Below are 57,033 nucleotides of genomic sequence, written 5' to 3'. Positions count from 1 at the left end.
AATCGACTCACGCGGCTGCCCGATATGCTGCGGCGAAGCGCCAGCCAATCTTCGGGTCGTCTACGATCCATCCGCAGCGACATCGGCCGCTTCCGCAGCGCTCCCCTCGCTTTGGCGGTATGCCGACATGCTTCCTTGTGGGCTCAGCGATGCAATCTCCCTGGGCGAGGGTCTGACGCCGCTGTTGAGAGCCGAGAGGCTGGGAAAGCAGCTCGGCGTCCCCAAGCTGCTTATCAAGGACGAGGGCGCAAACCCTACGTGGTCCCACAAGGACCGCTTCTCGACCGTGGCGGTGTCGATGGCACGCTTGAGTGGCGTTCGCGTCGTGGCGACTGCTTCGTCGGGCAACGCCGGGGCCTCACTTGCCGCCTATGCTGCACGGGCGGGCTTGAAATGCGTTGTTGTCACATTCTCAGGCACCGCCGGCGCAATGTTGGCGCAGATCCGCAAATACGGCGCAAGCGTCGTATCCCTGGCCGACAAGTCCCATCGCTGGCCATTGCTTGCCGCTGGTACCGAGCGCCTCGGATGGTTTGCAACGTCGCCGTTTCACAGCCCCGTGGTGGGCAGTCATCCTGTCGGGATCGAGGGCTACAAGACCCTGGCTTACGAGATCGTCGAACAGATGCACGGAGCCGTGCCGGACTGGTGCGCCTTGCCTGTTTGCTATGGCGACGCGCTTGCCGGGCTCTGGTGGGGATTCAAGGATCTTCTCAGCCAAGGCAGGATCGATCGGTTGCCGAGACTCGTGGCGGCGGAAGTGCACGGATCTTTGGCCAAAGCGCTTGCCGGCAAGGCCGATCTGGTCGCCGAGGTTCCCGCGGGCTTCGACACGCTGGCCATCTCGATCGGCACCACACGAAGCACGTTTCAGGCGCTCAATGCGCTGCGTGAATCTGGCGGCATGGCAATGCCGGTCGGAAACTTCGGCCTGATAGCCATGCAGCAGCAGCTTGCGGCCACCGAGGGAGTGTTTGCCGAGCTTGCCTCGGTGACGCCATTTGCGGCTATTGAATCCTTGAGACGGGAGGGCACGATCGCGCGGTCGGACAGCGTCGTTGCCATCGTGACAGCGAGCGGCCTCAAGGATTTGGATCGTTCGACCGGCCCGGACCAAGCACAACAATCGTTTCGGTCAGTTGCCGAAGCGTGGGAATACATTGGCGAGGACAGTGACTATTTCACGCCCTCTCATCAACAATGCGCGACCAAGATGCCCTGAAGAGAAGATAGAGACGATCATGAACAGACGCGACTTGTGATCGACTGATGATCTGGTCCCCAACTGGACGGTATTGGACTTCCAAAAGCTATCCACGAGAGGCAAATTCAACTCGCTTAGCGAGCGGAACCTCGATTCAAACATGATGAAAGGGGAATTTTCATGCTTCGCAAAACGCTCATCGGCTGGCTCGCAGCCCTCAGTGTCGCAATGGCAACTCAGACGATGGCTGAGGAAACGCTCAGAGTCGGGGTCACGCCAACGGGAGTGCCGTTCACCTTTGTCGACACCGCAACGCGAAAGCCGACTGGCGCGATGGTCGATCTGGCAAGTGCGATTGCCGCGAACCTTGGTACGACCGCTGACTTCCAGGTAAACGCTTTTCCAGCCCTGATCCCGGCATTGACGACCGACAAGATCAATCTGATTTCCGCCAGCATGTTCATAACGGACAAGCGAAAGCAGGTAATCGATTTCAGCACGCCGGTTTACGCCTATGGCGAGGCGATGTTTGTTGCTGCCGGCGACAGCAAGAACTACACGATCGAAGAGCTGAGAGGTGCGACCGTCGGGGCGCAGATCGGCTCGACCTACGCTGACGCTCTGGAAGCGCTTGGCGTCTTCGGTCAAGTCAAGCTCTACGATTCAATCGCTGACATGATGCGTGATGTGGTTCTGGGCCGCATCAAGGCCGGCTTTGGTGACGCCCCGATCGTCGCATATCAGCTTTCAAAGAACCCCGAACTGGGTGTTCGCCTCGTCGACGGCTATCGGCCGATGAAAAAAGGCGAAGTCGCGTTAGCGGTTGCCAAGGAAAATCCACTGCTTCTCGAAAAGGTGAATGCCTCCATCGCCAAGCTGAAGGAAAGCGGCGAATTAAGCCGAATATTTGCCAAATATGGCCTTTGAAGCCATCCCGCACTGACCTCGACAAGCGCCGGTTGGCAGGACCAAAGGATCGCATCGGAATGACCGGCTTTGACGGCCGGGTGCCAGAGGAAGCCGGGCCATGACCAAATTCATCGCGCATGCAACGGAATATCTACCACTTCTTCTTCAAGGCGTTTGGCTGACCGTCCTGATAACCCTTCTTGCGCTGTGCCTTGCGACGGCGCTCGGTCTTGTCTGGGCGCTGTTCAGGACATCGGGGATACGCTGTCTCGCCGTGCCGACGCGGCTGCTTGTCGACTTCGTGCGCGGCATACCACTGCTGGTGGTTCTCTTTTATATCTACTTTGTCGCGCCCGAGATCGGCATCAACCTGACTGCGCTCCAGGCCGGTACGATCGGGCTGGGCCTGGCTCACTCCTGCTATCTCGGGGAAACTTTCCGGGCTGGCATCGAGGCGGTCGATAAGGGTCAGGTCGAAGCGGCAAAATCGATCGGGATGAAGCGTCCGTTGATGATGCGCCGCGTCGTGCTGCCGCAGGCAGTCAAGATCATCCTGCCGCCTTACGCCAACAACATGATCATGCTGCTAAAGGACTCCTCGCTTGTGTCGGTGATCTCGGTTCAGGAGCTCACCATGCAGGGCAAGATGCTTGCGTCGTCCACATTCGACAACATGACAGTTTTTACCTTGGTGGCACTGCTTTACCTGTGCCTGACGGTTCCGCTGAACCTGTTTATGCGTAGAGCCGAAAGCTATCTTGGGGCGGCGGGATGATCACCTTTGACAACGTGCACAAGTCCTTCGGTGCGCACGAAGTCCTCAAGGGGATCAACGCCGAGATCGCCAAAGGACAGGTCGTATGTCTGATTGGGCCCTCGGGTTCCGGCAAATCGACGCTTCTACGATGTGTGAACGGGCTTGAGACCTATCAGCGCGGTCGTATCAGCATCGACGGCACGGTGGTCGATGCCGCCTCGCCCCAGGTTCACGCCATCTGCACCCGCGTTTCCATGGTTTTTCAACGTTTCAACCTGTTTCCGCACCGCACAGCCCTGGAAAATGTCATGGAAGGGCCGCTCTATGTGCTGAAGGAAAATAGGAACCAGGTCCGGGAACGGGCCACGGCATTGCTCAATCGCGTCGGCTTGGCCGACAAGACGAATGCCTATCCCGCGTCATTGTCGGGCGGTCAACAGCAGCGCGTGGCCATCGCCCGTGCACTGGCAATGCGCCCACAGGCCATTCTTTTCGACGAGCCCACCTCCGCACTTGACCCGGAAACGGTCGGTGAGGTCCTGCAGGTCATGCGCGCGCTCGCAGACGAGAACATGACCATGCTCGTGGTTACGCACGAAATTCAGTTCGCCCGCGAGGTTTCCGATAGCGTGCTCTTTCTGGACGGCGGCCGGATCGTTGAGCAAGGTCCGGCCAAGGAGCTGCTTCGACATCCGAAACACGAACGCACTAGGGATTTTCTTCACCGGGTCATGCACCCTGTGTGACTGCTGGCCGATGTTGGTTGTTGCCTAGCCTGATTTCGGACCTGTCACTGCGTAGGGGACAGGCCGTCCGCCCCCGCGAGGACGGCGTTTAAAGTTCTGCGGTTCCAAGGGAATCTCGTCCATGCCGTCTCTTCGGCCGGACGAATTCGCGTGAGAACAGTTGGTTCAAGAGGAATGGAGATTGGCCAACCCTTCAAACCGGCGAGCCAGTCGGGGTTGTAGACTGTATCGGAATGACGATGCCCTTCATCTGGCATTATGACGACGGTGGAGGCTTCCGGATTTTGCCTGGCGAACCAGGCGCCGACCAAGGCTGCGGCGCCGCTGGTCGGCCCCATGAAGAGCCCGTGATCACGAAACAGCCCATGCGCCATTGCGTAAGCCGGCAATGCGCCCACCCAATGAATATCGTCGATCATCTCATGACGAACATTGTCCGGCAAAACGCTGTTGCCGAGCCCGCGCAGCATGCGACGTCCTACAGGCTGGCCAAAGAGCATGCTTCTGTGGGTATCGACAGCAATCATCCTGAGATCAGGAAAGAGCTCACGAAGGAAGCCTCCGGTTCCACAAAGCGATCCTCCCGTGCCCACGCAACCAACGACGCAATCGATGCGGCCGAATGATCGAACAACGAGGTCCGCCAGGCGCGCATAGGCAAGGCGGTTTTCCGGATTATCGTATTGCCGAGGCCAATACGTGTCCGGATGATCTTGCAAGCTCTGCTGGAGGTACTCGAGCCGACCACGCTGATTGCCGTCTCCCTGAGGATCATCGATGGCCATCACTTTGGCTCCAAGCTGTTCCAGGCGCCGCCTAAGTTTCAAGTCGATGAGGCTGGAAGCCGTGACAAGCGTAAGCGCATAGCCACGAGCCGTGGCCAGCATGGCGATGGCGAGGCCGAATGTGCCCGACGTCGTTTCGATGATGTGACCTTCCTGCCTGAGGCGCCCTGACGCTTCCGCCTGATCGACCATGAACCGGGCGGGGATCAGCTTCATGAGGGAAAAGCAGGCAGCGTTGAGGTTAGGTGCGAGTTGGGCAAAACGCGGCGTCTCGTAGGCGCGTAAATAGTCTTGCGCCGTGGTCACTGGATTAGCCTCGTCTCGGCATTAAGGGTAAACGTATGAACGCCTTGGAGGCCTGCGCTGCTCACCTGCCTTGCGAGCTCAGCAGCACGCATGGCCGCCCTGGGCGCAGTCGCATCCAGAAGGATGCCGATCAATGTTCCGCTGTGGGCCACCTGCACACCGCACGCGCCATGCGCCCGCGCTATATCCAAAACGGTGTTGAAGGATGCCTTCGGCAGGTGCCTCTGACTGATACTGGCGCTGATGGTTGCGACACGTCCAAGCAGGCGGGGATCTTGTTGCCGGATGGCGCGGTTCGCCAGTCCCCGCAGAACACGGAACAGCCCGATTTCCTCACCATCGTAGCGTGCCCGTGGCATGCTCAGTGTATCGATCGGTCGGGCACTGCCGTCCCTGAAACCCACCAAGAGAAGGGGCGGGAACTCGCCACCGAAGTGTTCGATCGTACGGCCTTCCCGGTGGGCGAAGAGGATAGGTTGGTCGCCATAAGCAATGGCGTCGCTTGCGCTTTCCGCGGCAACGGCCAGTCGCGCAACCGTTGACTGGCGCAGCGTGACACCCGCCGAAGCCGCGACCGCGCGGATCGACGCAATGACGTCTGCCGTGGAGGAACCGTAACCGTGCCCTACCGGGATAGAACTTTCGATCGTCAATTCTCCCCCTCTTCCAGCTAACCCGACATGCTCGAGCGTGAGGGCCGCCGCGCGAGCCGCCTTGGTCCGGTTTGCGGGTCGCGACCGAATGCCGGCTTGCTGATCCGGCCAGAAGGTCGCTAGCGACTCTTGCGACGTCAGCGGAAGCGTGACGAGTCCGCGACAAAGCCGTCCGTTTTCCCTTTCAAAGACGCCTTGGAGGAATTCCCCGTGATGGGCGTGTGCCCGACCGACTCCTACCACCAGGGGCCATGCGACAGTCTCGGTGTTGATCTTCCTCGAATGTGTCTGCTGGCCGGATCTCAGTGTGCTTGTCTGTGTCACGGCATCATCTCCTCACCAGGGCATTGGACGATGATGCGTGCGACCGAGCCGTGCTGTCACTCGCCAAATCTTAGTAGTGCCAGACAAGATTGCCCGACCAATTCGGGCCTCCTATAGCCCGTTGGCACCCCGACAACCTTACCTTACCGATCTTCGTCGCGTTCCTGCTAGATCGGTATTCGTACTGACAGCCATCCGCCGTCATGGTCGGACAATCAACCCGGTTTCAGAGTCCGTCGTGCGTGGGCGAATGCTCTGTTTATTGTGATGGGCCAAGTCAGCATCGGAGGGATCTGTTCCGGGCCAATCTCACTCAGGCGTCGGCGCTTTTAAATGCCCCCTTGCCTGCGCGTCTTGCGCGGCTGGGCTCGCATGTCCTTGCAAAACTGGAACTATACTCCATAATTGCAAGGATGATTGAACGTCGCATCAGCACTGAACTCACCGAGATGCTGGACAGCATGCCCGCTGTGGCACTGCTCGGGCCGCGTCAGGTCGGCAAGACAACCCTGGCGCTGGAACTAGCCGAACGGCGTCCATCGATCTACCTCGACCTCGAGTCGGACGCCGACCGCGCACGGCTTGCCGAGCCGGAGCTTTATTGGCCGAGCATCAGGACAAACTGGTTATCCTCGACGAGGTCCACCGGTTACCGAACCTGTTCCAGAACCTGCGCGGGCTGATCGACCGCGGTCGGCGTAGCGGTCGCAAAGCCGGCCGCTTCCTGCTCTTAGGTTCGGCGTCGATCGATCTCCTGAAGCAGTCAGGCGAGACCCTTGCCGGCCGCATTGCCTATCTCGAAATGCATCCCATCGACGGGCTCGAGGTCGGCGCCGCCGACCTTGGGCCGCTATGGGTACGCGGCGGCTTGCCCGACAGCTTTCTGGCCGCCAGTGACCGCGCCAGCCAGCGGTGGCGGCTGGATTTCATCCGCACCTATTTGGAACGCGACATTCCCCTCCTCGGTCCGCGCGTCCCAGCCGAGACGCTGCGCCGCTTCTGGACCATGCTGGCGCACCACCAAGCTGGCCTGCTCAACGCTGCCGAGTTCGCCCGCGCGCTCGGCGTCGACGGCAAGACAGTCGCGTCGTATCTCGACCTACTCGTCGATCTCCTGATTGGTTCGCCGGCTGGAACCCTGGCATGCCAATGTCGGCAAGCGCTTTGGTTAAATCCCCGCGCGTCTATGTCCGCGACAGCGGCATCACCCATGCGCTGCTTGGTCTCGCCACGCAGGAAGACGTGCTTGGGCATCCAGTGGCCGGCGCCCCTTGGGAAGGGTTTGTGATCGAAACCCTCACCGCCGCCGCCCCCGCCGGCACGCTGAGCAATTTCTATCGAACAGCCGCGGGCGCGGAGATCGACCTGCTGCTCACGTTGCCGGACCAACGCCTCTGGGCCATCGAAGTGAAGCGTAGCCTGGCGCCGAAGGTGGAAAAGGGTTTTTATCACGCCTGCGAGGACCTTGCTCCGGTGCGGCGCATCGTGGTCTTCCCCGGCTCGGAGCACTTTCCACTCCAGCATGGCGTCGAAGCCACCCCTACAAGGACCTAGGCCGAGCCCTGCTTCGCGAAGCATGATACGATAGCTGTGGCATTCATCGCGTCAGCAGCAGAGCATCGCTTCGCGAAATTCCCTAAGGGCAGTCAGACATTGGTCCGATCAGTGTTGAACGAGATAGGTTTCAATCCTGCCGACACCTGCCAGTTCTACATTACAGCGCGGTTCGAGCTCCCAGGAGGTGCGCAGGGCCTGCTTGGTTGCCTCCGAGATCTGCATGCGGTCGGCCACGCCCTGGGACTCGAGCCGGCTTGCGATATTCACGGTCTCGCCCCAGAGGTCGTAGACGAACCGATGCCGGCCGATCAGGCCCGCGATCACCGGTCCGGTGTGCACGCCAATGCGGATCCGAAAACTATTGTTGCCCAAAGCTAAGGGCTTCAACGCGTCCAGCATGGATTTCCCCAGTGCCACGATCCTGTCGGCATGGTCAGCTGCCGGTTCGGGAACGCCGCCCGCAGCCATATAGGCGTCTCCGATGGTCTTGATTTTCTCCACGGAATGCTTCTCCGCCAAGACGTCGAACGTGCCGAATAGACTGTCAAGACGCTTGATCAGGTCCGACGGCGGCAACCTTGCCGCTATGCTGGAGAAACCGACAATATCGGCAAAAAGAATGGTCACTTCATCGAACCGGTCGGCAATGAACTCTTCGCCCCGATGCAGTCGTGCCACGATCTGACCGGGCAAGATCGCATGAAGTAGCGAGTCAGCCCGCCGCTTCTCCGCCTCGATCCGCTGAAGATACTGGTGCTCGCGGTCGAGCCAACGCTTCTTCTCCAAACTCGAGTTGATCCGGGCGCGCAGCAGGACTGGATTAAAAGGTTTAGGCAAGTAGTCGTCGGCCCCCGCCTCGATGCAGCGGACCACTGCGTCCACTTCGTCCAACCCCGATATCATGATGACAGGGATATGCCGCCATCGGCGCTCTGCTTTCAATCGTGAGAGCACCTCGATGCCGTTCATGTCCGGCATCAGGAGGTCCAGCAAAACCAGGTCAAACTCGTGTTCCGCAAGGTGAGCCAGCGCTGACAGACCGGACTCGGCGGTGACTACCTGATGACCGTCACGTTGCAGGCGGCGGGAGAGGAGACCGCGGTTACTGCTGATGTCGTCAACGACAAGTATGCGGCCACTGCCGGAGCTTACGGGGTGCTCCGTCTTGATCACTGCTCGTTCGAGTCCTGCCGCATCGATCTCAGCCTGATCCGTGGTCCGCGGTTCCTCGCTGTCGGGTGCGCGCGAGAGGCCGGCGATTGCATCGACATGCGCCAACAACTCGGCCGCCGCGGCGAGCATCACCCTGACATCCTCTTCCAGCGCGTATTCGTGCAATTCTTCGGCTTCTTCACGAATCATTTCGGAATAGCCGATGATCGCGTTGAGCGGCGTTCGCAAGTCGTGGCGCAGTTTCGCCTCGATCTCGACCCCTGCCCGATTCTGATTGTCGGCTTTGCCATGGATCAAGCTGTCGATCAGGCTATTCAATTCGCAAGCAGCGGCGCTGACCTTCTCTAGATCCGATGTCATGTGGACCAGACCGAGGTCCTGCACCTGTTCGGTCAGCAACTCCTGAAATCCTGAGATTGCCCGCGCAGGTCCGGCGAGCTGCTGTGCCAGATGGACGGCGATCGCATGGCGTTGGAACTTGTTCTTGGCAATCATGTTTTTAAACCGTCGACCTGGGCCTCATCGATTCCCCGCAAGCAATTGTTCAATTTTCTGGACAAGTCGCGACAGGTCCACCGGCTTGCTATCGTAGTCATCGCAGCCGGCCTCGAGCGCCATTTCGCGATCGCTGGCCATCGCGTGCGCAGAAAGCGCAATGATCGGGATCCCGGAGGTGACCGGATCAGCCTTGATCCGCCGGGTCGCCTCCCACCCGTCCATGACCGGCAAGCTCATATCCATGAGGATGAGATCCGGCCTTTCCGAAACGGTGAGTTCCACGCCCGACTGTCCGTTTTCCGCAATTAGGACTTCGAACCCACGCCGCGACAACCGCCGCGAGAGCATGTCGCGGTTCAATTCGTTGTCTTCTACGAGAAGGATCCTCGTCATCCTAGGCTTCCTTCAGCCATGGGGGCGGTTCCACGATCGGCAATGCTGGCACCTGTCGATCCAAGTGGGACTATCTGGCGCTCGAGGGCCTCGACCAACTGAGACCGACTGTTTGCGCCCTTGGTAACAACCGCGACCGCCCTGTCGCGAAGCCATTTGAGCTCGTCCGCCGACAAATCCTTGGAAGTCACGACGACGACCGGAATCTTCTGCAGCTCGGGCACCTGCTGCATTTCGATCAAGGTCTCGAATCCGTCCATTTCGGGCATCAGCAGATCAAGCAGGACCAGACGCGGCAACAACCGCTTCATCAGCTTGAGGCCGCGCAGGCCATCGCTTGCCTCGTGAACCCGCCAATCCTTCTTGACCAGAATACGCCGAAGGAAATCGCGGGAGGCTTGATCGTCATCAATAACAAGCACATCGCGGTTACCATTGCCGCTAGCCTCTATTGTTCGAACAAGCTTCCGCGTGTCGATCGGCTTCGTCAGGTATTCGACCGCACCGAGTGAGAGGCCGAGTTCGCGATCTGCAAGTATCGTCGCAAGGATTACTGGAATCTCGCAGAGCTCCTTGTCGCTCTTCAGCGAGCGCAGCACTGACCAGCCGTCCTGATGCGGCATGATAATGTCGAGAACGATTGCGACGGGGCGATGCGCTCGCGCAGCGGCTATTCCTTCCTCGCCACTTGCTGCTTCGATCGACGCCAGTCCAGCCTCTGCCAATGCCCTGGCGATGAGGGTTCGGGCAGCCGGTTCGTCATCGATGATCAGAACCGCCTTGTCCGACGGCCTCGACGACAGCGGTTCGGCGGATCGCTGCTCGCTAGATTCCTCGTTGCACTCGGCTGGAATCTCCATTGTGAAGGTCGAGCCTTTTCCGAATTCGCTCCTGACCGTTACAACGCCTCCGATCATTCGGCAGAAACTCCGGGTTATGCTAAGGCCCAATCCCGTTCCGCCATAGTTGCGCGTGGTGGACGCGTCTGCTTGCATAAAAGCGTCAAAGAGCCGCTCTTGCTGCTCCGGCGTCATCCCGATCCCGGTGTCCGACACCGTGAATATCAGCCAGTCTCCGTCCGATCTCCTGTTGCGTCGAACCGCCAGCATTACACGGCCCACTTCTGTGAACTTGGCAGCGTTACTGAGTAAATTGAAGAGGTTATGACGCAACTTCGTCTGGTCCGAATGCATTTTCCCGAGGTCGCCTGCGAGGTCCAGCACGAAACTGTTTCGGTTTTTCGCCATCAGTGGCGCGACTGTAGCCTGGACATCGCGCAACAAGTCGGCGACGTCGAAAGTCTCCAGAAAATTTTCCATCTTGTTTGCCTCGATCTTCGACAGATCGAGAATGTCGTTGATGAGCGCGAGGAGATGGCGACCGGCCCCGGCGATCTTTTCCACATCTGGGACGAACTCGTTCATTTGCTCGTCACTCGCCTCTTCGATCAGCATCTCGCTGTAGCCAATGATCGCGTTCAGTGGAGTGCGTAGCTCGTGGCTCATGGACGCGAGGAAGCTGCTCTTGGCCTCATTTGCCGCTTCAGCATGGCTCTTGGCCCGCTCGAGTTCGACCTCTCTCTGCTTCAGTTCCGTGATGTCGGTGTAAACGGCGACGGTCCCGCCGTCGGGGGTCTTTCGTTTGCTGACCCGGACCCAGCGTTCTCCGAAGCGACCCTCGTGGACGAAGCCTGCCGGATCCTTCTGGATACGCAGCCTCTTCGCAATCCATTCCTCCGGCGACGCGCCCTCAAGGTCGACGTGCCCGCTCGCCAAGCGTCCTTTCAGAATATCCTGAAGGCTTTGCCCAGGAAGAGTAGCTCGCTCATTGCCGGGAAAGATTTCGCAGTATTTGCTGTTGGCAAGAAGGACCTTGTCCTCCGAATCGAACAGGATAAATCCGTCAGAAATCGCCTCGAGTGCCGCTGCGATCGTCCGTCTTTGCCGTTCCGCCTCATCTTCCAGTCTTTGCTTTTCAATTGCGCTCGCCCGGAAAAGCCGAAGGGTCCGCGCCATCGCGCCGAGCTCGTCCCCTCCCTCTGCCTGTATTTCGACGTCGTAGCGTCCTTCCGTCAGATTTCCGATCACCCGGTTCAACCGCCGCAACGGGCCGATGATCGAGCGAAGAACAAGGATGGTGAGAAGCGATCCGATCATCACCACGATGGCCACCAGAACGGCAGCGGTAGTTGCCGTTTTCTGGGTTTCTGCTACGACCTCGTTGCGAGCGGCTTCTGCCTCGGCGCTCGCTCGTTCGACGAGTTTGTTAAGCGCGGCATCCACATTTGCGCTATGGGTGCGCGCCTCGGCGAGGAGAGTGTTGCCGATGATGCGGTTGTCTTGAGTATAGTTGTCTGCCGCCTGCAAGGCAGTTTTGACATAGGCATCGATCTCAACACGGATTTCCCTGACCGCCTCCGGTGATGATTTCGAAAGGCGGTCCAGATGTGCCAGCAGTCGCTCGCGCGCCTGCTCGGCATTGCGCTGGGAATTCATCAATAAGCTAACCGACAAATCAGTCAGCCAGTATCGCAATTCCCCGAATGTTACGTGGGCCGTAGCCGCAGTGGACGCGACGTCGAAAAATGCCTTGGTCTCCGCGGTTCGATCTGCACTGCGATAAAGTGCCTGTGTGAGAAAGATGGACGATACGATGAGGCTGATAAGGCCGGCCGCTGTCAGCGCAGCTATGCGGGCCGAAATCGGCAGATTGGCGAAGCTACGCGCAAGTGGCCTCGCCGGCGCCGATACGGCTTCCACTTGGTGCGATGATTGTTCCAAAGCGCTCATTTGAACAAGACGATGCTGATCGCGCCTCCCAGATCGCCCGCTTTGCCGCCCTCCTTTGGATATCCTGTCACGTCGATCTCGCCCTTCGGCTCGCCGTGACAGGAAAGACACGATCCAGTATAGTATTCGGGCAGCAGCATTCGAAATGCCGGGCGTCCATCCACCTCTGTGACGTCCGTGTAGGCTTCTCCCTTCGCTCTCTGCGGATCCAGCAAGACCTTTTCGATGATCTGTGCTTCCCAGGCGTCCGGAAGCGATTTGCGGTTACGCACGAGTTGCTCTGGCGCAGTCACGCGCACTCGAGCTTCGTTGCCGGCCTTGGCGCCGAACTTGTCATTCATCAGACGCGCAAACACCGCTGGCACGAAACCCTTGAAAGCGATTCCCGCGCGGTTGATGTTATCTTGCTGTTCGTCCACCACCTCTCGCATCGCCTCAATCTGGACCTCAAGCAGACGCCGGTCGCGCTCGCTCAATTCGCCGGAAAGCGGGTCGTTGCCGGTGTGTTTTGAGTATGCGGCGATGGCCTCTCTCGTAATGCGCTCACCGTCGAGGTGCTTGTCGCCAAGTGCAGGATCATTAATGAGCGTCTGATAGTTCGAGATGATGCTTCGCCCCGCACGGAGCAATTCCGCGAGTCGCGTTCCTGTCACGACATCCTCGGTAACTCCCGCTCCGAAGGCAAACGACACGACAAACGCGCAGCCGACAAGAACAGCGGCAATGAAAGTCCGCGTCAACGTTGACATGCCGGACATTTCCGTTTCCCTTCAAGGAAGGCCGCTAGCAGCATAGCACGATAAGGCCGGGGAGGCAGCGACAAACTTCGAAGCTCAGGGAAGGAGGGAACGAAATATTCGCCGTCTGTTCCGAAGCGTCCCTGGGTTGTAACCCATCCGCCGAACGTCCGTTACCACCCCGTTGCTAACCCACAGCTTCGACGACTGGATGACGGCTTCGGGTCATGGCCGTGAATTGGCCCGGAGCAAGCGAGCTTCCGCTTAGGACCGGAACCGGTATTCCGCTTAGGGTAAAGCCATTACGACAGCTTCAGGCGGAGCCATCACCTTCAGCACCGCTTCGCGTCATACTGCTGGCTGGAGACGCCCCTCGTTGACGGGCACGGCCGGCCTTCGCCTTACGGCTGCGCCAGCCGCGATCCGAACCGACGAAGGCTTCCAGCATGTGCGGAATCAGGGCAGCGGTGTCCACGGGTTCATAGAGCCGGCTGTGCTCGGCCGCATACTGATCGAGTTCCTCCTTGAGAGGCTCCGGCAGGATGATGGTCATGCGGACGACACCAACCTTCGGCAGCCGACCGAGCCTCAGATCTGCCACTGTTCACCTCCTGCTTGTGAGACAAGGACATGTTGACTGTTCAGATAATCGGCAAAACCGACAAGGTCGCGATGAACGGCGGCAGGCAGTTCGACCGTGATCTTGACTGGACGGTCGTCGGGAAGAGCGGAGAGTTTCAGCTTGGTCATGACGGATCCTTCGGCGTGCCGTAAGGCAATAGAACAAGGTCGCGGTTGACGATCACGCGAACCGGGGAACCGGGCCGCACAGTGAGCGTAGGCTGGACATTGAGTTGATTGCGTACGATCTGCTGGCCAATATCGGAGGCTGAATCCTGCGCGCTTTCGCGGATGGCCTTGGCGATTTCGCTTTCGTCGTGGCTGGACCTAAGCGATGTCCCAAAGCCCAGCAATGTCGAGAGTGCTGCGGCCCGGAACATCTGGGCCCAATGATGGTCGACCTCGTCCTCCAGCCCGGAAAATCCTTCAGCGTCTGCGCCCTGCTGGCGCTCCAGCACGATCGAGGTGCCGTCAGGCATGATCAGCCGGTTCCAGACCAGCAGCACGCGCGACTGGCCGAAGGCGACATGGCTGTCGTACTGGCCGATCAACCTCGCACCCTGCGGGATCAGAAGGTATGAGCCCGTTGGGCTGTCGTAGACATTTTCCGTGACCTGAGCGGTGATCTCGCCAGGCAGGTCGGAGCGGATGCCGGTGATAAGGGCAGCTGGAATGACTGTGCCGGCTTGCACCACAGAGGCCGAGGCCTTCTCGGCGAGCCGATTGGGACTGACGGTGCGACGGTCTGGCTCGGCATTGACGAAGGCCAGCTTGCGATCCTGCATGTTTTGCGCGGCACCAGGATCGATCGGTGGCGGCTCGGGGGGCAGAGTCAGACCAGATTGGGTGTCCGGTTCTACGACTCTGCTGCCAGCACCCTGTCGAGCGGGACCAGCTCTCGTGTTCGTGTCGGTGAAGAGCTTCGCCACGCGTGCGGACTCGATCTCGGCCAGTCGGCGCTGCTCTTCCGGATCGGCGCGCGGTGCACTGATGTTGGACGCCCCAACCGGCTGGCCACGCTCCTGGGCACGCAAGATCGGCCGGCCCAAATCGCCAGGCAGAGCGGGGCCGAGCTGCGGAACCCCAGCATAGTCCTTCGGCAGCTTCTGAAGCCCGTCGGCCGTTGAGCGGTTTTCGGTGGTGAAGAGCTCGGCCGGCTGTTCGGTTCCGCGCTGTCTGGTGTCGAGTGCCCAAATCAACGTGCCGAGGATCGCAGCGCTGGCAACTCCACCAACGCCTGTCAGGACCTTGCGCGACAGTCGGGTGACCCGGGCCGGTTCGGGCCGCAGGCGCAGTTCCGCTCGTATGTCCTGGTTGGGTGCATTCGCAAGGTCGCTCATCGGAACAGCCTCGTGCTGGGCCAGGTTCGTTTGCCGTCCGTGCGCACGATGCGAACGCGCTTTTCGCTTGTTTTGTCGCCGAGCCTCAATTCAGCGGCGGCAAACAGCCGATCAACAACGTAGTAGTTCTGGCGAGCACGGTAGTTGACCAGTTCCGAGCCGCCCGATGGACTGATGACAAAGAGCGGCGGCATTTCGCCCTGCCCTATGCCTGACGGGAACTCGATGTAGACTTTTGCACCGTCGTCGAAGGCGCGAAGCGGCCGCCACGGCGCCGTGTCGCCTTCGATGCGATAGCGGAAATTCAGCTTCTGTATGTCGACGCCGGAGGCGACCGGCTGAGCGGCGGAAGCCTGCGCGTTCTGACGCCGCAGCGCAATCAGCTGGTCCTGCGGATACTGCCAGGAGACCGAGGCCATGTAGGTGTTTTCGGTCGAGCGCAGCTCGAGATGATAGGTGCGGCGGTCGCTGTTGATGATGAGATTGGTCTGCAGATCCGGCCGTGTCGGCTTCACAAGAATATGGACCTGCTGGCGCTCCCCTGCCCCGCTTTGTGTGTCGCCGATGATCCAGCGCACCGTGTCGCCGGCGGCAACAGGCCCGGAGCCGACGAGCTGCTCGCCGGGCTGCAAGGCGATGTCGGTGACCTGGCCGGGCGCGGCATAGATCTGGTAGAGCGCGCCCTCACTCCAGGGATAGAGCTGGATGGCGTTGACGAAGCCGTCGCGAACCGGCTGCATTCTTGCTGCCTCATTGGCCTGGCTGATCCGCTGCTTCGGATCGGTGGGCTCCAGCTTCATCTTAGTGGCCTCGACCGGTTTCAACTGACCTGGAAGCGGAAGCGGTTTCGGCAATTCCACTACCTTCACAGGACCAGGTGGGTCGACCGTGCGTACGGCAGGCACCGGATCGTCATAGGCGATCTGCGGCGGAATGTATTTCTTCGATGCACACCCGGCGAGCGCTGTCGCCGACAGCAGTGCCAGGGCAAGCCTACGTGCCTTGGGCGCACTGCGCGTGGCCGGTCTCGACGTTCTTGTTGGTGCTGCACGCATCATGAAAACTCCTTCGACCAGCTGATGGCGTTGACATAGACGCCAAGCGGATTGGCTTTGAGCCGGTCAGCGTCGCGGGGTTGCTGAATCACGATTGTGAGGATTGCGGTCCAGCGCTCGCTGCCGGCCAGGTTGCCATTCTCGTAGCGGCGCTCAATCCAGGCGACGCGAAAGGAATCGGGCGTAGCACGGATGACGCTGGAAACCTCGATCGCGATCTGGAGTTTGCCTAATTTAGCAAACGGGTCGTTCAAGCGTGCATAATCATTGAGAGAAATGGCGCCGCGGTCTGTGGTGTAATCGTAGGCGCGCAGCCAGTTTTGGCGAACGATGACAGGGTCGGCCGGAATGCTTCTGACCTGTTCGATGAAGCGGGCCAGATGCCACGCGATCTGCGGATCGGTCGGCCGATAGTCGGCAACGGCCGGGGCGACAAGCTGCGCCTCGCCAAACTTGTCGACCTGAACCACCCAGGGAACCACTGAGCCGCGCGTCGATTGCCAGACCAATGCGGATGCAAAACCGCCGGCCAGGACGAGGGAGCCGAAGGCCATTAGCCGCCAGTTCTTCGCCTGGACGCGAGCCGAGCCGATGCGCTCGTCCCAAGTCTGGGCTGCGCGCTGATAGGGCGTCTCAGGGTGAGGCGTTTTTCCGTAACGAACAAAAGGGCGTCGAAAGAGGTTCATCGGCGGTCGTCCTGATCGAGGGAAACATTCATCGAGCCGCCGCCATCATTGCTCGAGTGGATCGAATGCGCGGCGATGCTGGCGCCATGGCTCATAGCCTGGCTGCGTTTCATGCGCTTTGCCCATGCGGGCGCAGAGTCGGCATTGGCTGCGGTGGTCGGCCATTCACCGGAGGAAGCCGTTCGCGACGATTGCTCTCCACTCGCCGCATTCAAAGCCGCAAAGCGGCCGGCCTCGTAGCTGTCGGACAGGGCTGACGCGGCGCGTGACATCGCCTGCTTGACGGGTCGAACGGCAGCGCTGGCACCAACCTTTGCGATCCCCGCCATGCCGGCGGCGACTGAGCCCGCACCACCTCTTCCAGATGTCCCTGCGCCAAGCTCCCAGGCGGCCGAAGTGCTGCCGGCCAGGTGTGCGCCGCCGCGTGCGGCTGCTGCCGATACACGCCCACCGGCGTTGAGCGCGCCTGCAGCACCGCCTATTGCAGCATGGGCACCCGCAGCGCCAGCCAAGCCAAGGCCGCCAGCGACGAGGCTCGTGCCAACAGCGGCACCTGCGCCCAATTGCGGGGCACCAGAGACCAGCCCCGTCGCAATGCCGGGACCGAAGATCGACAGCCCCATCAGCGACAGAGCGCCCAGGACAAGCGACAGCGCATCCGTGATAGTGGGCTGCTCAGCGCCGAAGCCCTGGGTGAACTCGCCGAACAGGCCCGAGCCGATGCCGACGATGACGGCAAGGACCAGGATCTTGACGCCGGAGGCAACGATGTTGCCGAGCACCTTTTCGGCAAGGAAAGTGGTCCGGTTGAACAGCGCAAAGGGGAGCAGCACAAACCCGGCAAGCGTCGTCAGCTTGAATTCGACCAGTGTGACGAAGATCTGGACAGCCAGAAGAAAGAACGCAATCAATACGATTGCCCAGGCGATCATCAGCACTACGATCTGGACGAAATTCTCGAAGAACGAGACGTAGCCCATCAATTGGCTGGCAGCCTCGAGGATCGGATTGCCGGCATCGATGCCGACTTGCGCAACGCGGCCTGGCTGCAGCAATGCCGAGCCTGAAAGTGCCGAGCCTCCAGCCTTCAGGCCCAGCCCGGAAAAGCTCTCGAAGACGATCCCGGCAAGACGGTTGAAGTTGCCGATGACGAAGGCGAAGAACCCGATGTAGAGCGTCTTCTTCACCAGCCGGTGCAGCACGTCCTCATCAGCACCCCAGGCCCAGAACAGGCCGGCCAGTGTGATGTCGATTACAATTAGGGTCGAAGTGAGAAACGCAACTTCTCCGCCGAGCAGACCAAAGCCGGAATCGATGTAGCGAGTGAAAGTCTCGAGGAAGCGATCAATCACCCCGGTGTCGTTCATGGCGCCACCGTTTCGGGATAGGGCCGGTCTTCCGCGAAAGGTGGCGTTGGCCGTTGGAGCGGTGGCACCCGGCTCGGGTTCTTTTCGATCGACGGAGCCACGTTTGGCACGATCGGGCGGGATAGCCGCAGGAAACGTCGGCGGCCTTCAGCCCAGGCTTTCCTGCAGGCGTCGTCATCAATCGCCGCAATGCCAATGTCCCGGCATCGGCCAAGTTCGACTCTTGCCGGCTCGCCGCCCGGATGCGCGGAGTGCGGGGAGGACGCGTCCCGCGAGCCGTCGCCGCGCAGCACCATGAAGGCGGCGGTCATGGCGGCGCCAAGTGCAAGAACGGCTGTTATCCGGGCGGCGATCTTGAGGTCCATGCGGTCTTCGCCTCAGTCGTGGAACATTCTTACGGATGACGGGCTGTAGCTGCGGCCCGTCATGAAACGGCTGAACTGTTCTCGTGCCTGCTCCTGCGCGGCTGCCCTCCTCGCCTGCTCAAGGGCGTCGGCCCTTCCTTGTGCGGCCAGCATCGCGGTAAGATCGGCAACTTGCTTGGCCTGCACGGCAAGAAGCTGGTTACCGGCTTGCGTCGCCTGCAGCACGCCGACAGCCGATTGGCTGGCGCTGACCAGCGCACTCGTCTGCTCTTGTGTCCCTGCGATGTTGTCGACGGCGACGGCGCCGGTTTTCAGCGAATGCTCGAAGGCAGACACCGAGGTCTGCCAGCGTTGACGCGCACCCTCGACAAGCTGCTGGCTGGAGAGATCCGAACCGAAATTCGTGTAAGTGGAGGTAAACTGGCTCTCGATGTCCTGGACGCTATAGGCCAGCTTCTCGGCCTCGCCGAGCAGGCTATTCATCTCGGAAAAATTGCCCTCAATTTGGCCAAGCAGCGAGGTCGGCAGCGACGTGAGATTCTTGGCCTGGTTGATCAGCATCTGCGCTTCGTTTTGCAGCGAGGTGATCTGGTTGTGGATCTGCTCCAGGGCACGCGATGCCGAGAGCAGGTTTTCGGCGTAATTCCTGGGATCGAACACGATCAGCGCCGATGCTGGTGCCGATGACAGCGCCGTCGCGACCGCAATGGCACCGGCTGCCGCCATGCGACGGATAGGGCTGCCTGCAAGAACGAAATTCATGACGAAATCTCCTCTGTGGACTGTTCGATCACGTTGGTGAGATCTGGGATGAGGTCGGCAGCCCAGGAGAGACCGCGCTCTGCCAGCCAGGCCTCGAGGAAATGGTCTCGGCCGGCCTCGGCGATTATCCGGTCGATCGCAGCCTGGTCCGATTTGGACGATGTGGCGCAAAGCGCCAGCGCGATCGGACCGAGCCCCAGTTCAAACAGACGGTTGCCGCGGCGGCTTTGACAGTAATAGTCGCGCTTCGGGATCGCCCTGGCGATGATCTCGATCTGGCGATCGTTGAGGCCAAAGCGTCGGTAGACCGCGGCGATCTGCGGCTCGATGGCGCGCTCGTTCGGCAGGAACAGCCGCGTCGGGCAGCTTTCGACTATTGCCGGCGCAATTGGCGATCCGTCGATGTCGGAAAGCGACTGCGTGGCGAAGACCACGCTGGCGTTCTTCTTTCTGAGCGTCTTCAGCCATTCGCGCAGCTGGTCGGCGAAACCGCCATCATCGAGCGCCAGCCAGCCCTCGTCGATGAGAAGCAGTGTCGGCCGACCGTCCATCCTTTGCTCGAGGCGGTGGAAAAGATAGGCAAGTACCGCGGGAGCAGCACCCGTGCCGATCAGGCCCTCGGTTTCGAACGCTTGGACGGAGGCGTCGCCGAGACGCTCATGCTCGCCATCAAGCAGCCGGCCATAAGCGCTGCCGATGCAGTAGGGGCCAAGCGCCTGTTTGAGCGGCGAAGACTGCAGCAGCACGGACAGGCCAGTCAGCGTCCTCTCCTGGACTGGCGCAGAAGCCAGCGATGTCAGCGCCGACCACAGATGTTCCTTGACCTGCGGCGTGATGGGTACGCCCTCGCGCACTAGAATATCGACAAGCCAGTCGGCCGCCCAGGCCCGCTCTGGTATATGATGGATGCGGGCAAGCGGCTGTAGCGACCCGGTGCCGACATCGCTCGACAGATCGGCCAAGGTGAGCAAGGGCAACGGATCGTCAGACACCTGCCCGCTTTCAGCATTGCTTCCGAGACTGTGCCAATCACCATTCATGGCGAGCATGGCAGCGCGGATTGAGCCGCCGAAATCGAAGGCAAAGAGCTGGCTGTTCTGGTAGCGCCGGAACTGAAGCGCGATCATCGCCAACAGGACCGACTTGCCGGCGCCGGTCGGGCCGATGACGAGGGTGTGACCGACATCGCCAACATGCAGGCTGAACCGGAACGGTGTGGCGCCCTCCGTTCTGGCAAAGAACAGCGGCGGGGCGCCAAAGTGCTCGTCCTCGATCGGACCTGCCCAGACCGCGGAAAGCGGAATCATGTGCGCGAGGTTGAGCGTCGAAAGCGGCGGCTGGCGAATATTGGCATAGGCATGGCCAGGAATGCCGCCCAGCCAAGCTTCGACAGCGTTGACGCCTTCGGCGATACAGGTGAAGTCCCTGCCCTGAATGATCTTTTCGACCAGACGCAGCTTTTCGTCGGCAATCGAGGGATCGGTATCCCAGACTGTCACGGTGGCGGTGACATAGGCTTCGCCGATCTGGTCAGAGCCCAGGTCCTGCAGCGCCGCGTCTGCATCGGCCGCCTTGTTGGCGGCGTCCGTGTCGACGAGGACGGACGCTTCGTTGGTCATCACCTCCTTAAGGATCGCGGCGAGGGATTTCCGTTTCGCGAACCACTGACGGCGTATTTTCGTCACCAACTTGGTCGCGTCGGTCTTGTCCAGCATGATCGCGCGCGTGGACCAGCGGTAGGGGAAGGCAAGCCGATTAAGATCGTCAAGAATCCCCGGGAAGGTCATCGTCGGGAACCCGGTGACGGTGAGTGTGCGCAGATGCGCATCGCCAAGCCTCGGCTCCAAGCCCCCGGCCAACGGCTGATCGACAAGCAAAGCGTCGAGATGCATCGGTGTTTCTGGCACGCGAACGCGATGCCGCTTGGTCGAAATGGTTGAGTGCAGGTAACTCAGTGTCTCGCCGTCATCGAGCCAGCAAGCTTCGGGAACGAAGCCCTCGATGAGGTTGAGCACGCGCTCGGTGCGATCGACAAAAGTCTTCAGGAGCTCCCAGGGATCGATGCCCGCCTTTTCCCGGCCTTCGTAGAGGAAGCTCTCCATTCGCGACGCTTCCTCGGCCGGAGGCAGCCACATGAAAGTGAGAAAGTAGCTGCTTTCAAACAGCACTCCGGAGGCTCCGAACTGTTCCCGACGCTCGATATCGAGAAGCGCGGATGCGCAATCCGGGAACCGGCTGTCGGGGTAGCTGCTGGCAGGATTGCGCTGCGCTTCGACAAAGATTGCCCAGCCGGAGCCCAGCCGGCGCAGCGCGCCGTTGAGCCGCGCGGTCGTGCCGACCAGTTCCGCGGGCGTGGCGGAGTCCAGATCCGGCCCGCGAAAACGCGCCGTCCTTTGAAAACTGCCGTCCTTGTTGAGCACCACGCCCGGCGCAACCAGGGCAGCCCAAGGCAGATAGTCTGCGAGGCTGGCGCTCTTCTTTCGGTATTCCGCGAGGTTCATCATGATGAGGAGCTCAACAGCCGAAATGCGTGGGGTAGCGCAGGTGTCGGCGAACCACATCGACGAATTGCGCATCGCGCTTTGCCGCCCAGACGGCCATGAGATGCCCGACTGCCCAGATGATGAGCCCGGCGATCCACAAACGAAGTCCCAATCCGACCGCGCCGGCCAGCGTGCCGTTGGCGATGGCGATGGCGCGTGGCGCGCCGCCGAGCAGGATCGGTTCGGTGAGTGCGCGATGAATCGGCGCGAAAAAGCCACGGACTTCCTCCTCCATCAGATCAGCGCTCCGCCGCCGAAGGAGAAAAAGGACAGGAAGAACGAACTTGCCGCGAAAGCGATCGACAGCCCGAAGACGATCTGGATCAGCCGGCGAAATCCGCCTGACGTGTCGCCGAAGGCGAGCGAAAGGCCGGTGATGATGATGATGATCACCGCCACGATCTTGGCGACTGGCCCCTCGATCGATTCGAGAATTTGCTGAAGCGGCTCCTCCCAGGGCATGGAAGAACCGGCAGCATGGGCAGGTGCAATCATCATGATCGCAGTGGTCGCCGCATACGACAGCTTCACGGCAGGCTTATGGAAAGCCAATGAATTGAAGGGAATGGGGGTCATTCTGAAGCTCCATAGGGCGAGTGGTGATTCAGGGCCGTTGTGGTCTCGAGATTTGCTTCCAGGGTGCGGTAGTCGCCGGTGGCCGGATCGAGCCCGTCGACCAAGGCGATCTCGACAAGCCGGCGCGCTGCGCCACGGCCAGCAAGAACCGCGATGAGATCTATGGTTTCAGCGATCAGCGCGCGCGGGACCGTAACGACGGCCTCCTGTACGAGCTGTTCCAGTCGCCGCAATGCGCCAATGGCAGAATTGGCGTGAATGGTGCCGATGCCGCCGGGATGACCGGTGCCCCATGCCTTCAACAGATCGAGCGCTTCGGCCCCGCGTACCTCGCCGATCGGGATGCGGTCGGGCCGAAGCCGTAATGACGACTTCACCAGATCGGACAACGAGGCGACACCGTCCTTGGTGCGCAGCGCTACAAGATTGGGCGCAGCACACTGCAACTCGCGTGTGTCCTCGATCAGCACGACGCGCTCGGCGGTTTTAGCCACCTCCGCCAAAAGCGCGTTGACCAGCGTGGTCTTGCCCGTCGATGTGCCGCCCGCCACCAGCACGTTCTTCCGTGTCTCCACGGCAAGCTGCAGGGTGTCAGCCTGGCCTTCGGTCATGATGCCGGCCGCGACATAGTCTCGAAGCGTAAATACCGCGACTGCCGGCTTGCGGATGGCGAATGTTGGTGCCGTGACGACAGGGGGCACCAGGCCTTCGAACCGTTCACCGGTCCCGGGCAGTTCAGCCGAAACGCGCGGCGAGCCCGAATGCACCTCCGCACCGACATGGTGCGCGACCAGCCTGACGATCCGTTCGCCGTCGGCCGCGATCATTATTTCATTGCTTGCAACAAGTCCTTCGGTGAGGCGATCAATCCAGAGGCGACCATCGGGATTAAGCATCACCTCGACGATGGCCGGATCGTCAAGGAAAGCTGCTATGGCCGGGCCGAGAGCGGTGCGCAGCATGCGCGTGCCGCGCGGCACCGGTCCCTTGTTGGCATGATGGTTGGTGGCCACGATGGTCCCCGTTTCTGGCGGCGGACTGGTTCGTGCCGCGCTCGGGGATAATTAGAAAAAGCATGAACACTGGCTCCGCAACAAGTAAAACCGACTATCGTGGCATGACGTGCAGAGACTTGCGAAATTCGGTAACAAGATTGCGAGGGCTCAAGCAGCCCAGTGCACGATAGGACGTCGCCGCTCCAGCAGGCGGCTATATCTACCAGAAGGCGGATTTACAGCTCGGGGTCGACCAATACGGATCGCTTTCGCCGATCGAGACCTTTCGACCAGTGCCATCGACCGCCCGACATTCAGGGGTGGCATCCCAACGGAGGATCAGCGGCTCGGCAGACGCCGGCCAGGCGACTGTCGTGGTCAATCCGGTACGGGTATAGGCAAGGCAGCACGTATGTTGAAGAGCCTAGTGGGCTATGATGGAAATTGCCTGAAAGGTAGATTTTGGAGTTTCTCGTGTCCCCGAACATCAAAAATCCGGCCACTGTTGCTCTCGCCGATGAACTCGCACGCCGCCAGGGTATCAGCAAGACAGCAGCCATTCATCGGGCCCTTAGCGAGCGCTTGCACCGCTTGGGCTTTGGAGAGACTGCGCAGGAGCGTCTGGCTGGCTGAATTGCGCGCCATCAGAGAAAGAGTGGCACGATTACCTGAAGTGGATAGTCGCAGCGACGAGGAGATCATCGGGTATGACGAGTATGGAATCCCTAACTGATGGTGATCGATACCTCAGCTATTGTAGCGATCCTTCGGAGCGAGCCTGAGGCAACAAGGCTGGAACGAGCGCTGGTCTCCGACCCAATCCGTCTGGTCCCGGCAACCTGCGTGCTCGAGGCACGCATGGTGCTGGTCAGCAGGCGCGGCGAACACGCGTTGGCCGAGATCGATCTTTGGCTGCGCAAAATCGAGGCCGATATCATTCCTGTCGACTTGGTTGATCTGGCGACCCAGGGTTGGCTGACCTACGGCAAAGGCCACCACCCGGCAGCGCTAAATTTTGCCGATTGCCTCTCCTATGCTTTGGCAAAGCGTGCAGACGAACCGCTGCTTTCCATCGGCAAAGACTTCTCACAAACGGATATCGAACCGGCATGAGCACGAGACTCTAAGATCATCGGCTGTCTCCAGCTTGAACCCTGTAGTAGCGCCCAATTGGTTTCGATTCTATCGCCGGGGCCTGCATCAAGGGGTGTCATGGCAATTAAGCGTCTTGCCCCTCCGATCAGGCGCTGCTGGGCCGCGTCTTCGATCGGTTGGAAGTTCAGGGCCAATCCAGACGGCCAACATGTAGCTCAAACATTCACGGCCGCGACGCTGGTGGCGCGAATAAATGATGGGCCTCATCGAAAACGGCCCTTGGGAGGACCTGAAGGTCGCTTGCTTCGTAGGGGAGATGCTCGAGATACTGCGTCGTCAGCCGGGCAACCACTTGCGCTTGGGCCAGGTCGCGACGGCGCTTGATTGGCTCGCGGTCAGCTCGTTTTGAGAGCCAGAATTTGTGAGCGGCAAAAATACGCGGATCGGGAACCACCAGCCGTACCGGTCCGCCTTTTTCATCGATGGCGATCGCTTCGAAAGCAGGGGCATTTTCCAACCATGCCAGGCCGGCGATCTCGGCGGCCACCAATTCGTCGTCGGCCTTCCCGATAGTTTCCCGGCTCGGCTTCCACGCGGGGTTTGCGAGCGGTTTGATCAGATCGACGAGGTATCCGTCGCGGTTCACCGCGCGGAAGGTGGCGGATGAACGCTCGAAAGACCGATCGACCTTGCGCAAAAGGTTGATGAGCGCTCCATCTTCGACGTTGGCGCCAGACATGACCCTGAGGGACTGGCGCGAGTCCATGAGGAGATCGATGTCTTGCGTCGATGTGATTCCGGGATCCACGAACACTCCCGCCGCCGCCTCATAGGCGTAGATCGCATTCGTGCCTGCAACACGAATGCCTTCTCCGAGAAGACCGGCGTTATCGATTGCTCTGACAATTCTTGCCGCGATCAGGGGAACACGCCCAAGCCGGAGCGCGCGATTGACAGCAGATTGGCGCTCCATCTGCTCCTGTCGCGCAGAGAGCGTTTCTTGGGCGGACGCGCGAGCGGCTTCCCAATCCGCCTTGACAGCTTCGCTCGCCGGCGAGCGACGACCCTCTGCCTTTTGGTGTCGTACGCCAGCGGCGTCGTAGTAGCTTCGCATCAAATGTTCGATGCCGTTCACCGTGTGCCAGACGAGGGATCCCCGAAAGCTCTTCGCCTTCCCTTGGGCCTCTCTGAGCGCAATGAACCGTTGGTCGGAATTGACTTTTTCCCGACGCTGATCGTTATTTAACTCAACAAAATCAGCCAATTCAACAGTTACCATGCGTTTAGCTCGGATCTGTTGCAAGACACAATAGGCGCCGGAGCGGCCGATTGCAACAGCTCTCACGTAATTCCATCGCGACTGTTGAAGTGCCTGTATAATTAAAAAATATCACGGCGGAGCACCTTTTTACGACGGCGCAGTCGAGCAAAAGCGCCGCTCGAGGCGGCCTTCACTGGTTCTCTTCGATCCGCAGACCGGGCCAACGCAAACGGTCAGAGAAGGCTAGCAATGCGGCGGAACAAATCATGATCATTTCTCATTGTGGTGATCATCAAGGGAGGTTGAGCATGGTCGACCGGCACAACCCAAAAATCGAGGCGTCGGCAAATGTCGAAAAGGACCCGGAAGATTGGGTCAGCGGAGATGATCCAATGACTCCCGCACAAGCGTCCTATTTGAAAACTCTGGCCGAACAGGCCGACGAGCCTGACGCCTATGCTGACGGCCTTAGCAAGTCGGAAGCTTCTAAACGCATTGATGCGCTGCGGGAGAAGTTAGGCCTGTAGCGTCCTCTCGTAGCTTTTCCTCTCTAGAGAAGGACAGCCGATCGGCTCGGATTGGGACAGTTTTGCTGCAGTTGTGACCCGCGCAATTAATTTTTCTGAATTCCGCGCGTTGCTGCTCGACTCGGGATCGAGACGACAAACGGCCGATGGGAGCGGCTTCTAGCCTAGCAGCCCGGCATCCGCCCTAAGCTCACCAAGACGGCCCACCGGTCCAATCCTGCTGTCGAAACAGATCAGGATGTCCCTATGAGGGCGATGGTCACCAGAGACACAAAAAGGACAAGGGCGATTGCAGCGCCCCAGAAGAGAACTTTTTCGGTGCCGCGTTGCTCTTCCTCGCGAGATATGTCTTTCGCCATTGCATCCATCCTTTGCGAAGGTCGACGACTTAGCAACGTGCCGCGCCAAGGCTGAGTTCCGGCAACTATCTTGCCCCTTCGGCGCTGAGGAAAGTTCTCGGAATCAAGCGTCGTGTTGTCCAACCGTTGGTTGGTGGACGTATTGCAGCCCCTGCATCTGAAATCCCTGTGATCCGCGCGCACAGGGCGTGCCCGACCCCGAGCCCCCCGCCCGGTGCGGGCTTTTTTACTCATGCAATGGAACACCGGCGCGCAGGGAAAGGTCTGCCCTGGCAGCAAACTCTTTCCCTTATATTTTTTGCTGCCGGATCGGATAGCTTCGATCGGCCCGCGTCGTTCTTTTCCTCCGGCGACGCGGGCTCGCCGTCCTCGCTACCGGTTGAGCAGCCACAGAACAAACGAAAGCACGATGCTGATAAGAATCCCGGTGCCGATCGGAGCATAAAACGTGAAGTTCTCACGTTGGATCACGACGTCACCGGGCAATTTGCCCAGACCGACCCGCGACAACCAGGGCCACAACAGACTTATGGCAACTATGATCGAACCAAACACAATGAGAGTTCTGGACATGGGGGATCCGGCCGGGAATATAGTGAGTCGCTTGGCTGGGCTCATTTTCATTGCTGTTTTGCTGTCGTTGCGCCTCAATTTCTTTTGGTTTTTGCTTGTCAATCTTCGCCGTCTCGTTGTCGGCATCGACGACTGCGCGAAGCAATTCGTCCATCTTGGCGTGCAGAGCCTGAGTATCGCGGTGCTCGGCGAGCGGATGAACAGCGTCATAGCCCAGATCGCCAGTGTGGCAACACCATGCCAGTCAAAGCCATTTTGGTCTGGGCACGGGCCTGCACTGCTTCAGATGCTCAGAGGTGTCTAGGTATCATCACCAATGCGTCCAAATGCCGTTCTCCTCGTTGACAGTCGCCGAGAATACGCCAGTTTGATCTGAAGGCACGTCGCAGGTTGGCGCCCGCAAGCACCTGAAGCCGGCGACTATTTTGATGAAAGACGGTCGAGGACAACTCCGGATGGACGCGTGCCGTCGCAGCGACCAAATTGCAGTGTCGCCGGGCCTCGCCAGAACGTGTCCATCTTTCTCCGGCTCGCGCGTTGGAGGATGCCAGATCGCCGGCTCTATCCTGATGGCGAGCAGCAGACGTGCGCAATGGCCGGGGGCTCACAGTTTCACCCAGCTGCTGGTGATGAATGAGGTGAGGCCCGCCGCGCCTCGTTGTGGGTCGGCTGGAGGATGTGCTCGCCAGAGCAGGCTTGACAGTTCTGCTGGAGGGGGCGGGTTTGTCCGCCTCTATTCGCGGGTATGTGCTCGAAGGTCAGATTGTTCGAGCTCGTCGATGACCTGGTCGTTGTTCGCCTGCCTGGTACATGATTTCGGGACAATCTGGGGGCAGGCGTTCAAGGCAGACGTGAGTTCTCGTGGCCGAAGATGGCGGCGGCGGCAATCTGTTCCGATGGATGCAAATCGGTCGGGTGACGGTTGAACCAATGACGCTGGAGATCACAGTCGGACCGCCGCGTCTGGCGATTAACCAGGGACGCAGCTTCCTTGTCACCGAACCGGATGGCCAGATCGCCTGGCCCACTTATAACGGCTTATATGCATCTGACACACGCCTGATATCCAGCTGGCAGATCTTTGCCAATGGGCAAGCATGGGACCTCCTCAATTCCGGAAACATCGCCTACTTCGCCGCCAAGATCTATCTGGTCAATCAGGGGTTCGCGACGGAAACGAACCATGTGCCAGCAGGCAGCCTGGGGCTGGTAATCGGCCGCGCCTTGGATGGGGGGCTGCATGAGGATTTTGAACTCGTAAACCACGGGCAAATGTCAGTGCGCTTCAATTTGGAAGTTGCCATGCGCAGCGACTTTGCCGATCTTTTCGAAGTCAAGGCCGACGCGATCGTCCGCCGCGGACGTATTACCACGGAATGGCTGTCCAGAGCGGCGAGCCTTCGTACCTCCTACGTGAATCGAGACTTCAAGCGAGACGTCATTGTCAAGGTCCGCCGGATGGCCTCAAAGCCCGTCTATGCCAATGGCCGGATCAGCTTCGATATCAAGCTCGAGCCGGGCGCGAAATGGCATGCTTGCCTTCTCTATGACTTTGGCAATGGCGAGACAATCTATCGCGCGCCCCGAGTCTGCATTGACAAATGCCTCGAGTCGAAAACTGCAAAACGCCTCGCCGGATGGCAACGCAGCGCCTTGAAGTTCAACTGTTCCAATGGCGAATTTCACCGCTTCTACCATCAGGCGGTCGAAGACATGGCCGCGCTGCGGCTGCCGATCGAAGGAACGGACGAACTGGAATACGTGCCAGCCGCCGGACTCCCCTGGTTCATAAGCCTGTTCGGTCGCGACAGCCTGATAGTCTCTCTGCAGAATGCCTTGGTCTACCCAGATTTTTCGCGCGGCGCCTTGGACGTCTTGGGGCGATTTCAGGCCACCGAACGCGACGACTACCGCGATGCGGAACCGGGAAAGATAATGCATGAGCTTCGCACCGGCGAACTCGCCCATTTCAATTTGATCCCCCATACGCCGTATTACGGCACGGCCGATGCTACGCCTCTGTATCTTATCGTGCTCCACAACACTTGGCGTTGCACCGGCGACGCGGGCCTGCTCGAACGACACATCGCAACGGCCGAGAAGTGCCTGGATTGGATTGACCAGTACGGGGACCGTGACGGCGACGGGTTCCAGGAATACGAAACCCGCTCGGCTGCGGGGTACGAGAATCAGAGCTGGAAAGACGCCGGTGACGCTTTGGTTTATCCCGATGGCACCCTGGTTAAGGGACCCAAGGCGCTGTGCGAATTGCAAGGCTATGTCTATGATGCTTGGCAGCGCATGGCAGAAATCTTCGATGCCAGAGGCGATAGCGATCGTGCCGGGCAGCTTCGCCTCAAAGCTAAGAGCTTGTTCGATCGATTCAACCAGGTCTTCTGGGACGAGGCATCCGGCTTCTATGCATTCGCGTTGGATGGCGACAAGAAGCCGGTGCTGAGCGTCGCTTCCAACCCCGGTCACTGTCTTTGGTCGGGAATTGTCCCACCCGACCGAGCCGCCAGGGTGGTGCATCGGCTGATGAGGCCGGATATGTGGAGCGGTTGGGGAATACGGACACTTTCGGCCGATCACCCGGCCTACAATCCACATTCCTATCAACGCGGCTCCGTCTGGCCGCATGACAACGGGCTGATCGCGCTCGGCTTCCGGCGCTATGGCTTTTTTGCGGAAGCATGTCGCCTTTCTCGCGACGTGAGCAGCGCCGCAATCTACTTCATGCAACATCGAATGCCAGAGCTGTTCGCCGGGTTGCCGCGAACGCCAACGACTTTCCCCGTGCAATATAAGGGAGCGAACGTTCCGCAGGCATGGGCGGCCGGATCCTGTTTTTCGCTTCTGCAGGCGATCATCGGCTTTCAGCCCGACGCTCCAAATGGTAAGCTGTACATCGATCCCAGGCTGCCCGACTGGATAGACGAACTCACCTTGAACGACTTGCGCCTGGGCAAAAATCGCCTCGAACTCCATTTCTGGCGCGTCGGTGCCGAGACCTGTTGGCAAGTGAGCGACGGCGATCCTTCACTGGTGGAAGCGCGAAATTGTGCCAGCGGCCCGAACTTGCGCTTGGCCTGCGTATGAGGTTTGCTCCGGCGGAACCATCTGCCTACTTTCAGGTCCTACGTGTAGAGGGGCGCGCGTCTGCTCAAGAAGAGCAACATGAACCTCGCTGCCACGCCGTTTTGCGTTGAAGGTTGCGATGGTGATCATTCGGCACCGAAGCCGATCCGCTCGATTTTGCAACTCCGCCGGTTCCCGTGACAAAGCTCCCTTCGCCCGGCTTGGAAGTGCTTAGCTGTCATCCTTATAGGACTTGGCGGCTTCATCGATCTTACGCCAATCGTTTCCGTGGCGCCGTACAAGCTCTCTCGCCTGGGCTGGCGACACACTTTGCGTTTCAACGATGTGGTCCACTTCCGTCTCCTCGCCTTTCAGGGGACGCGAACGAGGGCTCGTTGGCCGTCTGGCCATTGGGTTCTTTGCATCTCGTCTGGGCATGAGTGGACCTCTCCTGGTGCCGAGTAAACGGTCCGGCGCGGCGAAGGTTTCCCACGCCAGCGCGTTGAGCAGTTTCGCCGATCGCCTCCTGGCCTCCCCTTGCATCTCTGACCGTACGTCGCAGTGCTTTCGGACCCAAATGACCTACACCGCGTTCTTTGGGAGCAGTGTTGTGCTTCGCAATCTGATGGAAAAATCCGACGTCCCTGCTTCACCGCAGACAGCTCCTGGTGCTGAAGCGCGCTTTCCGTACGATCGCGCGGCGGTTGAGCGGTTTCGACAGACATTCCCGCGCGCCAGGTGGAGTGACGAGCGCAAAAGCTGGTTCGTGCCGGGAAAGACTGCAGCGCGGCGGATCCAGCGCTGGCTTGCGCAAGAGGCGGATCTACGAGGAGCACATGATGACAGCAAGGGACGGGATGCCTTCGCCTTCGATCCCCTGTCGAGCCGGTATCTGGAAATCGCGGACGACCTGCGCATCCGCACGCCATATTCGCGGACGGTCCTCGAGGAACTGCAAGCCGTTCCATGGGCGAGCTGGGACGACGAACTGCGGGCCTGGAGGGTGCCTTTCCGCTCATACGAGGAGTTGAGGCGCCATTGGCCAAGCATCGAAAGGGCCGCAGGCCGCGCAGAACCGGAGGAGAGGAAACGGCGACGGGAAGCGTCCAAAGACTCCGGGGAATATAAAGCCGCCAGATTGCGGTATGCCGAACGCAGGCGACGTCGCTATCCCTTGCCCCCTGACGATTTACCCTGGCTTGGCCGTGCCGTGGCAACGGAACAATACGGCATCGTGGTCTTCACCGAGATTTCGGGTGAACTCGCCGATGCCTCGGAGCTGGCAGCGTTCTACCCGCAGTTGATCGAGGCGAACGTCGACCATGTCTGGGGTAGATGGCGTCCGGCGACGTTGGCTGAATTGATTAGAACATGGCCCGCTCGGCGTACTGCCGGGTTAACGGAACGGCAGCGAGGCTGGTGGCAGCCAACGCTGCCCGAGCTCAGGATCGCTCGCCAAAAAGCTCGAAGCCTGGCGCGAAGAAGGGCAAAGCTTGTGTCACCGTTCTAGCCTTTCAGGCTCGGCGCTTCCAGCGTCTGTCCGGTAGCCATTGTGATTGAAATGTCCCCCGATCGGAGCCTCCCATGTGCAACGATAGCGAACAACATATGGCCTGGCGGAATATTACCGGATGATAGCGCCGCTGGCCTTAATATCCCCCGCCTGAAAACGAATTTGACTTGCGCTTAGGCGCACGACACCCGCATTGACGAGCCGGCTCCAATAACCAGCGTGGCAGGCAACGCGATCGAGCGGCTTCTATGACGTTTGGACCCCGCCGGGCCGGACCTAACGGTGGGCCGGTGGTCCACTTCCGCTCCGAGGGAGCCGCCGTTCCTCGATTTTACCGGAACGACGTACCTGAAGGCGAAACATCCATTTCCGCTCCACGCTCCGGCTTTATGGCCATCGCCGGACCGAGAGGAAGTCCCCCCATCCGCTAACACGTGGCTGGACGGGCGCGCCAAGGTCATCGCCGAATGTTAAACCATTTCCGCAGAATTTGACGCACACAAGGCCGATCCGAGGCCAACTGGGAGTGCCTACCCCAGCATGGAATTGTGCGGAACCGTACGAAGTCGATTGCAAGCAACCAACATGGTTGGCCGGGCATTAATTTAGCAAAGCATCAATTAGGAAGGCATCGGGAGGAAGACCATGCTGCACGTTAACATGCCTCGCGAACTTGAGGTCGGCGATGAGGTTACGCTGACAGGTATCGTCATCACGATTCTCCCCAGCGGGCGCGCCAGGGTGAGCATTCCTTCGTATGACCATCCTTACACGATTGATCCGCCACCCAAAGTCCGCGCCGGCGACCGAGTGGTTCTTGTTGGGGACGTCACCCGCATCGATCGCGTGGCGAACAAACTCACTGTGCGGATTGACTGCGGCGGGGTGATCACGGTCGACAAGTCGGCGATCACTCGGCTGAGGAAACACCGCCGGACTTCAGCGGGTTGACGCTCCGGCGATAAAACGGCCGGTGTCGGCGTAGGGAAGATGCCAACCAGGCGTGCGGCGCTGTCCATATGGGGCGGACGAACGGATAAATGGGCGCTCGACTGCTGAGGGCATGAGTTCACCTAGTGCGTCCTGTCGCTCTTCGGATTACTGGTGAAGCAAGTCAGATCTGGGCCTATCGCGACCGCGCTTCACCTCACGTCCATTCGCAATCGTCGCTCTCGGCAACAGGCGGCGCGTCCTTCCATGACGCGTCGCAGTGCGCTGTGGAAGGAGACCTCGTGTGAAGGCAAGCCGGGCATCCCGCTCGACCGCAACCTTTCTCTGCAATGAGGACTTGGTCGCCCATCGGCGAGTTCAACCGCGACGGGCCCCGGTTCTTACCCATCCTCCCGGCTCCCGGCGCCGGCGATAGGTCTGCTCGGAGCGTCGTGACGGAACGACATGGTTGGGGAGTAAGCGCGTCGCCCTGTGTGAACAACCCGGCCGGTGACAGCCTCGTCCGCATCGACAACAACCGCAACGGCAATAAGTCGTCGCTGAAGCCCGCAAGGTATCTGTCACGACATGGCGTGCCGGCGAAGCTGCGCCTCGCGACGAGGATTCTTTGTAAGCCGATCAGACGGCAACGCCGGCCAGATGAGCGAGAACTTACCCTCGGTGTTGGTCTCGACCAGGCTCGACTTCGTCAGTAACTGCCGACTACGAGTCGAGGTCGTAGGGCTGGTGGCCCAGCTCGTTATGATGAAGCGCCTCTGCCATACACCTGATGTCGAACGCCTGGCCGCACGCCGGGCAGACGACGAAATACTCCTCCTCCCGAAGTGGCGATGCATTGTGGTCTTGGGGGATGACGATGTCATTGTATTCGTCGGGCATTCAGTCCTCCGGCAACGCCGCCCGCCATGCTGGAACGCGTGTCGGCAGGATTTGTTTCAGAGTTACTGCGTAAGAAGGAGCCCTGGGCATCGATCGTGGCCCGATGTCAAAGGGATTCTTATCTGACAATCTTTGGTTAGGGCAGGGCAGGAACCATTTCCGCATGCGGCAAGCTCGAATTCAGCGCCGCGTGTGCGGTCATTTGAACTCCAATCCGGCGACGCACTCCGCTAGGCCGAGATCGACTATGGAGACGAATGCAATGGCCGGAAGTGATCTGATGGAAATAAGCTTCGCAACATAGCTGATCCTGACGAAATTATTGATGGCTGACGGAACAGAGGCCACCAAGAGATGACCGGCTTATGGCCACGACGCGGACGTTTCGCTCCGAACTGAGGTTGTCCAAGGGTCAACTTGCGTCGTAGCCGCAGCCAATGGCTCGACAGCCACCCTACTTCCGGCGGATGTTCGTCTTCCAAGCCCGAGCAATTTGCATTCGTCTGAGCTAATATGAAGGCGACGGCCGAGTTCAGCCCTGGAGAGCTGTTGTGGACATTGCCGCTTGGTTGCGACGTCTCGGGCTAGACCGCTACGAGCAGGCCTTTCGCGACAACGCGATCGACGCCGAGGTCCTGCTCGAGCTGACTGACGCTGACCTCGAGAAAATAGGCGTTTTGCTCGGCCATAGGAAACGGCTTCTCAAAGCAATTATGGAGCGGGAGCAATCCACGATCCATCCCGTCCCGAGCAGTGAAGAAATTCAATCCCGCGCCGCGGAACCTGCAGCCGAGCGTCGACAGCTGACCGTTACGTTTGTTGACCTCGTTGGCTCGACGGCGCTCTCGTCCCGGCTGGATCCGGAGGATCTGCGCGACATCATCGGAACCTACCATCGCTGTGTCGCTGAAACGATCAGCCGCTTCGGCGGCTTCGTCGCCAAGTACATGGGCGATGGGGTGCTGGTGTATTTCGGCTATCCGAAGGCACATGAGAACGACGCGGAGCAGGCGGTGCGCGCTGGCCTGGCGCTCGTCGACGCCATCAGGCGACTTCAGGGTTCAGAGAGATTGCAGGTTCGCATTGGCATCGCCACGGGCGAGGTCGTCGTCGGCGATCTGATCATTTCTGGTGAAGGCCAGGAGCGCGGCATCGTTGGCGAGACGCCGAACCTCGCCGCCCGACTTCAGACTCTGGCCGAACCCGAGGCGGTTGTGATCGGGCCGCAAACGAGGCAGCTGCTGGGTGACTTTTCGAGTACCGCGATCTCGGCTCGGTCGAGGTGAAAGGATTTCCCCATCCTGTCCGTCCCTATCAGGTGCTTCGCGAAAGCCTTGTCGAAAGCCGGTTCGAGGCGCTGCATGGAGCAACGCCGACGCCGCTGGTCGGGCGTGAGGAGGAGATCGACCTGTTGGAACGCCACTGGCATCGCGCCAAAGGTGGTGAAGGGCGCGTCGTGCTGCTGTCAGGCGAGCCGGGCATCGGGAAGTCGCGCCTCACCCTCACGCTGCAGGAGCGTATCCAGAATGAGCCGCACACTCGGCTGCGTTATTTCTGCTCACCGCACCACCAGGACAGTGCGCTCCGTCCGACCATCGTGCAGCTCGAACGTGCCGCCGGATTTGAGCGCGACGACACTCCCGAGAGGAGGTTGGACAAGCTTGCGGCGCTGCTGGCCCCCACCTCACCGGAGGACGGAGCGCTGCTGGCCGAGCTGCTGTCGTTGCCGACCGAGGGCCGCGTCCCGCTTCTCCAGCTGACGCCCCAGCGCAAGAAGGAGAAAACCTTCGAGGCGCTGCTACGGCAGCTCAAAGACCTGGCGCGAAAAGGTCCGGTGCTGATGCTCTTCGAGGATGTGCACTGGATCGACCCCAGCTCGCGCGAGCTGCTCGACCTAGTCATCGAGCGGGTGCCGCGCCTGCCAGTTCTGCTTCTCCTCACGTTCCGTCCCGAGTTTCAACCGCCGTGGACCGGGCAGGCGCACGTCACGGTTCTTGTTCTCAATCGGCTCGACCGTCGCGAAGGCGCCGCGCTGGTCCAGCGGGTCGTCGGCACCGGAGAGCTGCCGAGCGACGTTGTCGCGGAGATCATCGAGCGCACTGATGGAGTGCCACTGTTCGTCGAGGAGCTGACCAAGGCGGTGTTGGAGGGCAACGCCAGGACAGTGCTCTCAAGAGCTGCTGCGACGGCGTTGAACGTGCCGGCCACGCTGCATGCCTCGTTGATGGCGCGGCTCGATCGCCTCGGCTCAGCCGTTAAGGAGGTCGCACAGGTCGGCGCGGTTCTCGGTCGGGAGTTCTCCTACGAATTGCTGGCAGCGGTCGCACAGCGAAATGCCGCTGAGCTAAACGGCGCAGTGGATCAACTCGTCGGCGCCGGTCTGGTGTTCTGCCACGGGACGCGGCCACTGGCCACTTACCTCTTCAAGCATGCGCTCGTTCAGGACGCGGCGTATGGCACGCTGCTGCGCACTAAGCGCCAGGAGCTACATAAGCGTGCCGCAGATGTGTTGGAGGAAAAGTGGACCGAAATAACTGAAGCGCAACCCGAGCTCCTCGCCCACCACCTTCAGGAAGCTGGGGATTGGGCAGGCGCGCTCGATCACTGGCAAAAGGCGGGAAAGGCCGCCGTGGCCAGAGCTGCCACTCGGGAAGCCGTGTCGCACTTTGCCAGCGCTATCGGCTGCAGCAGGAGACTTGGCGATGTCTCCGGCGGCACCGAACGGATGACACGTCTCCACCTTGCGATGGCCAATGCCTTGATGCAGGCTGAAGGGTATCGTTCTGAGCGCCTTGGGAAGACGCTTGAGGATGCACGTCTTGCCGCCGCGAACGCGGCATCGGTCGAATTGCAATGTGACGTTGCGCTTTCACTCGCTCCATTTTTTTATGCCACTGGGCGCAATCACGATTACCTGACCCTGGCCGAAGAGCAGCTCGCAAACGGTGCCGATCTCCTTCCGACGGCCTATCTGAGTGGTCTTTGGGCAACGAAGGGAATTGCTCATTCCAACCGAGGAGAACAACCACTGGCAGCGGAGGCTTTGCGGAATGCTTTAGATCTGATTGATCGTGTTGACCCAAGTCGTCGCATTTCGTTCGCCGGTGCGGATCAACGTGTGTCTGCCCAGGCATATTTTAGCGAATCGCTGATCATATTGGGTTTCTTTGATGCGGCAGTCGAAGAGAAAGAGCGCCTGATGCGAGATTTTGACCAGCTCGATAAGCCCTTCGACCTCGCGTGGCATCTTCTCGTGCAGTGCCAATTGTGCGCGCTACTCGGCCAATACAAGGAACTACTCGATAACGCTACGAAGATCGTCGAGATTTGCGATCGGCATGGCTACGCGGCGCGTCGAAGCAGCGGCATTAGGTGGCGTGGCCATGCCCGCTCGCATTTAGGTGAACTGGATGCCGGCATCGATGACGTCCGGGAGAGTATGGTTCTTTGGCGTGGGCAGGGCGTCGTATTTCATACCCCTGAGAAAACATGCGAACTTTGTGATCTTCTCCTGCGGTCCGGTCGCATCGAAGACGCATCGCAAATGCTTGATGATGTCGATACCCTCGTTTTCGATACGGACGAGGCGAGCTACCTGGCAGAATGTATTCGCCTTCGTGGCCAAATCGCTGCGGGCAGAGGTGACCTGACTGGTGCCGCGCACCTATTCGAAAAGGCAATTGCTACCGCCCGTCGGCAGCAAGCGAGACTCTTCGAGCTTCGCGCCGCAACGCAACTAGCACCAGTTCTGGCACGTCAAGGTCGTGTCCATGAGGCCGCGACGCGTCTGCAAGCGGTGGTCCTCACATTTAACACTAGGTATCCAATCGTCGACCTCATCGCGGCACAAAGGGCGCTGGACGCGCTGGGCCGCCCTGATCAGGCTGAATGAAACCAAATCCTTTTTGCCTATTGAATCAAGTTCCGGTAGCCATAAAGAGCCCTTTTTCTGACGGCCGCGTGCTGGCCGTTCGCCCCTTTTTCAGCGGCAGAATCACCAGGCCAAGCATATCCATAACGGTCAATACCGGGCTCGGAGTGAATGTCTTGAATGCGCCTTCATACCAGTCACTACGACAGTGCCGTCCTTCGCCAAAAGCGGCCTTCAAGAAATTCACAGGCCACAAGCAACTTTACTCCCAAAGCAGAGGTCATCAGTGAAAGAAGTTTCGTTGACGATTGCTACCTCAGCGTAGCCAGAAGGTGCTCGGCAGCCTTAACATCCGCAGTGTCCTGGCCCTCAACGAAATGCTCCACGACTGGTTGCAAGAGCTCGCGAGCGCTATCCGCCTCCCTTCGCCCGGCCATCAGCGTCGCCATGTCGGTTGCGGTTCGCAACTCCCATGCCCGTGCGCGCTGACTTCGGCTCAACTCCAGTGCCTGCGTGAGGTAGGCGGCAGCTTCATCACGGTTGCGCTCCGACTGGAGAAGGAGGCTTCCCTTCATCCGCAGCAGCTCCGGGAGGTACAATTGATCGCCGTTCTTTTCGACTTGACTAAGCGACTCGTCGATCAACGCAACGGCTTCATCAACCTGACCGATCGCGGACAGTCCCCTAACTAGCGAGAGATTGAGCGGCGTCGTGAGCAATTCATAAGGCGCCGCGTGGAGCCTTTGAAGAGATGCCTGCAGGCCCTCGACGCCGCTTTTTGCATCGCCGTGACGGATCGCGACTTCGCTTTTGAACCCCCGACCGACCAGCAGGTAAGGAGTCATGGAATGGGATTCCGCGCGGGCGATGAGCATATCTATGTACGCCTCGGCGCTCTTCAGGTCGCCGGTCCAAAGGAAGACCGATATCGCCCAGATCAACGCGATCGCCAACGTTAGAGAATGATCCATGGCGGCAGCCTCTTCGACGGCCTGTCGGGCGTGTGCCATGGCTTGATCCGGATGGCCTTGTAGCCAAAGGTTCCTCGCCAGGATGGCCCTGGCCAGGATTTTGCCTTCGAAGCCCAGATAGATCGTCGTGGTCCGCTGGGAGCGCGGCCCACGGTCGAGCGCCGCCTCCAGCTCTGCGCGGGCCTGCGCAAGGTCGCCTCGCAGGTGGAGCGAGATGCCCAGGATCGAGTGTGCCAGCGCGCTGGCGACCGAGTCGTCCAAGGTCGCGGCTGTGGCTGAACAACGCCTTGCAAACTCAAGGGCGGTTGCGAAATTGCCCGTCCGCAGATGGAACATGTTGAGCGGACCCAACAGACGCACCCGGTCCAGCGGATCGCCGCGCTCCTCGGCGATCGCCAGGCTCCTCTCCAGAGCTACGCGCGCCCTGTCGCGTCCTCCCCGCATGAACATGAAGGACACGCCGAGGGCTGCCTGAAGATGCATCTCGTCAAGTCCGCCGCGCGCGGCATCGTCGAAAGCGAATATTGCTCTTTCAGACCAGCGATGACACTCCGGCAACAAGGACATTGCCAGGAAAACCGGCGCCACAGCGGTCGCGAGTCCGACGCCGATGTCGGCGTTTCCGCTGTCGCCGAAGCACCATTCCAAGGCAGCCCGGACATTGTTGATGGCGGCGAAGTGAGGCGCCCGCTCCTCACCGGTCGCCAGGCTTGGCCACTCGATCCCGGTCTGCTCCAGCCATCTCCGATAGTAGGCGGCGTGGCGCACTGCCAGATCGGCAGCCTCGGCGTCATCGATCGGGATGTCGAGAACGTAGGCGCGCGTCGTATCGAGGAGCCTGTAGCGCATCATTGCTCCGACCGGGCCAGTCGCCACGATCGATTTGGCGACAAGACTGTCCATGGCGCCAAGGACGGTCGATCGGTCGAGGGTCGCGCTCGTCACCACCTCCAGTGCGGCATCGAGCGTGAAATGACCGACGAATACAGCGAGCCTGCGAAGCACCACACGCTCAAGGTCGGTCAGGAGCCCCAAGCTCCAGTCTAGTGTCGCCTGTAGGGTTTGCTGACGCGGCGGCGCGGTCCGCGAACCGAGCCACAGCAGTGTCAGGCGTTGATCGAGAAGCGCGGCTGTCTGCTGCAGCCCATAGGATTCGACGCGTCTGGCCGCCAGTTCGATCGAGAGCGCCACCCCGTCAAGCTTTCGACAGATGCTTGCGATAATCAAGGCCTCGGCGTCGCCGACGTCCAAACGAGCGCCACCTGCCACCGCTCGCTCGACGAACAGCTGGGTGGCCGGGAATGTCTGGACGATGGCCGCCGTTAGCCCCGGTTCGTCGGGCGGAAACGCAAGCGCATTCAACCGGTAGATATGCTCGCCCTCAACCCGAAGCGCCTCGCGGCTCGTCGCCAGGATGTAGACCTGTGACGCCGCATCGACGATGCTCGAGGCCAGAGGCGCCACCGCATCCACGAGATGCTCACAGGTATCGAGGATCAAGAGAATCCGCCTGTTGCGCAGGTAAGCGATCAGATTGGGCGTCGCATCTTCTGTTTGAACCGTTAGCCCAAGCATCGAGGCGACGGCTGTTGTCACCAGACCGGGATCGCCGATCATTCCCAGATCGACGAACAAGACCGCCCCTGAAAATGCCTCGATCAGATGATGCCCGACGGCGATCGCGACGGTGGTTTTGCCGACGCCGCCGGCGCCAACGATGGTGACGAACCGCGAAGCATTCAGTTGCGCCGAAAGCTTGAGAACGTCCTCATCCCGCCCGACCATCCGACTCAAGCGGTTGGGAAGATTCGCGTGCGGAAACCCAGCGGCGATGAATGGGGCTTCGTCGTGTGGACTGCTTAATCGCGAGACCGGCGCAACGAAGCAATAGCCCCGCCCCGGAAGCGTCGCGATGTAGCGCGCGCCATCCTTTCCATCGCCCAGCGCCTTGCGCAGTCCGGTCATGTGGAACCGCAGACTGCCTTCCTCGACAACCACATCGGGCCAGACCCGCGACATCAGATCCTTCTTGCTGACGACTTCATTAGGCGCGGAAGTCAGGACGACAAGAATGTCGAGGGCACGCGAGCCCAACTCTACGGGAGCGCCCTCTCTTGTCAGGAGCCTTTCACCCGCAGCCAAATGGAAGGGACCAAACGATAATCCGTCTTTGGCCTGACTTGCCCTTCTCGTCATGGCGTCTCTTCTTTTGGGAGCCGCCTGCACCCAGCGCCGCAGTTTAAGTCAATGAGCGCTCCTGCACCATAGGGAGTCTCCACTGTCTGGCCCCTCCTATCTGCTCGAAAAAGCGGCAGGCTGGCAGCGGCTAACACAAGCTCACGACGCATAACGGGCTAATCCCGCCTCCTGGGCGTAGTTCAAGCTACCGTAGATCGCAAACCCATCAACCCAGGAGAGACCCATGGACACGACCAGAACCTCAGAAGCAATCGACCAGGATCGCCGGCGACTTTTGGGCACTGCGGCGGCCGGCATTGCCGCCGCCGGGGCCGCGAGCCTGCTCCCGTCACACAAGGCCGCCGCATCAACCAGCGATGGCATCCGCCCCTTCACCGTTAGCTTCCCGCAGGAGGAGCTCACCGAGCTTCGCCGGCGCATCGCCGCCACGCGCTGGCCCGAGCGCGAACTCGTCTCCGACGAGGCGTCCCGGCGGATCTGGTCGACCCCAGCAACTGCAGGGCCAACGCAGGGCGTGCAACTCGCCACAATGCAGAAGCTCATGCAGTACTGGGGAACGGAATATAATTGGAGCAAATGCGAGGCGCGGTTGAAGGCGCTGCCGAATTTCGTCACCGAGATCGACGGCCTCGACATCCACTTCATCCACGTGAAATCCAAACATCGGGGCGCACTGCCTGTCATCATCACGCATGGCTGGCCCGGTTCGGTCATCGAACTCCTGAAGATCATCGATCCGTTCACCAATCCCACTGCGCACGGCGGTACCGCGGCCGACGCGTTCGACGTGGTGATCCCGTCGATGCCGGGCTACGGCTTTTCCGGCAAGCCCACCGAAACCGGTTGGGATCCGGGGCGCATCGCGCGGGCGTGGATCGTGCTGATGAAACGCCTCGGCTACGACCGCTACGTCGCGCAGGGCGGCGATTGGGGAGCACTCATCACGGAACAGATGGCCCTGATCGCACCTCCCGAGCTGGTCGCCATCCACACGAATATGCCGGCGACCATTCCGCCGGAGATCGTGAAGGCGCTAGCCTCTGGCGGTCCGCCCCCGGCTGACCTTGGCCCCGACGAGAAGCGTGCCTACGAGCAGGTAGCGTTCTTCTACAAAAACGGCCTGGGCTACGCCAACGAGATGGCTCTTCGTCCGCAAACTCTCTACGGGATCGTCGATTCACCGGCCGGCCTGGCGGCGTGGATCCTCGATCACGATGCGGACAGTTATGCGCTGATCGCCCGTTCCTTCGATGGAGAGCCGGAGGGCCTTACCCGCGACGACATCCTCGACAACATCACGTTCTACTGGCTGACGAACACGGCGATCTCGTCGGCGCGTCTCTATTGGGAACATACGCAAACGGCGAAGGCCGGCTTCTTCGACGCCAAGGGCATCACCATTCCCGTCGGTGCGACTGCGAACCCCAGTGAAATCTACACCGCACCGAAGAGTTGGACCGAACGCGCGTTCCCGAAGCTTCTGCACTATGGCCGCACGGACAAGGGCTGCCATTTCGCCGCCTGGGAGCAGCCGAAGAGTTTCACCGATGAGGTGCGCGCAACATTCAAGACGTTGCAGACATGACGTGTTGGTGGGGGATGGCGCGCCGGACGCGCGTCATCTTCCGCCCAGCGATAGCTGCGTAGCGAACCTCCGAAGGGAGCGACTGCAATGAACCCTCTCATCAAGACGCTCGCCGCACTCGCGGCTTGCACCGTGCTCGCCACGGGCGCGTTTGCCCAGAGCACGGTCGTTCCCATCGACAACGAGCCCGCACCCAAGCTGATCATGGAGCCGCCGCTTCCGGGTCCGCTGGCCGGCGGCGTCGTGTTCATCCCGTACCGGGTGGAGAACTTGCGCATCCTGCCTGTGGGCGGGGCGGCCGCGCGCAACGTGTCTCCGCGGGTCGGGCATCTGCACGTCACCGTCGACGACCTGCCTTGGGCGTGGGCGGACTACGGTCAGAGCAACACCATCATCTTGGTGGGAATGCCAAGCGGCCAGCACATGGTGCTGATCGAGGTGGTGGATCCAGAAGGCAAAGTCTTCACCAAACAAACGGTGACGTTCCACACTCCGGACAAGAAGGTGCAGCCATGAGGCTCGACCAGCTGGCGGCCGTGCTGGCATTCGGGTTTTGCGTCCTTTCCGCGCCCGCCTCCGCCAACCCGGTCGAGGATCGCTCGATCCGCCCCTTCAAAGTCTATGTGCCGCAAGCGCCGCTCGATGATCTTCGCAGTCGCATTGCGCAGACACGATGGCCCGACCGGGAGACGGTCGATGACCAGTCGCAGGGCATTCAGCTCGCGAAGATCAGGCCGCTCGTCGAGTATTGGGGCACGGCCTACGACTGGCGGACAGCGGAAGCGAAGCTGAATTCCCTGCCCCAGTTCATGACCACGATCGACGGCGTGGACATCCACTTCATTCACGTTCGCTCGAAACATCCCAATGCCCTGCCGCTGATCATGACGCATGGCTGGCCCGGCTCGGTGCTCGAACTGCTCAAGACCATCGGCCCGCTCACCGATCCCACGGCGCATGGCGGTAGCCCGGAAGACGCGTTCGACCTCGTACTGCCGTCGTTGCCGGGTTTCGGCTTCTCCGGCAAACCCACAGATACTGGCTGGGGTACAGACCGCATTGCACGAGCCTGGGCAGAGCTGATGAAGCGCCTTGGCTACACAGATTACGTCGCCCAGGGCGGCGACTGGGGCTCTCCCGTTTCGAATGCAATGGGACGTCTGGCCCCGGCAGGCCTGCTCGGCATTCATGTCAACCTGCCGGCTGTCGTACCGCCAGAGATTGCCGCGGTGCTCGCCGCCGGCGGACCCGCGCCGGCGGGGCTCATGGACAAGGAGCGCGCGGCCTTCGATGCGCTCAGCATGGCCGCCAAGATGGGGAACAGATCCTACGCCACCATGATGGGCACCCGGCCCCAGACGATCGGTTACGCCATCAATGACTCCCCCGCAGGGCTCGCCGCTTGGATGCTCGGACATCCGGGTTTTTCGGGCTGGACCTACGACAAAACCGACCCTGAAAAGTCGCCTGACGAAGTGCTGGACGATATCACGCTGTACTGGCTGACGAACACCGCCACCTCGTCCGGGCGAATTTACTGGGAGTACGGCGGCGGGCGCAGTCCCGTTTTTGCCGGCGCTGAAAAGACCAGCGAAGTCTCGCTGCCTGTGGCCATCACGGTCTTTCCGGGGGAAGGCTATCGGGCCCCCGAGACCTGGGCCCGGCGCGCCTACCCCAACCTGATCTACTTCCATGAGGTCGACAAAGGCGGCCACTTCGCCGCGTGGGAGCAGCCGGAGCTCTTTTCTGCCGAGTTGCGCGCCGCATTCAGGCCGCTGCGGCAAACCAAACAACCATCTCACTCGAAAGGAACGACAAATGTCTCAAACCATGAAAACGCCCCATGACGAAAAGCGCGAAACTGCGACCGGGACCCTCAAAAAGCAGGCGCTCGACATGAAGCTCGAGGTCGTGGTCATCCCCGTCTCCGACGTCGATCGCGCCAAGAGCTTTTATAGCGGCCTGGGGTGGCGGCTCGACGGCGATTTCGTCGTCGGCGATACGTTCCGGGGTGTGCAGTTCACACCTCCGGGCTCTCCTGCCTCGATCCACTTCGGCACGGGGATCACGACGGCGGCGCCCGGCTCGGCAAGCGGACTTTATCTTGTCGTGTCGGACATCGAGGCGGCGCGCGCCGAGCTCATTGGCCACGGCGCCGAGGTCAGCGAGGCGTTTCACCGCACAGGTCCCGGCAAGCCGGCGGTCAAGGGGCGCGATCCCGAGCGGCGCAGCTACTCCTCGTTCGCGACGTTCAAGGACCCGGACGGCAACGAATGGCTGCTGCAGGAAATCACCACCCGCCTTCCCGGCCGGATCGACTCCAATGCCACGACCTACGCTTCCGGAGCGGATCTTGCTGCCGGGCTGCGACGCGCGTCGGAGGCCCACGGCGAGCACGAGAAGCGCAACGGCGGCCAGCGCGATGAGAACTGGCCGGACTGGTATGCGGAATACATGGTGGCTGAGCAGGCCGGCAAAGAGCTTCCGCTTTGAAGGATTCAGCGCGCAGCGCGCCGCCGAATCGTCTGCGCGGCGATATCGATCGAAACTGAAAAGGCGTCGTCGATGAAAGCAACCAAGCTGCTCGTCGCCGTGGCGCTCGCACTGGCAATCGGGGCTCCGATTGCCAGTTTTCTGGGAGACACGAATGTGGCTCAGCCGATAGCCTCCGCACCGATGAGGGTTCCGTTCCTGCACGGACTTTCCTCCCTCCAGTTTGAGGGTCAATCCGAGCTTGCTTCGCTTGGCGTGGCGAACGAGTGGATAAATTCGCCGCCGCTGACCGCGTCGGCTTTGCATGGCAAGGTCGTCCTCATCGATTTCTGGACCTATACCTGCATCAACTGGCTGCGCACGCTTCCCTACGTTCAGACCTGGGACGAGAAATACCGGAAGCATGGTTTGGTGGTGATCGGAATCCACGCGCCGGAGTTCGCGTTCGAAAAAGACCTGAACAACGTGCACCGGGCGGTGAAAGACCTGGGGATCGATTACCCGATCGCCGTCGACAATGACTATCTCATATGGCGGGCTTTCAGCAACCAGTACTGGCCGGCACTCTATTTCGTCGATTCGCGAGGACGCGTCCGGTATCACCACTTTGGCGAGGGCTCATACCAACAGTCGGAAATGGTCATCCAGGAATTGCTGACTGAGGCTGGCGCCGGCGGATTCGACCGTGAGCCTGTGTCGGTGGATGCCCGCGGCATCGAAGCCGCGGCCGATTGGGAGACCCTCAAGTCTCTGGAAAATTATCTCGGCTACGAACGCACCCAGAATTTTGCCTCCGGCGATGAAGCGGTCTTGGACGCGCCGCACATCTACGACGTGCCGGCGCGACTACGCCTGAATGAGTGGGGGCTGTCTGGCAGTTGGACGGTAAGGAAAGAATCCGCCGTACTGAACAAGGCCGATGGCCGCATCGCGTACCGTTTTCACGCGCGCGACCTTCATCTGGTCATGGGCCCGGCAGCGCCGGGAACGTCTGTGAGATTTCGCGTGCTGATCGACGGACAGCCGCCAGGCAAGGCTCGCGGCGTCGACGTCAATGAAAAGGGCGAAGGCGCAGTGACAGAGCAGCGCCTGTACCAACTGATCCGACAATCGAAACCCATCATGGATCGGCAGTTCGAGATCGAGTTTCTCGACTCAGGCGTGGAGGTCTTTGCATTCACGTTCGGCTGATCGCCCGCGCAAGGATAGAGGTTCCCAAATGCATTCGCTCAATACCCCGGATGAGATCGACCAAGATCGCCGTCGGTTCTTTGGCGCCGCCGCGATGGCTGTCGCCGCCACTCAGTTCGGCCTGATCGGCCCGGCACAAGCGCAACAGACGACTGGCGAGCCTGTGGCGTCCTTTGGGCCCTTGAAGCGGATCGAGGCCGGCGTGCTGAGCGTCGGCTATGCGGAACTTGGACCGACCGACGGCCCGCCCGTCATCCTGCTACATGGCTGGCCGTATGACATCCACACCTATGCCGATGTCGCTCCCCTGCTTGCCGCAAAGGGGTACCGCGTGATTGTGCCCTACCTGCGCGGATACGGCACGACCCGATTCTTGTCGGATGACACGATGCGCAACGGTCAGCAGTCTGCGATTGCCGTGGACGTTGTCGCCCTGATGGACGCGCTGGGCATCGAAAAGGCGACGATTGGCGGCTGCGACTGGGGCGCCCGCACCGCGAACATCATTGCCGCACTATGGCCTGAACGCTGCAAGGCGATGGTCTCAGTGAGCGGCTACCTCATCGGCAACCAGCAAGCCGGCAAGCTGCCGCTGCCACCCAAGGCCGAGCTGCAATGGTGGTATCAATATTACTTCGCCACCGATCGCGGCCGCGCCGGCTACGAGAAATACACACGGGATTTCGCCAGGCTGATCTGGCAACTTGCGTCGCCGCAGTGGAATTTCGACGATGCCACATTCGAGCGCAGCGCCGCAGCCTTCGACAATCCCGATCACGTGGCCATTGTGATCCACAATTATCGCTGGCGGCTCGGACTCGCCGCCGGCGAGCAGCAATACGACGCGTTCGAGGAGCGACTCGCGCAGGCACCGGTCATCGGCGTGCCGACGATCACCCTCGAAGGTGACGCCAATGGCGCGCCGCATCCGGACGCCAGCGTGTACGCCACGATGTTCCCGGCCAGATACGCGCATCGGGTCGTCACCGGGGGCATCGGGCACAACCTGCCCCAGGAAGCGCCGCAGGCCTTTGCCGATGCAGTTGTCGAAGTCGACGCCTGATGGAGTTCGCGACAACCGCCCAAGCGGCGGTTACCGCTACCAGCAAAAGAATGCCAATGAGCCACATCGCAAGGGTTGTCTATACGGCCAGGACCGCAACCACAGGCAGCCGCGAAAATGGCGCCTCGCGCAGTTCCGACGGCCTTCTGGACATCTGGCTATCGACGCCTGGATCGGCGCGCATCGGCACCAATCCGGAGCAGTTGCTCGCGGCCGGCTGGTCGGCCAGCTTCGCAAGCGCAATCGCATCTGCGGCCCACGAACGAAAAATCGCGCTGCCTGCAGGGATGAGCATCGAGGCCGAGGTGAATCTGAACTACGGAGAAAACGGCCACTTTCTTAGCGTCCAACTGGATATTGCCGTGCCGAGTCTGGACCGCGATGTGGTACAAATTCTGGTAGATGAAGCGCACGAGATTTGTCCTTACTCCAAAGCGACACGGGGCAATATCGATGTCATAATGAGGATCGTCTGATTTGACCTACATCGCTCTTCGGCGTTGAAGCTTTTGGCACCTCGCTCCCAGTCTGTTCTGGGTCAGATCATGATCATGCCCACATCGACGTGAATGTCCGCTTTCGATATCCGCGGGCTCGAAGCTGCCTGTCCGTTGTCGGTCCAGGATTGGTCGGTGAACTTTGTCCGCGGCGTGACCGCTTCGAACACATTTCCGTAACCAATGCTTGCCAATCGGCGATCTTGATCAAGTCCCACTCAGGAAATGAAACCGAAGCGACGCATTAGGTCATCCGGGTCGGCCAGGTCTTCGGTCAGCGGATCCAACTGGTCGGCCTCGAAGCTCGCCAAGCAGTTCGACGAAACCCTTCGAAATGTCGGTGCGCCGGACGCCGTCCCGTGCTTCTCAAGCTCAAGTGCATCTCGCCCACCACCGCTTCCGATCTCCAGCACCCTGCCCGAGCCACCCGGCGCGGTCACGAACGCATCGATCTCTGTCGCGGCCCATTCGGGGCATCGCGGCGGCCTCGGCAGCGTACTCCGCCGCAACCGTATCATAGGACCGCACGGTATCGCGATCGGTGCTCATCCTGGCGCTCCTCCTTCAAGACAAGAGATCCGATGAGCGAGAGGCCCATCAGCCCATTGCGCCCTTCACACTTCGGCAGTTGGTGACATCGCGGATTTGCCTCCCCGGGTGCGCGCTATCCAGACTCTCGGCAAGCATCCCCGGACCGCAATCGGGCACTCGGGTTGGGCTGCTGAAGCGCCTGTCTTGCCGGCGGCTCATCGAGTCGCTGTCGCCACGGGCGGGACATCGTCAGCTATTTCCTGCCTGAGCCTTGGTCCTTTGCTGAGCCGGCGACCGAGCGCATCGACGAAATTGTCGTAGCGCTGCAAGCCCTTGGCGCGCGCCTCCGCTTGCGCCGATTCCGGCAAGGCCGGAGTCGAGTTGAGCCAAAACCGGACGAACAATGCTAGCGTCTCAATAGCAATTCCGACGTCACGCTCGACCCGCTGCACGCGCCGATCGATCTGGTCGAGGCGGCGAGTGATCGCCGCTTGCTTTCGTTCTTCGGCGTCCGGCGACAGGAACGAGGCGAGCGCAGCCTCGGCGACCAGTGACAGCGAGACCTCGCGCCGCCCAGCGTAATCTGCCAGTGCCCTCATTAGGTCAGGGTCGAGATAGGCAGACAGACGTCTTTTCTTGGCGTTCTTCATGCGCTCAAAGCTCAATGCCATCATTGGGATCAAGGGCGGCCTGACGAGCTGCGCGTCTCATGGCCTGATCGACACTGCGGCGACGAACGGCGTCATCGGGCTCGTCCCTGTCGAGGTCGAACTCATCATCGCAGCGTGGCGTTCGTTCCGGCGCGATGTCTTCGTGTTCGGGAAGCTCGGGCTGGCGGCGAATGCCGCCATTGGCCGGATCCTCGTCCTGCTGGTCCCTGGCAAGCCTCAGCTTGCGACATTTGCCTTCCGGTTCAGCAAGAAGTGTCGTGTCGGTCCAGTCGTCAGAGCGAGCCTTTCGCATTGTCCCTCCGGTCCTTGGTGGCGGCAAGACACGCTCGGCAAGACGCGGGTCGGCAAAGTAGCGTGCCTTTTTCGCACGGATTGGGAACTGGCCCGAGATCATGATGATCGCCTCGGTCGGCGGCAGTTGCATGATTTCGCCCGGCGTCATCAGTGCACGCGCCGTTTCCTGCCGCGATACCATCAGATGCCCGAGCCAGGGCGACAATCTGTGCCCCGCATAGTTTTTCATGGCGCGCAACTCGGTCGCGGTCCCCAGCGAGTCTGAGACGCGCTTGGCTGTCCTCTCGTCATTCGTGGCGAAGCTCACCCGCACATGACAATTGTCGAGGATGGAATTGTTCGGTCCGTAGGCCTTCTCGATCTGGTTGAGCGATTGGGCGATCAGGAACGACTTGATGCCATAGCCGGCCATGAAGGCCAGCGCGCTTTCGAAGAAATCGAGCCTGCCGAGCGCGGGGAACTCGTCCAGCATCATCAAAAGACGCTGTCGGTGATCCTTCGCGTGGAGATCCTCCGTCAGTCGGCGGCCGATCTGGTTAAGCACCAGTCGGATCAGCGGCTTTGTGCGACTGATGTCCGATGGCGGCACGACCAGATAAAGCGTCGTCGGCCGTGTCTCCTCGACGAGGTCTGCGATCCGCCAGTCACAGTGTGACGTCACCTTGGCCACAACTGGATCGCGGTAGAGACCCAGAAAACTCATGGCCGTCGAGAGCACACCGGAACGCTCGTTCTCGGACTTGTTGAGCAGTTCCCGTGCAGCCGACGCCACCACCGGATGCGAGCCTGCATCACCCAAATGCCGCGTCAACATCATAGCGCGCAGCGTCGCCTCGATTGGCCGCTCTGGGTCGGAAAGGAAGTTGGCCACGCCGGCGAGGGTCTTGTCTTTCTCCGCATAGAGCACGTGCAGTATGGCGCCGACCAGCAGCGCATGGCTGGTCTTCTCCCAGTGGTTGCGACGTTCCAATGTGCCTTCTGGGTCGACCAGGACATCCGCTACGTTCTGCACATCTCGAACTTCCCACTCGCCGCGTCGCACCTCCAGCAGAGGATTGTACGCTGCGGATCCAGCATTGGTCGGATCAAACAGAAGCACCTGGCCGAAGCGGGCCCGCCATCCGGCCGTCAGTTCCCAGTTTTCGCCTTTGATGTCGTGGACGATCGCCGAACCCGGCCAGGTCAGTAGTGACGGCACGACCAGGCCGACGCCTTTGCCGCTGCGGGTCGGTGCGAAACATAGCACGTGTTCCGGACCGTTATGACGCAGATAGTGTCGGTCCAACATACCCAGCACCACTCCATCCTGACCGATCATCCCAGCGGCCTCGACTTCGTGTCGCGTCCCCCAGCGCGCCGAGCCGTAGGTCGTGGTGTCCTTTGCCTCGCGCGCCCGCCACAGCGACATCCCGATCGCTGCAGCGATCGCCATGAGGCCTCCGCTCGCCGCAATCGCCGCGCCCCCGAGGAAGACCTTCGGCGCGTAGGCGTCGTAGAAAAACCACCACCAGAAAAAGGCTGGCGGCGGGTAAACGGGCTGTCCAGCCAGTTCGAACCACGGTGGACCGAGTTGGCTTTGAAAGCCGAACCGCCCTGCCGTCCACTGTGTCGCCCCCCATGTTGTCGCGATGACGATCAGAAAGACGGTGAGGACCTGGCCCCATAAAACCTTGCTCGCAGGCATCGGTCGTTTCCCCAAATGGATGATCGGAAACAACCCAAAAGCTCGAATTCCTGAATCCGCAAGACAAAAGGAGCGGTCGAATCAGCAGGGCGTACCCGGACGTGGAAAGACTTGCTCGCTGCGGCTTCGAATGTTGAACGAGCATCGGGGGCTGCTTGCTTCCGGAGCCGTTGAACCGCTAGTCGCCCAATGATAGTTAGTTGTCTCGGCTTCAAACGGCATCTGACGCCTCGACGGTTCTTGGAGAACATGGATTTTCCACACGACCAATGAACAAGAGTCCTCACGGCGCGCAATCGATGACTACAGGAGACGCCTGACCGAGCGAGGCATTGCGCGCCTCGAGGTGGTCGGCCGGGATCTCGATCTGGGCTGATCCGCTCCGTCAACCGCCTGGCTGAAGGCGGCGCTGACGCCGACAGGTTGCGCACGGCCATCAACCAAAATAGCGACTTCTGGAGAGCCCCTCAGAAAGGCGGTACCTCAGGGCTTGCATCCCCTGTTGTTCGTTCCGAAGTCGACCTAGCGCGGCCTCGTCAAGAACGGCGTAAGGTCGACCTGTGACGCGCTACCGGAATCGCTCCTGGTATGGATGTCGAGCCAGCGCGACGAGGATTGTTCATCGCCTCGCTCACCGTTGCTGAAAACCGCCGCGGGAAGCCGCGGGGCAACAAGCGCGACGCACTCAAGAAATGGCTCTCTGGGTCCGAAGGGCCGCAAGGCGCTGTTTGCGCGCCGTATCCTCGACGACAGGGCCGGGCTGATCTGGGTACGGCTGACGGCAGAGGGGAAAGCAGCCGGCCAGTCGCGCAGCGGACTCGACATGATCATCGCTGCCGTCGCCGGTGCGAATGAGTGTGTGGTGGTAACGGATAAAGACAAGGACTTTGCCGGGACTTCAGATTGTCAATCCAATACGCGGGGCGCTCTGGTGCAATGCCGATCAAGGACTCGTCAGCTCGGCCGCGCCGGGAATTGATCCGGCGTTTTCTGTCGACGCACAGCCGCGGCCATGGCTTGCCGGAGAGCTTCAAAGCGCCGGCGACCGGCTCACTGCCCTTCCTCGTCTCGACGAAAGTGTTCGTTCGAATGATGCTTTTCCGTGGTCCAGCGCGCAAGTTTTGTCAGCCAGCACAGGGCCTCCTCTTACGCTCGCTGGTCGTCGAGGCCCAGCGGCTTCTAGCTGACAGTCCCCCCGCAGCCAAGCCGCTGGTCCCTCGGCGCTGGGAATGGGCATTGGAGACGGAATTGCGCTTACCGCTACGGTCCGAGGGCGCGTGACAGATGACCGCGTCAGCCTCTCCACCCCGAGCTACGATTCCCCGCATTCGATCAGGCACAGCAAATTCAAGGCCAAGCGAGGCCTTACCGGTCTCGGAAACCGGCGCTATTTCGATGAGTATCTCGCGGCGGAATGGAAGCGCGCAATCCGCACGCAGAGTCAGTTGTCGCTTTTGATGATCGATGCAGATCACTTCAAGCGCTATAATGACACCCATGGCCACATGGCGGGCGATGAGGTGCTGAAACAGGTCGCCGGTGTGATCCAGAGCACTTGCAATCGCTCTACGGATCTCGCTGCGCGATATGGGGGCGAGGAGTTCGTTGTTGTGATGGTCGACGCTTCGTTGGCGCAATCGGGCACCGTCGCGGAGCGGCTCGTCCAGAGCGTGCGGGAGTTGAGCATTCCGCACGGGTCCGAGCGGGTGACCATAAGCGTTGGTGTTGCAACGACGGTACCCAATGAGACCCATACGCCACATGATCTCATCAATGCAGCCGACCTGGCGCTTTTCCGGGCCAAGTCGGAAGGACGAGACCGCGTCGTGTATCAAGAATAGTTTAAAGCCTCCTAATAGGATCAATGGCGCTGACGAGCAGCTTCTGGACGTGGCCGCCTTCTCTTCGCGACCTTTTATGCTGTCTCACCGGCTGAGCCACCTCGTATGTCTCACAGGGCAACCCGAATGAGAATGGCCAAGGGGAACTTTTGGCATCGTCCTGCGGGAGTGGTTGGACAGAACGCTTCCCTGACACGTGCGCTCGATAGACGAAGAGCGAAACGGACGAGATCGCAAAGACTCGTCTTCCGCGATCACGGAGTTACCTGAATTTCCAAACCCGCTATTGTTCCAGGCGGCGGACCCCAACCCGCTGGGCCGGCGTCTCTTGGCATCTACCCCAACGGCCCCCAATGACGCCGGCCGCTTGCCGCAGCCGCAGTGACGCCGGCGGTTAAGGCCTTCGCATGGGACTAACACTTCGCGATTGCTATCGGTTTTTCCGCATGGCCCAGGCGGCCTTCGCCGGCCGAAACGGACTCTCCAATGTAAACGCGTCCGGCAAAATTCCCTTTTCGACCTGTGTCCATGTGACTGGAGCGGCTATCGGAAAGCTTGAACGGCTCGCGGCGAGTAAGCGCCGACGGCTGTGTTGCCGCGGCCGTTGCGGAGGTAATCCAGAAAGATGCGCCCACGACGAGCCGACGGCGCAGCCGACAAAAGATAGCGATCGGGATGCTTGCTGACCAGTTGCTGTGCCAGCTTTCGGGCATACTGCCGGGCGGCGTCGTGGGTGATCACGGCCTGCAGAGGCGCCATCACATGCAGGCCCTTGCCGCCGGTCACCTTCGGCCAGCTATCGAGTCCTTCCGAACGCAGCATGTCCCGGACCTTCAGGGCCGTTTCGACGATCATCTCCCATTCAACGCCTTCGCCAGGATCAAGATCAATGACGACCCGGTCGGCATGCTCGATATCATCGACGGTGGCGTTCCAGGGATGCAGTTCGACGGCGCCCATTTCGACCAATCCCAACAGACCGTCGAGGTCGTCGACCCACAGCCTCACACCTTCGCCGCCTTCGCGTTTCTGGACTCGGAGTTGGTGCACGGTAGCCGGAATATCGGGCAACTTGCCTTTGTGATATAAGGTGATCCCGTGAGAGTGGCGGACCAGCTTGAGCGGCCGCCGGCCGAGATGGACGAGCGCCTTCTTCGCCACCTTCTTCCAATATCGGATCAGCTCCTCTTTCGATGGCACCATGGCGTCGGGCAGCAGTTGTAGAATATTCTCGCGCGGGACGATGGAACTTTCATTGGACGGCGGCTTCTTGCGGACCAATGACGCGCCGGCCGGCGGGCTCAGATCGTCGCGCAGGCCCTTGAACACCGCTTCGCGCAGCAGCCCGTCATCAGTGGTGCCGCTATACTGGATTTCGGCCTCAACGGCCGGCTGCACCCACGTCGCCTTGGGCTTGTCTATCGGCTCGGCGAGCGGAGATTTGTCGACGATTAGCGGGTCCAAGCGCTCGCGCACTTCGCGTGCATCGGTAAGGCTATAGCCGCTCTGCGCCTTGCCGGCGTAGTGGACGCGATTGCCATCTCTGCGGCCGAGATAAAGCGAGGCGATCCTGCGCGGCCTGGCACCCAGCTTCTCGACGAAGGCGACGATCGGAAAATTGTCGCTCTTGATGCATTTGAGCTTGAGCCAACTGTCTTGCCGACCGGAGCGATAAGGCGAATCTGCACGCTTCGAAACAATCCCCTCAAGGCCCATTTCGCAAGCGTGCTCAAACACAGTCGGGCCGTCGCCTTCCAAATGATCAAAGTAGATCAGGGCCGGCGGTGCGCCTTTCAGGAGACGTTGCAGGGTCCTTTTGCGCTCAAGCAACGGAACGTCCCGCAGGTCATTGCCGTCGAGGTGGAGGAGATCGAATGCGTGGAAGATAAGGTTCGTCGATTCAGCCTTGCCAAGTTCGCGACGTAGCGCCTGGAAATCAGGACGTCCTGTGGTGCCAAACACTGTCGCTTCGCCATCAACGATGGCCCGCTCCGTGGTCTTTAACTGGGCCGCAGCCCGGACGATCGGTCCATATCGGTCGGTCCAGTCGTAGCCGTTTCGCGTGAAGGCCTGCACCCTACCCTCTTGGATGATCAGCTGCGTACGGTATCCATCGTATTTGATTTCGTGGGTCCACCCGCGGCCCTTGGGCGGCTTGTCGACCAACGTTGGCATTTGGAACTCAATGAACGATAGCCGGCCAAGGCCAAGCTCGGTTAGCATCCACGCGCACTCCAAACGCTGCGATTTGAATCAATATCGCTGGTTCGAATCGGTTCCGAAACAAATTGCGGATTCAGGCTGGCGTCGGCATTTTCTCTAAGTTGGCAATCCTTTGACGACCGCAACAACCGCCCCGGGCCGCCACGATCAGCGAGTTCACTTCGGAGGCCGGCGAACCACCTGGCAGCGACCGCCCGTCACGGCGAACTAGTGACGCCACTAAGCCACTAAACTGCTCTCTCAGGAGCTCAGATCCGCAAGCGTCTCAGATGAGCTAAATCGCACAATTCTCCTGGCTCTTAGTAACCGATGGGAGGCAGAATGGGGCGAACGCAGGCCCAAGATAGCGGCGGACCAGCAAACAACTCAGAAGCCGCGGGCTGTAAAAAGCGCAACGAAAGCTGCTTGCCCGCGTTGCCATTGATCCGAAGCTCCACCAGGAGGACCACATGGGCGATGACAAGAGCACACGCGACCGAGCCCGCCTGGGATCCAGCCAAGACTTCGACGTGGAGCATTTCGCGCAGCAGAATGGCATTGCCGTGGACCAGGTTCCCGACCTGATCCGGGCCAATGACAACGATCGTACGGGGGTTGCGGAAGCCATCAAGGCCCTCCGGCGGTCGGCCGGCCGGAGCCGGTTGGACGGCAGGGGAGATCCGCCAGGAAAGAGCACGGATGCATCTCGGCGAAGCGAAAACTGACTGCCGAACCAGGTGATTATCACTTATGAGCGGATGAGACCGGCCGTCAATCTCAGTCGTCGGCGCTCGTTGATCTGACTTTAACAGCCTTCCGCCCGTAGGGATCGCACCATTCGCACCACGATGGGATCGTACGGGATTTTTTCGGATTTGCTGTAGTTCATCGTAAAGAGCGCCGCACGGTCATTGCAGATCGCAATGACGCGTACATAGCGGATTTGCCCGCCCCTGAGGCCGGAATAACTGGCCCAAGTCGGCTTAACGCGCCGATAGGTCACTTTCCAGCCCGCCTTTTCGTCCTCGACAATTCGATGCTCTATCTCGGCGCGGAAACTGGCCTTTCCGAGCCTTGCGCCCCAAACAGCAAGAAAGGCCCCGTTTTTGCCCTGAAAAGCTGCCCCCTGGTCGGAACGCTGAGTCAGAACAAAGCCAGGGGGCACATCGAATGCAAAGCCAAACTGCTTGACGCCGAAGGGCTGCCACTCTTGCGCATAAAGAAGCATGGTGGAAAATAACAACGAGACGAAGCAAAGCAGCAAACGGCTCATGGAGTTTAATTAGGATCGAATAATATACCGGTCCATACCCTGCCGGGTCCCGGTCGCATATTTTTTGCCAAGGCGACTTAGCATCGGCAACCTGTGCAGTCGTAGACACGGGCGGCGCCGCACGACAGGTAGCTTAACGCCCATCTGCTCCAAACTCATACTGGGCCATCACCTTGGCCATTTGCGATGAGCTGCCGTTAATGAGCTGCGGCTGGCCCAGCCCGGCGCCGCCGCATGCACCGACGGCAAGATTTTCTGCCATGGCCGGTGACCCATGCTTATGTGTCCTCGCGTCCAAGCCTTTGCCGATTCCGACTGGAACCAATGCGACCTGGGCCGATTAACAACCGAAGGGACGTCTCGGATCCGGAATGATGGTTGATCTGTTGAACATTGAGCTGGCTGTGGCCAGGCAGCGCGTTAAACGAGCGGAGCTGTCTCTCCAGCGTGCGGCGAGTGGGCGAGGCCAGAGCACGTCTGGTCAAGATAGATCCACCCGGCGCGGGTGGCAGTCGAATAGGCTAAATTATTCTGCCGCAGGCGGGGCGCCGTCTCTCTCCCGGATCGTGCATGGTACCCCGAAAACCGTTCTGCATTGCTCCCAACAGCCTGACGATCCTGTGCAGCACTGGGCCAGACCGCTAGCGCGTCTGCGCTAGGTAATTTCCCGTAGGGACATAACCGAATTTCGCGGCCTGCGAATTCCCGCGATTGCCGTGTCACGGACCAACCGGGAAAACAGCCATGCACGCCCAATCGACCTCCAGAATTTCGCTGCCGTCACACTCTTTGCAGTCGAGCCTGCCTGCAGCATTCGATCCGACACCGCTCCAGCCGGTCAGCTTCTTTCCCTCCGGTTCGGAAATCTATGCCCAAGGTGAAAAAGCCGGAGCCTTCTATCAGGTCGAGTTTGGCGGCGTCCGTATCTGCCGCCTGCTTGCGGACGGTCGCAGGCAGATAAGCGCCTTCCATCTGGCTGGAGTGACATTCGGCTTCGAAGCCGACACCACCCATCATTTCTTCGCCGAAGCCATCAATGCCACGGGTGTGCGCGTCATCCGCTTTGCCACTGGTGCAAATATCAGCCGATGGCGGAATTGTTACTTTGTCGACTTCAGCAATGTATTAGAATCGTTTTTCGGAAAAAGTTGCCTTGCGACATCAATTTTCATGGAATAGGATCATTTTTCATAGTTTTGGCGGAACTGACCAAAATTCGATAGAAGGCTTCGCTTTTCATGCCTGCGGCGCAACAGCACCAATTTTCAGGTCCTGTTACTGTTTTTCAGG

The 57,033-nt window shown here is 60.4% G+C and carries 49 protein-coding genes and 6 pseudogenes (2 of these 55 cut by a window edge); 26 read left to right on the top strand and 29 right to left on the bottom strand.

Annotated features, from left to right (window positions below; genetic code table 11):
• From NMG46_RS16195 to NMG46_RS16180, 4 genes are all read left to right on the top strand, one after another.
• Positions 1-1,222, top strand: the 3' portion of a protein-coding gene (locus tag NMG46_RS16195) for a threonine synthase (RefSeq protein ID WP_254818623.1). Its footprint begins 62 nt before the window's first position; only the last 1,222 of its 1,284 coding nucleotides appear in the window; its start codon lies off the left edge, out of view; it ends in the stop codon at positions 1,220-1,222.
• A gap of 162 nt (positions 1,223-1,384) precedes the next feature.
• Positions 1,385-2,131 (top strand): ABC transporter substrate-binding protein, encoded by a 747-nt coding sequence (locus NMG46_RS16190; protein ID WP_254818622.1) that lies wholly within the window; start codon positions 1,385-1,387, stop codon positions 2,129-2,131.
• A 100-nt stretch (positions 2,132-2,231) separates the two neighbouring features.
• On the top strand, positions 2,232-2,888 hold the full coding sequence (locus NMG46_RS16185; RefSeq protein ID WP_254818621.1) for an amino acid ABC transporter permease: 657 nt from the start codon (positions 2,232-2,234) through the stop codon (positions 2,886-2,888).
• Positions 2,885-3,616 (top strand): amino acid ABC transporter ATP-binding protein, encoded by a 732-nt coding sequence (locus NMG46_RS16180; RefSeq protein WP_254818620.1) that lies wholly within the window; start codon positions 2,885-2,887, stop codon positions 3,614-3,616. Before NMG46_RS16185 ends, NMG46_RS16180 begins: the two co-directional genes overlap by 4 nt.
• Before the next feature lie 44 nt (positions 3,617-3,660).
• Here the strand turns inward: NMG46_RS16180 and NMG46_RS16175 are convergent, their stop codons facing one another.
• Positions 3,661-4,707 carry a PLP-dependent cysteine synthase family protein gene (locus tag NMG46_RS16175; protein ID WP_254818619.1) on the bottom strand — a complete coding sequence of 349 codons (1,047 nt, stop codon included), beginning with the start codon at positions 4,705-4,707 and terminating at the stop codon, positions 3,661-3,663.
• Complete coding sequence (locus NMG46_RS16170) at positions 4,704-5,360, bottom strand: kinase (protein ID WP_254818618.1); 657 nt, start codon at positions 5,358-5,360, stop codon at positions 4,704-4,706. The genes NMG46_RS16175 and NMG46_RS16170 overlap by 4 nt, the downstream gene beginning before the upstream one ends.
• A gap of 737 nt (positions 5,361-6,097) precedes the next feature.
• Between NMG46_RS16170 and NMG46_RS29925 the strand changes: the two are divergent.
• Positions 6,098-7,238 (top strand): annotated as a pseudogene (locus tag NMG46_RS29925) (ATP-binding protein).
• A gap of 108 nt (positions 7,239-7,346) precedes the next feature.
• On the opposite strand, the gene NMG46_RS16150 reads toward NMG46_RS29925, so the two are convergent.
• The 16 genes and pseudogenes from NMG46_RS16150 to trbB all read right to left on the bottom strand — a co-directional run bounded on the left by NMG46_RS16150 (position 7,347) and on the right by trbB (position 23,108).
• A complete protein-coding gene (locus tag NMG46_RS16150; protein ID WP_254818616.1) occupies positions 7,347-8,909 on the bottom strand; it encodes an adenylate/guanylate cyclase domain-containing protein in 1,563 nt (520 codons plus the stop codon).
• 24 nt (positions 8,910-8,933) lie between these two features.
• Positions 8,934-9,305, bottom strand: a complete 372-nt coding sequence (locus tag NMG46_RS16145; RefSeq protein ID WP_254818615.1) for a response regulator — start codon at positions 9,303-9,305, stop codon at positions 8,934-8,936.
• Positions 9,302-12,094, bottom strand: coding sequence for a response regulator (locus NMG46_RS16140; RefSeq protein ID WP_254818614.1), 2,793 nt, complete (start codon positions 12,092-12,094; stop codon positions 9,302-9,304). Before NMG46_RS16140 ends, NMG46_RS16145 begins: the two co-directional genes overlap by 4 nt.
• Complete coding sequence (locus NMG46_RS16135; RefSeq protein ID WP_254818613.1) at positions 12,091-12,852, bottom strand: DUF3365 domain-containing protein; 762 nt, start codon at positions 12,850-12,852, stop codon at positions 12,091-12,093. The genes NMG46_RS16140 and NMG46_RS16135 overlap by 4 nt, the downstream gene beginning before the upstream one ends.
• 292 nt (positions 12,853-13,144) lie before the next feature.
• On the bottom strand, positions 13,145-13,384 hold the full coding sequence (locus NMG46_RS16130) for a DUF2274 domain-containing protein (protein WP_254818612.1): 240 nt from the start codon (positions 13,382-13,384) through the stop codon (positions 13,145-13,147).
• An 89-nt stretch (positions 13,385-13,473) separates the two neighbouring features.
• A pseudogene (locus NMG46_RS16125) lies at positions 13,474-13,581 on the bottom strand (DUF2274 domain-containing protein); the annotation flags it as partial.
• A complete protein-coding gene (locus tag NMG46_RS16120) occupies positions 13,578-14,792 on the bottom strand; it encodes a TrbI/VirB10 family protein (protein WP_254818611.1) in 1,215 nt (404 codons plus the stop codon). The gene NMG46_RS16120 and the pseudogene NMG46_RS16125, both read right to left, overlap by 4 nt.
• Positions 14,789-15,850, bottom strand: coding sequence for a P-type conjugative transfer protein TrbG (gene trbG / locus NMG46_RS16115; RefSeq protein ID WP_254818610.1), 1,062 nt, complete (start codon positions 15,848-15,850; stop codon positions 14,789-14,791). Before trbG ends, NMG46_RS16120 begins: the two co-directional genes overlap by 4 nt.
• Positions 15,847-16,533, bottom strand: a complete 687-nt coding sequence (gene trbF, locus NMG46_RS16110; protein ID WP_254818609.1) for a conjugal transfer protein TrbF — start codon at positions 16,531-16,533, stop codon at positions 15,847-15,849. Before trbF ends, trbG begins: the two co-directional genes overlap by 4 nt.
• Positions 16,530-17,900 (bottom strand): P-type conjugative transfer protein TrbL, encoded by a 1,371-nt coding sequence (gene trbL, locus NMG46_RS16105; RefSeq protein ID WP_254818608.1) that lies wholly within the window; start codon positions 17,898-17,900, stop codon positions 16,530-16,532. Before trbL ends, trbF begins: the two co-directional genes overlap by 4 nt.
• Positions 17,897-18,265, bottom strand: a complete 369-nt coding sequence (trbK-alt, locus tag NMG46_RS16100) for a putative entry exclusion protein TrbK-alt (RefSeq protein WP_254818607.1) — start codon at positions 18,263-18,265, stop codon at positions 17,897-17,899. The genes trbL and trbK-alt overlap by 4 nt, the downstream gene beginning before the upstream one ends.
• Positions 18,266-18,277: 12 nt before the next feature.
• Complete coding sequence (trbJ, locus tag NMG46_RS16095) at positions 18,278-18,991, bottom strand: P-type conjugative transfer protein TrbJ (protein ID WP_254818677.1); 714 nt, start codon at positions 18,989-18,991, stop codon at positions 18,278-18,280.
• A gap of 32 nt (positions 18,992-19,023) precedes the next feature.
• Positions 19,024-21,531 (bottom strand): conjugal transfer protein TrbE, encoded by a 2,508-nt coding sequence (trbE, locus tag NMG46_RS16090; RefSeq protein WP_254818606.1) that lies wholly within the window; start codon positions 21,529-21,531, stop codon positions 19,024-19,026.
• Positions 21,532-21,541: 10 nt separating this feature from the next.
• Positions 21,542-21,805: a VirB3 family type IV secretion system protein gene (locus NMG46_RS16085; protein WP_254818605.1), complete on the bottom strand. Its 264-nt coding sequence runs from the start codon at positions 21,803-21,805 to the stop codon at positions 21,542-21,544.
• Entirely contained in the window at positions 21,805-22,068 is a 264-nt protein-coding gene (locus NMG46_RS16080; RefSeq protein ID WP_254818676.1) for a TrbC/VirB2 family protein, read from the bottom strand. Before NMG46_RS16080 ends, NMG46_RS16085 begins: the two co-directional genes overlap by 1 nt.
• A gap of 74 nt (positions 22,069-22,142) precedes the next feature.
• Entirely contained in the window at positions 22,143-23,108 is a 966-nt protein-coding gene (gene trbB, locus NMG46_RS16075) for a P-type conjugative transfer ATPase TrbB (protein WP_254818675.1), read from the bottom strand.
• 507 nt (positions 23,109-23,615) lie between these two features.
• Here trbB and NMG46_RS29715 point away from each other — a divergent pair.
• Complete coding sequence (locus NMG46_RS29715; protein WP_368389302.1) at positions 23,616-23,774, top strand: type II toxin-antitoxin system VapB family antitoxin; 159 nt, start codon at positions 23,616-23,618, stop codon at positions 23,772-23,774.
• A 99-nt stretch (positions 23,775-23,873) separates the two neighbouring features.
• Entirely contained in the window at positions 23,874-24,254 is a 381-nt protein-coding gene (locus NMG46_RS16065; protein WP_254818604.1) for a type II toxin-antitoxin system VapC family toxin, read from the top strand.
• Between the two features lie 205 nt (positions 24,255-24,459).
• Here the strand turns inward: NMG46_RS16065 and NMG46_RS16060 are convergent, their stop codons facing one another.
• Positions 24,460-25,515 carry a nucleotidyltransferase domain-containing protein gene (locus tag NMG46_RS16060; RefSeq protein ID WP_254818603.1) on the bottom strand — a complete coding sequence of 352 codons (1,056 nt, stop codon included), beginning with the start codon at positions 25,513-25,515 and terminating at the stop codon, positions 24,460-24,462.
• Between the two features lie 248 nt (positions 25,516-25,763).
• Between NMG46_RS16060 and NMG46_RS16055 the strand changes: the two genes are divergently transcribed.
• Positions 25,764-26,024 (top strand): DUF3072 domain-containing protein, encoded by a 261-nt coding sequence (locus NMG46_RS16055; protein ID WP_254818602.1) that lies wholly within the window; start codon positions 25,764-25,766, stop codon positions 26,022-26,024.
• Between the two features lie 233 nt (positions 26,025-26,257).
• On the opposite strand, the gene NMG46_RS29710 is transcribed toward NMG46_RS16055, so the two are convergent.
• Together NMG46_RS29710 and NMG46_RS16050 are read right to left on the bottom strand one after the other, a co-directional pair.
• Positions 26,258-26,383: a hypothetical protein gene (locus tag NMG46_RS29710; protein WP_302895698.1), complete on the bottom strand. Its 126-nt coding sequence runs from the start codon at positions 26,381-26,383 to the stop codon at positions 26,258-26,260.
• 372 nt (positions 26,384-26,755) lie between these two features.
• Entirely contained in the window at positions 26,756-26,956 is a 201-nt protein-coding gene (locus tag NMG46_RS16050; protein ID WP_254818601.1) for a DUF2905 domain-containing protein, read from the bottom strand.
• 31 nt (positions 26,957-26,987) lie between these two features.
• On the opposite strand from NMG46_RS16050, the gene NMG46_RS16045 reads away from it, so the two are divergent.
• The 4 genes from NMG46_RS16045 to NMG46_RS16030 all read left to right on the top strand — a co-directional run bounded on the left by NMG46_RS16045 (position 26,988) and on the right by NMG46_RS16030 (position 32,498).
• The gene (locus NMG46_RS16045) at positions 26,988-27,260 is read left to right on the top strand and encodes a hypothetical protein (RefSeq protein ID WP_254818600.1); all 273 of its coding nucleotides are present in this window, start codon (positions 26,988-26,990) and stop codon (positions 27,258-27,260) included.
• A gap of 557 nt (positions 27,261-27,817) precedes the next feature.
• The gene (locus NMG46_RS16040; RefSeq protein WP_368389301.1) at positions 27,818-30,055 is read left to right on the top strand and encodes a glycogen debranching N-terminal domain-containing protein; all 2,238 of its coding nucleotides are present in this window, start codon (positions 27,818-27,820) and stop codon (positions 30,053-30,055) included.
• A gap of 604 nt (positions 30,056-30,659) precedes the next feature.
• Positions 30,660-31,544, top strand: coding sequence for a hypothetical protein (locus NMG46_RS16035; RefSeq protein WP_254818673.1), 885 nt, complete (start codon positions 30,660-30,662; stop codon positions 31,542-31,544).
• Between the two features lie 648 nt (positions 31,545-32,192).
• Entirely contained in the window at positions 32,193-32,498 is a 306-nt protein-coding gene (locus NMG46_RS16030) for a hypothetical protein (protein WP_254818599.1), read from the top strand.
• Between the two features lie 702 nt (positions 32,499-33,200).
• Here NMG46_RS16030 and NMG46_RS16025 read toward each other — a convergent pair.
• Positions 33,201-33,377: a hypothetical protein gene (locus NMG46_RS16025; protein ID WP_254818598.1), complete on the bottom strand. Its 177-nt coding sequence runs from the start codon at positions 33,375-33,377 to the stop codon at positions 33,201-33,203.
• Between the two features lie 551 nt (positions 33,378-33,928).
• Here NMG46_RS16025 and NMG46_RS16020 point away from each other — a divergent pair.
• The gene (locus NMG46_RS16020; RefSeq protein ID WP_254818597.1) at positions 33,929-34,663 is read left to right on the top strand and encodes an adenylate/guanylate cyclase domain-containing protein; all 735 of its coding nucleotides are present in this window, start codon (positions 33,929-33,931) and stop codon (positions 34,661-34,663) included.
• Complete coding sequence (locus NMG46_RS16015) at positions 34,660-37,269, top strand: AAA family ATPase (RefSeq protein WP_254818596.1); 2,610 nt, start codon at positions 34,660-34,662, stop codon at positions 37,267-37,269. The genes NMG46_RS16020 and NMG46_RS16015 overlap by 4 nt, the downstream gene beginning before the upstream one ends.
• 290 nt (positions 37,270-37,559) lie before the next feature.
• On the opposite strand, the gene NMG46_RS16010 is transcribed toward NMG46_RS16015, so the two are convergent.
• Positions 37,560-40,415 carry a winged helix-turn-helix domain-containing protein gene (locus tag NMG46_RS16010; RefSeq protein WP_254818595.1) on the bottom strand — a complete coding sequence of 952 codons (2,856 nt, stop codon included), beginning with the start codon at positions 40,413-40,415 and terminating at the stop codon, positions 37,560-37,562.
• A 226-nt stretch (positions 40,416-40,641) separates the two neighbouring features.
• On the opposite strand from NMG46_RS16010, the gene NMG46_RS16005 reads away from it, so the two are divergent.
• From NMG46_RS16005 to NMG46_RS15975, 7 genes are all read left to right on the top strand, one after another.
• A complete protein-coding gene (locus NMG46_RS16005; protein ID WP_254818594.1) occupies positions 40,642-42,003 on the top strand; it encodes an epoxide hydrolase family protein in 1,362 nt (453 codons plus the stop codon).
• An 87-nt stretch (positions 42,004-42,090) separates the two neighbouring features.
• A complete protein-coding gene (locus NMG46_RS16000; RefSeq protein ID WP_254818593.1) occupies positions 42,091-42,519 on the top strand; it encodes a DUF6130 family protein in 429 nt (142 codons plus the stop codon).
• On the top strand, positions 42,516-43,850 hold the full coding sequence (locus NMG46_RS15995) for an epoxide hydrolase family protein (RefSeq protein WP_254818592.1): 1,335 nt from the start codon (positions 42,516-42,518) through the stop codon (positions 43,848-43,850). The genes NMG46_RS16000 and NMG46_RS15995 overlap by 4 nt, the downstream gene beginning before the upstream one ends.
• A complete protein-coding gene (locus NMG46_RS15990) occupies positions 43,834-44,496 on the top strand; it encodes a VOC family protein (protein WP_254818672.1) in 663 nt (220 codons plus the stop codon). The genes NMG46_RS15995 and NMG46_RS15990 overlap by 17 nt, the downstream gene beginning before the upstream one ends.
• 72 nt (positions 44,497-44,568) lie before the next feature.
• A complete protein-coding gene (locus tag NMG46_RS15985; RefSeq protein ID WP_254818591.1) occupies positions 44,569-45,687 on the top strand; it encodes a redoxin family protein in 1,119 nt (372 codons plus the stop codon).
• Between the two features lie 28 nt (positions 45,688-45,715).
• Complete coding sequence (locus tag NMG46_RS15980; protein WP_254818590.1) at positions 45,716-46,750, top strand: alpha/beta fold hydrolase; 1,035 nt, start codon at positions 45,716-45,718, stop codon at positions 46,748-46,750.
• 56 nt (positions 46,751-46,806) lie between these two features.
• Positions 46,807-47,226: an Ohr family peroxiredoxin gene (locus NMG46_RS15975; RefSeq protein ID WP_254818589.1), complete on the top strand. Its 420-nt coding sequence runs from the start codon at positions 46,807-46,809 to the stop codon at positions 47,224-47,226.
• Positions 47,227-47,501: 275 nt separating this feature from the next.
• Here the strand turns inward: NMG46_RS15975 and NMG46_RS29920 are convergent.
• The 3 genes and pseudogenes from NMG46_RS29920 to NMG46_RS15960 all read right to left on the bottom strand — a co-directional run.
• A pseudogene (locus NMG46_RS29920) lies at positions 47,502-47,796 on the bottom strand (class I SAM-dependent methyltransferase); the annotation flags it as partial.
• Positions 47,797-47,993: 197 nt separating this feature from the next.
• The gene (locus NMG46_RS15965) at positions 47,994-48,449 is read right to left on the bottom strand and encodes a CopG family transcriptional regulator (RefSeq protein ID WP_254818587.1); all 456 of its coding nucleotides are present in this window, start codon (positions 48,447-48,449) and stop codon (positions 47,994-47,996) included.
• A complete protein-coding gene (locus tag NMG46_RS15960) occupies positions 48,433-50,427 on the bottom strand; it encodes a conjugal transfer protein TraG (RefSeq protein ID WP_254818586.1) in 1,995 nt (664 codons plus the stop codon). The genes NMG46_RS15965 and NMG46_RS15960 overlap by 17 nt, the downstream gene beginning before the upstream one ends.
• Positions 50,428-50,998: 571 nt before the next feature.
• Here NMG46_RS15960 and NMG46_RS15955 point away from each other — a divergent pair.
• Together NMG46_RS15955 and NMG46_RS15950 are read left to right on the top strand one after the other, a co-directional pair.
• Positions 50,999-51,347: pseudogene (locus NMG46_RS15955) on the top strand (VapC toxin family PIN domain ribonuclease); the annotation flags it as partial.
• Between the two features lie 357 nt (positions 51,348-51,704).
• Complete coding sequence (locus tag NMG46_RS15950; RefSeq protein WP_254818585.1) at positions 51,705-52,268, top strand: GGDEF domain-containing protein; 564 nt, start codon at positions 51,705-51,707, stop codon at positions 52,266-52,268.
• Between the two features lie 430 nt (positions 52,269-52,698).
• On the opposite strand, the pseudogene ligD reads toward NMG46_RS15950, so the two are convergent.
• Positions 52,699-54,491 (bottom strand): annotated as a pseudogene (gene ligD, locus NMG46_RS15945) (DNA ligase D).
• Between the two features lie 449 nt (positions 54,492-54,940).
• Here ligD and NMG46_RS15940 point away from each other — a divergent pair.
• Positions 54,941-55,195: a hypothetical protein gene (locus NMG46_RS15940; RefSeq protein WP_254818584.1), complete on the top strand. Its 255-nt coding sequence runs from the start codon at positions 54,941-54,943 to the stop codon at positions 55,193-55,195.
• Positions 55,196-55,275: 80 nt separating this feature from the next.
• On the opposite strand, the gene NMG46_RS15935 is transcribed toward NMG46_RS15940, so the two are convergent.
• Together NMG46_RS15935 and NMG46_RS29700 are read right to left on the bottom strand one after the other, a co-directional pair.
• On the bottom strand, positions 55,276-55,743 hold the full coding sequence (locus NMG46_RS15935) for a hypothetical protein (RefSeq protein ID WP_254818583.1): 468 nt from the start codon (positions 55,741-55,743) through the stop codon (positions 55,276-55,278).
• A gap of 133 nt (positions 55,744-55,876) precedes the next feature.
• Positions 55,877-56,005 (bottom strand): hypothetical protein, encoded by a 129-nt coding sequence (locus NMG46_RS29700; RefSeq protein WP_302895693.1) that lies wholly within the window; start codon positions 56,003-56,005, stop codon positions 55,877-55,879.
• Positions 56,006-56,487: 482 nt separating this feature from the next.
• Here NMG46_RS29700 and NMG46_RS15930 point away from each other — a divergent pair.
• Together NMG46_RS15930 and NMG46_RS15925 are read left to right on the top strand one after the other, a co-directional pair.
• Positions 56,488-56,820, top strand: a pseudogene (locus tag NMG46_RS15930) (cyclic nucleotide-binding domain-containing protein); the annotation flags it as partial.
• Positions 56,821-56,981: 161 nt separating this feature from the next.
• A protein-coding gene (locus tag NMG46_RS15925) for a Fic family protein (protein WP_254818582.1) crosses the window boundary here: on the top strand, positions 56,982-57,033 show its start. Its footprint extends 1,493 nt past the window's final position; the window shows 52 of its 1,545 coding nt (coding positions 1-52); the start codon lies at positions 56,982-56,984; its stop codon lies beyond the right edge, outside the window.

This window comes from Mesorhizobium sp. LMG 17147, from assembly GCF_024297145.1.
Lineage (GTDB): Bacteria > Pseudomonadota > Alphaproteobacteria > Rhizobiales > Rhizobiaceae > Mesorhizobium.
The sequence above is the reverse complement of the archived record's forward strand: the minus strand, read 5'-3'. Positions and strand labels throughout refer to the sequence as shown.

Bases quoted from the DNA above. Each gene is read 5' to 3' on its own strand.
- NMG46_RS16150 (WP_254818616.1), bottom strand. From the start codon at position 8,909: ATGATTGCCAAGAACAAGTTCCAACGCCATGCGATCGCCGTCCATCTG.
- trbJ (WP_254818677.1), bottom strand. From the start codon at position 18,991: ATGGCGGCAGCCGGTGCCATTGCGGTCGCGACGGCGCTGTCATCGGCA.
- NMG46_RS15960 (WP_254818586.1), bottom strand. From the start codon at position 50,427: ATGCCTGCGAGCAAGGTTTTATGGGGCCAGGTCCTCACCGTCTTTCTG.
- NMG46_RS16190 (WP_254818622.1), top strand. From the start codon at position 1,385: ATGCTTCGCAAAACGCTCATCGGCTGGCTCGCAGCCCTCAGTGTCGCA.
- NMG46_RS15995 (WP_254818592.1), top strand. From the start codon at position 42,516: ATGAGGCTCGACCAGCTGGCGGCCGTGCTGGCATTCGGGTTTTGCGTC.
- NMG46_RS16085 (WP_254818605.1), bottom strand. From the start codon at position 21,805: ATGGAGGAGGAAGTCCGTGGCTTTTTCGCGCCGATTCATCGCGCACTC.
- NMG46_RS16010 (WP_254818595.1), bottom strand. From the start codon at position 40,415: ATGACGAGAAGGGCAAGTCAGGCCAAAGACGGATTATCGTTTGGTCCC.
- NMG46_RS15935 (WP_254818583.1), bottom strand. From the start codon at position 55,743: ATGAGCCGTTTGCTGCTTTGCTTCGTCTCGTTGTTATTTTCCACCATG.
- NMG46_RS16180 (WP_254818620.1), top strand. From the start codon at position 2,885: ATGATCACCTTTGACAACGTGCACAAGTCCTTCGGTGCGCACGAAGTC.
- NMG46_RS29700 (WP_302895693.1), bottom strand. From the start codon at position 56,005: ATGGCAGAAAATCTTGCCGTCGGTGCATGCGGCGGCGCCGGGCTGGGC.
- NMG46_RS16130 (WP_254818612.1), bottom strand. From the start codon at position 13,384: ATGACCATCATCCTGCCGGAGCCTCTCAAGGAGGAACTCGATCAGTAT.
- NMG46_RS16035 (WP_254818673.1), top strand. From the start codon at position 30,660: ATGGAAAAATCCGACGTCCCTGCTTCACCGCAGACAGCTCCTGGTGCT.
- NMG46_RS15975 (WP_254818589.1), top strand. From the start codon at position 46,807: ATGAGCCACATCGCAAGGGTTGTCTATACGGCCAGGACCGCAACCACA.
- NMG46_RS16135 (WP_254818613.1), bottom strand. From the start codon at position 12,852: ATGTCCGGCATGTCAACGTTGACGCGGACTTTCATTGCCGCTGTTCTT.
- NMG46_RS16065 (WP_254818604.1), top strand. From the start codon at position 23,874: ATGGTGATCGATACCTCAGCTATTGTAGCGATCCTTCGGAGCGAGCCT.
- NMG46_RS15985 (WP_254818591.1), top strand. From the start codon at position 44,569: ATGAAAGCAACCAAGCTGCTCGTCGCCGTGGCGCTCGCACTGGCAATC.
- NMG46_RS16140 (WP_254818614.1), bottom strand. From the start codon at position 12,094: ATGAGCGCTTTGGAACAATCATCGCACCAAGTGGAAGCCGTATCGGCG.
- NMG46_RS29710 (WP_302895698.1), bottom strand. From the start codon at position 26,383: ATGGCGAAAGACATATCTCGCGAGGAAGAGCAACGCGGCACCGAAAAA.
- NMG46_RS16030 (WP_254818599.1), top strand. From the start codon at position 32,193: ATGCTGCACGTTAACATGCCTCGCGAACTTGAGGTCGGCGATGAGGTT.
- NMG46_RS15940 (WP_254818584.1), top strand. From the start codon at position 54,941: ATGGGCGATGACAAGAGCACACGCGACCGAGCCCGCCTGGGATCCAGC.
- trbK-alt (WP_254818607.1), bottom strand. From the start codon at position 18,265: ATGGACCTCAAGATCGCCGCCCGGATAACAGCCGTTCTTGCACTTGGC.
- NMG46_RS16060 (WP_254818603.1), bottom strand. From the start codon at position 25,515: ATGGTAACTGTTGAATTGGCTGATTTTGTTGAGTTAAATAACGATCAG.
- NMG46_RS16025 (WP_254818598.1), bottom strand. From the start codon at position 33,377: ATGCCCGACGAATACAATGACATCGTCATCCCCCAAGACCACAATGCA.
- NMG46_RS16145 (WP_254818615.1), bottom strand. From the start codon at position 9,305: ATGACGAGGATCCTTCTCGTAGAAGACAACGAATTGAACCGCGACATG.
- NMG46_RS16055 (WP_254818602.1), top strand. From the start codon at position 25,764: ATGATCATTTCTCATTGTGGTGATCATCAAGGGAGGTTGAGCATGGTC.
- trbE (WP_254818606.1), bottom strand. From the start codon at position 21,531: ATGATGAACCTCGCGGAATACCGAAAGAAGAGCGCCAGCCTCGCAGAC.
- NMG46_RS15965 (WP_254818587.1), bottom strand. From the start codon at position 48,449: ATGGCATTGAGCTTTGAGCGCATGAAGAACGCCAAGAAAAGACGTCTG.
- NMG46_RS16120 (WP_254818611.1), bottom strand. From the start codon at position 14,792: ATGAGCGACCTTGCGAATGCACCCAACCAGGACATACGAGCGGAACTG.
- NMG46_RS15990 (WP_254818672.1), top strand. From the start codon at position 43,834: ATGAAAACGCCCCATGACGAAAAGCGCGAAACTGCGACCGGGACCCTC.
- NMG46_RS16005 (WP_254818594.1), top strand. From the start codon at position 40,642: ATGGACACGACCAGAACCTCAGAAGCAATCGACCAGGATCGCCGGCGA.
- NMG46_RS16080 (WP_254818676.1), bottom strand. From the start codon at position 22,068: ATGATGATTGCACCTGCCCATGCTGCCGGTTCTTCCATGCCCTGGGAG.
- NMG46_RS16185 (WP_254818621.1), top strand. From the start codon at position 2,232: ATGACCAAATTCATCGCGCATGCAACGGAATATCTACCACTTCTTCTT.
- trbG (WP_254818610.1), bottom strand. From the start codon at position 15,850: ATGATGCGTGCAGCACCAACAAGAACGTCGAGACCGGCCACGCGCAGT.
- trbL (WP_254818608.1), bottom strand. From the start codon at position 17,900: ATGAACGACACCGGGGTGATTGATCGCTTCCTCGAGACTTTCACTCGC.
- NMG46_RS16000 (WP_254818593.1), top strand. From the start codon at position 42,091: ATGAACCCTCTCATCAAGACGCTCGCCGCACTCGCGGCTTGCACCGTG.
- trbF (WP_254818609.1), bottom strand. From the start codon at position 16,533: ATGAACCTCTTTCGACGCCCTTTTGTTCGTTACGGAAAAACGCCTCAC.
- NMG46_RS16050 (WP_254818601.1), bottom strand. From the start codon at position 26,956: ATGTCCAGAACTCTCATTGTGTTTGGTTCGATCATAGTTGCCATAAGT.
- trbB (WP_254818675.1), bottom strand. From the start codon at position 23,108: ATGCTGCGCACCGCTCTCGGCCCGGCCATAGCAGCTTTCCTTGACGAT.
- NMG46_RS15980 (WP_254818590.1), top strand. From the start codon at position 45,716: ATGCATTCGCTCAATACCCCGGATGAGATCGACCAAGATCGCCGTCGG.